Here is a 56,684-nt window from a genome sequence, read left to right on the forward strand (position 1 = left end):
CCATGTCGCCGAGGCCGGACGGCAGGTCGCGGGCCCGGATCACCCGGTCGCGCACGGCGGGGTCGGCGAGGGAGTCGGAGTCGAGCACGATGTCCTGGTGGTCGGTGCGGGCGAGCCGGGCCACGTCGTGCACGAAGGGCGTGTCGGGGGTGCCGCGCAGTTCGTCGGCGACGAAGTGCTCGGTCTGACCGACGAAGTCGACGGCGAAGCTGCGCACCGTCTCGCCCTGCACGGCGAGTTGACGGGCGGCGAGCGCGGTCATGGCGGAGGAGTCGAGCCCGCCGGAGAGCAGGGTGCAGCGCGGCACGTCGGCGACCAACTGGCGGCGCACGATGTCGTCGAGGAGTGAGCGCACGGTGGCGATCGTGGTGTCGCGGTCGTCGGTGTGCGGGCGGGTCTCCAGGCGCCAGTACACGCGGGTGGACAGGCCGGAGCGGTCGACGGTGACGACGGTGCCGGGCTCCACCTCGCGCATGCCGTCCCAGACGGCGTGTCCCGGCGTCTTGACCATGACGAACAGCTCGCGCAGGCCGTCCGGGGTGACGCGGGGCCGGGCCAGCGGGTTGGCGAGGACCGCCTTGGGCTCGGAGCCGAACAGGACGCCGTCGGCCGTCGGGTGGTAGTAGAACGGCTTGATCCCCATGCGGTCGCGGATCATCACCAGCTTGTCGTGCCGGCCGTCCCACACGGCGAACGCATACATGCCGTTGAGCCGTTCGGCGACCGCGTCGCCCCACTCCAGATAGCCGTGCAGCACGACCTCGGTGTCGGAGTCGGTGGTGAACCGGTGGCCGCGGTCCGTCAGTTCGCGGCGCAGCTCCGTGAAGTTGTACGCCTCCCCGGAGTAGACCAGGGCGACGGGGCCCTCGGGAGTCGGCACGGACATCGGCTGACGGCCGCCGGGGAGGTCGATGATGGCGAGCCGGCGGTGCCCGAGGGCGGCGGGGCCCTCGGTCCAGGTCCCGCGGTCGTCCGGGCCCCGGCAGGCCATCGTCTCGGTCATCGCGTCCAGGGTGGCGGTCTCGGCCGTCAGATCGCGTTCGAAGGAGACCCATCCGGTGATGCCGCACATGCGCTGCCTCCTGCCTCCGGCTACCGGCACGGCCGCGTTCACCTGCGCCTTCTCGGCGGACGGGCGACCGGCCGGCAAACCAGTTGTATCGAGCACCTATATGACGAGCGTCCGTCAGGTGCCCGGCCGCGTCAACGCGGGGACTCTTCGGGAGGGCCGCCCGCCCCACGGTTTCGGCCGGGTTTTGCCTCGGCGAAATCCGTGGAGGGGCCTGTCACCACCGCGCCGGCGACAAGATCCGGTCACAGGCAAAAACTTGCTCAAGCACACCGCGCCTCAGCGCTTCGCGGCCAGGAACGACTCGAGCGCCCCGGTCAGCTCGGCCGGCTTCTCCAGCGGCAGCTCGTGGCCCGCGTCCAGGACGCGTACGACCGCGTCGGGGTAGGCCTTGGCCATCCGGAGCATCTGCCGCACCGGGAGCTGGACGTCGTGGTAGCCGTGCACCATCAGGGTGGGCACGGTGATCTCGCCGGCCCGGTCCAGGACGTCGAAGGCCCGCATCGCGCCGTAGAGCGTCATGACGACCTCGCGCGGGGTGGCGGCGGAGGCGCGGACGTGCGCCCGGATCTCCTCGCGCGGGTAGCCGGGCGCGAAGGCCCGCTGGATGTTGGCGGCCACGAACAGCTTGAACGGCACCAGCGTGGAGGCCGCCATCAGCAGGCCGCGGCCACGGCTGTAGGTCATCCGGCCGATGGAGCCCACCAGCACCATCCGCTCCACCCGCGCGGGGTGCGCGAGGGCGATGGTCTGCGCGATCATCCCGCCCATCGAATGGCCGACCAGCACACACCGGTCCACCCCGAGGTGGTCGAGCAGCGCGAGGACGTCCTGCGCCAGCTCCGCGACGGTCCGTACCCCGGCCCCCGTGCTCTCCCCGTGCCCGCGCAGGTCCAGCCGGACGACCCGGCGCCCTGCGGAGAAGTGCGCCGTCTGGTGGTCCCAGCGGTGCCGGTTCGCGGTCCAGCCGTGCACGAACACCAGCGGCACGTCCGCGGCGCCGCGGGGGCCCTCGTCGTCGTATCTCAGCGTCGCTCCGTCGACGTCGAGCTGTGGCATGAGGGCCTCCTGGGATGCGGCACGGTCCGGTTACTGACGGGTACGGTAACCGGCCGCACGGTCCCGCGTCACCGGCCTCCGGACAGAAATCCGGTGGTGGGCGGCGAAGTCGCCCGCGTCCGGATTACCCCGAATGCCGTACAGGTGATTCCGCCCTATCGTGCTGTCATGGAGCACGCACTGAGTCCCGCGACCCTCGCCGAACTGCGGCGCCCGCGCCCCTATCCGGCGGTCTCCGTACTGACCCCGACGCACCGTGGTGAACGTGGAGGCGGCCAGGATCCGGTCCGCCTGCGCAACGTGGTGACCGAGGCACGCAGACGCCTGGAGTCCGACCCCGCCGTCACCCGCGAACGGCGTGCCGATGTCGTGGCACAGCTCGACCGGGCCCTGGCCGAGGTGGACCTGGCGCACACCGAGGACGGCCTGGTGATCTTCGCCGCACCGGGCGAGCACCAGGTGTGGTCCCTGGCCCGCCCCGTTCCCGAGCGGGTGGTGCTGTCGGACACCTTCCTCACCCGCAACCTGGTCGCCGCGCAGGCCGCGGAACGGCCGTTCTGGGTGCTGTCCGTCTCCGCGGACCGCGCCACCCTGTGGAGCGGCGGCGAGGACCGGGTAGTGCAGGACCGCTCGGGCGGCTTCCCGCTGGAGCGCCGGCAGGAGAACTTCGACCCCGAGCGCCAGATGCGCACGGGCGGACTGCCGAGCATCTTCAGCGACGAGGGCACCCGGCAGTTCCTGCGCGAGGCGGACACCGCCCTGAGCACGGTCCTGCGCGAGCAGCCGCGGCCCGTGTACGTCACCGGCGAGCAGGCGGCACTGTCCCTGCTGGACGAGGTCGGCAGCGTCGCCAAGGCCGCCGTCCACGTCCCGCACGGCGGCCTCGCGCAGGCCGGCCCCGACGCGGTCTGGCAGGCGCTGCGGCCGGTGCTGGAGGCGGAGTCCCGTAAGGGCACCACGGCCGTGGTCGGGGAGCTGACCTCGGCGCGCGGTCACCGGACGTTCGCGGCCGGCCTGGACGAGCTGTGGCAGAGCGCGCGCGAGGGCCGGGTCCGGCTGCTGGCGGTGGAGGAGAACTTCCGGGCCACCGTCCGCGACCTCGGTGAGCACCTCGTGCCCGCCGAACCGGGCGATCTGGACGCCCGCGACGACATCGTGGACGAGATCGTCGAGCAGTGCCTGGAGACCGGCGCCGACGTGCGCTTCGTGCCCGACGGCGCGCTGGGCGACGCGGACGGCATCGCGGGAGTACTGCGGTACTGACCCCCGCGGGACCGCTCTCCCGTCGGCGTACGCTACGGCGTGATCGTCGGCGTAAGGGAGCGCGCGCATGGGTGACCTGCTGGGTGTGGCGGTACTGGGTGCCGGACACATGGGAGCCGACCACATACGACGCCTTGACCGGGTGGTCAGCGGCGCCAGGGTGGCGGCCGTGGCCGACCCCGATGTCGAGCGCGCGAAGGAGGCGGCGGCCGGTCTGGACGGCGTGACCGTGCACGCCGACCCGGTGGCCGCGCTCGACGCGCCCGGCGTCGCGGCGGTCCTGGTCGCCTCCCCCGGCCCCGCCCACGAGGAGGCGCTGCTCGCGGCGTTCCGCCGGGGCCTGCCCGTGCTGTGCGAGAAGCCCATGGTGCCGGACTCCGCCGGCGCGCTGCGGGTCGTGGAGGCGGAGGCGCGGCTCGGCCGCCGGCTGGCACAGATCGGGTTCATGCGCCGCTACGACACCGAGTACCGGCGGCTGAAGGCCCTGCTGGACGAGGGCGCCCTGGGCCGGCCCCTGATGCTGCACTGCACCCATCGCAACGTCTCCTCCCCCGGCCACTTCACCAGCGCCATGCTGGTCAACAGCTCGGTCTCGCACGAGATCGACGCCGCCCGCTGGCTGCTCGGGCAGGAGCTGACGGCGGTGACCGTGCTGCGGCCCGCGCCGTCCGGGAGCGCGCCCGAGGGGCTGCTCGACCCGCAGTTCGTGCTGTTCGAGACCGACGGGGGCGCGCTGGTCGACGTCGAGGTCTTCGTGAACTGCGGCTTCGGCTACCAGGTGCGGTGCGAGGCCGTGTGCGAGAAGGGCAGCGCCCGGATCGGCGACGGGCACACCATGGTGGTCACCACGGCGGGCGGCGCCCGCGAGGACGTGGCACAGGACTATCTCGTGCGCTTCGCCGACGCCTACGACCGCGAGGTGCAGGCCTGGGTCGACGCCACCCGGCGGGGCGAGGTCACCGGTCCGGGTGTCTGGGACGGTTACGCGGCGTCCGTCGTCGCGGAGGCGGGGGTCCGGGCGCTGGAGACCGGCGCCCGGACGACTGTCGAGTTCGCCCCGCGCCCGGACCTGTACGCCGGGGTCAGCCGCTGACGCTCGCGGCGCCCGTCTCCAGGTGTCCGGTGAACCGGCGCGACCAGGTCGCGTCGGAGTCGACGGTCACCGTGAAGTCGTACCAGCCGTTCTGGTACGCGACGGCGTTGAAGTAGTCCTCCGCCGAGGCGCCCGCGGCGACGGTGTAGGTCCAGGGGCCGTCGCCGCGGTAGTGGCCGGAGGTGATCGTGAACTTCACCGGCGAGGTGCCCGAGTTGGTCATCCGGAACCAGACGGCGAGCCTGCCGGTGCCGGACTCCACCGCGTACCGGGTGCTCACCTCGGCGGTCCGGCCGGCCTTCGTGGCGTCCCCCCGGAACCGGCGCAGGAAGCGGTTGGGGCCCACCATGGTCAGGTCGTACTTGCCGGCGCCGTAGCCGGTGCCGATGTTGAAGGAGTCGGAGGCGGTGCCGCCCGCGTCGACCGTGTACTGCCAGGGCGTGGTGTCCCGGTAGGCGTTCGGGTGGATGGAGAAGTGCACCGCCCGGGACGCGGGCGCGCCCTGGTTGGCCATGGTGAACCAGGCGAGGATCTTCCCGGCCGCGCCGAACTCCAGCCTGTCCAGGTAGCCGTTCGGCTGGTAGGGCAGCGCGCGGGCCGGGCGGGTGCCGTCCTCCTGGGCGGGCAGGGCGTTGTCCGTCGGCACCGGGTTGGGCAGCGGGCCGCAGGTGCCGAGGCCGATGACATGGGTCGCGGGCAGGGAGACCGGGCCGTGTACCGGGTGGGCGAAGTCGAATGCGCCGGTCAGGTCGCCGCTCACGCTGCGCCGCCAGTCGCTGATGTGGGGGCACTTGGCGGGCTTGCCGAGGGCCGCCGTCCAGGTCTCCAGGAAGCGCAGCACCGAGGTGTGCTCGAACACCTCCGAGGAGACCCAGCCCCCGCGCGTCCAGGGCGAGACGACGATCATCGGCACGCGGAAGCCGAATCCGTACGGCACCCCGTTCAGGAACTCCCCGGCGGTCCCGGCGGGCGGGGCCGGCGGGGGTACGTGGTCGAAATAGCCGTCGTTCTCGTCGTAGTTGAGGAAGAGGACGGTGGAGTCGAAGACGTCCCTGTCGGCCGCGAGGGCCTGGTAGACCATGCTGACGAAGTGGGCGCCGTCGCCGGGCGGGGCGTACGGGTGTTCGGAGGAGGCCTGGTCGGGGACGACCCAGGAGACCTGCGGGAGGGTGCCCGCGACGACGTCGGCCTTGATGGCGGCGGCGATGTCGTCGGGTGTCGAGCCGGTGACCCTCGGCACCGAGGACATGCCCCGGTCGTACAGCGGATCGCCCGCCTTGGCGCCGGTGAAACTCCTGAAGTAGGCGCAGCCGTTGTCGCCGTAGTTGTCGGCCGCGTTCTGGTAGACCTTCCAGGTCACTCCGGCGGCCTGCAGCGCCTCGGCGTAGTTCTGCCAGGTCAGGCCGGACTCCTCGCCCCCGTCGTAGGAGGAGGGGTCGACCTTGCCGCTCCACAGGTAGGTGCGGTTGGGGCCGGTGGCGCTGAGCGTGGAGCAGAAGTAGGCGTCGCAGATGGTGTAGTTGTCGGCGAGCGCGTAGTGGAACGGGATGTCGGAGCGGTCCAGGTAGCCGAGCGAGCGGACGTTGCCGACGCCCGCGACCCACTTGTCCATCCGGCCCTTGTTCCATGCGGCGTGCTGCGAGGCCCAGGAGTGGGGCAGGTCGCCGCTGCACTGGGCGAGCGTCTCACCGTCCGCGCCGCCCGCGTCCGGGGTCGCGCCGAGCTTCCACGGGTACTGGCGGCCGGTCCCGTTCGGCTGGTCGAAGACCGAGTGGCCGCCGCTCAGGGTAATGCCGCTGCGGTCGTCGAAGCCGCGTACTCCCCTGAGCCGGCCGAAGTAGTGGTCGAAGCTGCGGTTCTCCTGCATCAGGATCACCACGTGCCGCACGTCCTTGATCGTGCCCGTCGCCGTGGCCGCCGCGGCGGAGGCGGTGCGCGCGCCGAGGTTCAGCGCCGCACCCGCCGCCACGGAGGCGCCGAGCCCCACGAAGTCTCTTCGGGTGATCGGTGTCATTCGCCCCGTCCTCGTCCAGGGGGTGCCCCTGTGGCACACCGCGCGCCAGGGTGCCCGCGGTGATCGTCGGGGTCCATACCCGTGCGGTGAGTCCAGGGTGAACAGAAGCCGAAGTCGCGTCGGGGCGTCCCGCCGGAGCCCCGGGCCGCCTCACACCCCGCCGAACAGCGTGCTCAGCCCCCGCTCCACCACCGCCGACACGTCCTCCTGGCCGGACGCCACCAGCTCGTAGGTGCCCATCAGGAAGCGCCGCAGCGCAGCGGCCTGGAACAGCAGCAGGGCCATACCGTGCGGCGAGTGGAACTCCAGTACCGTCCGGGTACGCCCGTACGGCCATATCTGGACGTCCCCGTGGCCGGCCGGGGCCCGCAGCCCCTGGTCGAGCAGGGAGCGTGCGAAGGTCCAGGTGACCTCCTCGCCGTGCAGGGCGGCCTCGGCCGGGAAGTCCAGGAACACGGCGAGGGGATCGTCCGCGGTGTAGCGCAGGGTGGCCGCTACCGGGACCTCCAAGTCCTCGGCGGTGACGAGCCTGGCCCGGGTGAGTTGTTCGAGGGTGATGTCCATGCTCATAAGGAGTGCGTGAAGGCCTGGCGCATGCCGCGAATTCCGGTCAGAGTTCGGCGGGTACCGGCCGCTCCGCCGATCAATGGAACAGAAAAGCGTCGAACATTAGCGTGAGCACTGAGTCCGGGCAGTCGAAATCGCCGCAACTCGCGTAATCGCTCTACGACTTGACCGTCCCGGCGCGTACGTCATTCGTACCCGTGGATCACTCCGGGAAGACTCTGGCATATGCCGAAAGCACCACCGTATCGTGTGTTGCCAAATCCCTTACAGGGCGTCGCGGGCTGTGCGAGAGTCGTAATGGTCCCCCGTCGTCCCCGCCGTACCGTTCCCCCCTTTCGGAGTGCGTCATGCCGTCCCCAGTCTCCGCGGACCATCCAGCCGCCCAGCCGCCAGGTCGCGGCTCGGTCGAGGCACTGATAACGCAGGCGCGGCGGCTCAAGGGCGAGGTGGACGCCGTACGGCGGGACACCCGGAGCGACGGTTCGGACCCCGAGGAGCGCTGGCAGCGCGCCCTGTGCGACCTGGCGTTGCATCAACTGGACGATCTCGATGCCCATTTGGCTCAGCTGCGGGACGGTCCGCCGCCCGCTCCGGCCCAGACCGACGCCCCGCCCCCCGGCCGGCCCCGGACGGCCGGCACCCCGGACGGTGCGCTGCTCAGCCGCGTCGGCAGCGCCGAGTGGAACCTGCTGACGGACGAGGCCACCTGGTCCGGGGAGCTGTACCAGATCCTCGGTCTCGACCCGGCCCGCCCGGCCCTGACCCTGGACGAGCTGCCCAGCCTGGTCCTGGACGAGGACCGGCCGAGACTCACCTCCATGGTGACGGGCTGTCTGGTCGACGCGAGGCCCATCGACGGCGAGTTCCGCGTCGTACGGCCCGACGGCGCCCCGCGGACCGTGCACATGATGGGCGAACCCGTGCTCGGCGCCGACGGCGGCACGGCCTCCATGTGGGCCGTACTGCGCGACGTCAGCGAACTGCGCAGCAGCCAGCGGACGGTACGCGAGACCCGTGACTCGCTGACCCGGCACCGCCGGCAGGAGCAGACCGAGCACCGGATCGCGGCAGAGCTGCAGGAAGCCGTGCTCCCGCCATGGCGCGGCTCCCTGCGGCTCCCGCACCGGGGACCGGTGGCACTGGACCTGGCTGCCCACCGCCTCCCGGCCGCGACCGCCACCCTGATCGGCGGCGACTGGTACGACGCGCTGGAGCTGCCCGACGGCCAGACCCTGCTCACCGTGGGCGACCTCACCGGCCAGGGCGTGGCGGTCGCCTCCGGCAGGGCGATGCTGCTCGGCGCCGTGCGCGGCATGGCGATGGCCGGCACGGAGCCCGGTGAGCTGCTCACCCTGCTCGACCGGTTACTCGACAGCACGGTCCAGCCCGCCCTCGGCAGCGCCGTCTGCTGCCGCTACCGGCCCGAGTCCCGCACCCTGATCTGGGCCCAGGCGGGACACCCCGCCCCGCTGCTGTACCGCGACGGGACGGGGCGCATGCTGAACACACCGGACGGCGTCCTCCTCGGCGCCTGCCCGGGCGCCGTCCGCGGGCAGTCCGTCGTCACCTTGCGACCGGGCGACCTGCTCCTCCTGCACACAGACGGGCTGGTGCCGGGGCACAGCAGGACGGCGGCCGTGGACCGGCTGCTCGGCCTCGCCCCACGGTTCGGCGCGGCGCGCACCGCGCAGGACTGTGTGCGAACGCTCGTGGAGGAGTTCGGTGGCGCCGGGCGCGAGGACGACGCGTGTGTGATCGTCGCCAGGGTCACCGCATGAGCCGGCCCGCGGAGGCACGGCAATGACACGACCCGCCCAGGTCACCGTATGGACTGATCCGGCAAGGCCGACCGGTCCGCCGTCATCGTACGAACCGAGCCCCTCGGGCCGGACGGCGCACAGGTCCCCTATGCCTGTGCGCTGTTGCCGTCCCTCTTGGCCCTCGGCTTGGGCAGGGCGAGCCTGATCTCCTCCCGCAGCTGGTGGATCTTCGGATAGCCGGCGTACTCCGCGGTCAGACGGTACATCTGCCGCAGCCGGTCCCAGGTACGCCGGGAGGAGTTCGACCCCATCGACATCAGCGCCAGCCGTGCGTAACGGTCGGCCTGTTCGGGGTCGTCGGCGATGAAACAGGCCGACGCCATGGAGAGGTGATCGAAGATCTTCGACCGCTCCCGTCCGTCCACGCGCAGGGCGAGGGCCTTCTCCGCGTAGTACTGGGCGGGCGCGGCCGCACCCGGATCGAACTCCGCCAGCGTGCGGTAGGCGAGCGCCTGCATGCCGTACAGGTCCTCGTCCTTGAAGGTCTGCATCCAGTCCGGCGTCTGAGCGTCCTGCCGGTCGGAGACGAAGAGGTCCTCCGCCCGGCCGAGCGTGCGGCGCATCGCCTGGCCCTTGCCCATCGACGCCTGCGCCCAGGCCTCGATGGTGTGGAACATGGCCTTCGTGCGCGGCTGCAGCCGCTCCCCGGCACCGGACTGGGCGAGCTTCATCAGGTCCAGGGCGTCGTCGGGCCGGCCGAGGTGCACCATCTGGCGGGCCGCCCGGGACAGCGCCTCACCGGCGCGCGGCCGGTCTCCGCCCTCCCGGGCGGCATGGGCGGCGATGACGAAGTACTTCTGCGCCGTGGGCTCCAGGCCGACGTCGTGCGACATCCAGCCCGCCAGGACGGCGAGGTTGGCGGCGACGCCCCACAGGCGCCGCTGGAGGTGGGGTGGATGGTGGTAGGCGAGCATGCCGCCCACTTCGTTGAGCTGGCCCACGACCGCCTTGCGCTGCAGCCCGCCGCCGCGGGCCGCGTCCCAGGCGCGGAACACCTCGACCGAGCGTTCCAGTTCCTCGATCTCCTGCGACCCGATGGGGGCTGCCTCGTACCGGTCGAACCCGGCGGGATCGGCGTGCAGGGGGTCGTCCAGCAGAGGGGCGTCGGCCCTCAGGGCCGGGTCGGTGTGCAGCCAGTCGTGCATGGCGCTGCTGAGTGTGGATCCCGCGGCGAGCGCGGCACCCGCGCCCACCAAGCCGCGTCGGTTGAGCATGAGGTCCATTCCCGTGAATTCGGTGAGGACCGCGGCGGTTCGCTCGGGCGGCCACGGCACACCGTCGGGATGTTCCTCGATCCCGTCGCCCTGCCGTTTCCCCGCACGCCCGTGCCGTACCAGACCGAGGTCCTCGATGGTCACGACACGGCCGAGACGCTCGGTGAACAGAGCCGCCAGCACCCGCGGCACGGGATCGCGCGGGATCTCTCCCATGTCGATCCACCGCCGCACCCGGGAGGTGTCGGTCGACAGCTGGGGGTGGCCCATGGCCGCCGCCTGCCGGTTGACCAGTCTCGCGAGTTCGCCCTTCGACCAGCCGGCCAGGCCGAACAGGTCCGCCAGGCGGGTGTTGGGTTGTCCGCTCACGTCAAGCCCCCAGGTTCTCGGCTGAGTTGACAGTAGCCCGGTGCAGGTTGCCGGGCGACTATTCGCCACGGTTCGCCAGGGTCCGCCAGATGGTGTGCCACCGGCCATCGGGTGTCAGGTAGGAACGAGCCACCCCGACCCGGTCGCCAGCTCCATATGGCGGCCCCATAGCGGCATATGACGGGCACATTCCCCAGGGTGTGCCCGGGCGACCGGGCCGGGTGGGCGCACGCTCCCGAACACACGCTCACGGGTCACGCACCCGCGAGCACGGGTTCGGAACGCGGACGTACAGGCAGGCACAGCAGGCACACGAAGGGATCTGTATCTCCCATGTACGCAGCATCGTCCTCCGTGTCCGCCCCGCCCCGGCCGCTGCGCTCCCGCCCCCCGGGCGGGGGGCCGTACCTCGATCCGGCGGCGCGTCCGGGCGGCCCCGTGCTGGGCGCGGGCCGACCCCGGCGGATCCCGGGCCAGCCCGGGTCCCAGCCGCTCAGCGGGAGGCTCGACCTCTCCGGCCCCCAGGGCGCTCAATTGCGCACCGCGCTCGCCTCGGTGCACCGGATCTGCCCGGAGTTCGCCCCGGTGCAGGTCCTGCGGCGCAGCGGACGGTCCGTCCTCCTGGTGGGGACGACGGGGCGCAGCACGGCCGTCGCCAAGTGTCTCCTGGACCACTCGCCGGCCTGGGCGGAGCGGAGCCGCCAGGAAATAGCCGCATACCGCTCGTTCGTCCGGCACCGGCCGCCGGTCCGGGTGCCGAGGCTGATCGCGGCGGACCCGGACAACTGCACGCTGGTGATCGAACGGATGGCGGGCCGGACCGCGGCGTTCCAGCGGCATCCGGTGGAGGTGCCGCCGCGCGCGGACATCCGGGCCGCGCTCGGCGCGATCTGCCGGGTGAACGCCTGGCGGCCACCGGCGGGCACGTTCGACATGCCGCTGGACTACGCGGCCCGGATCTCCCGGTACCACGAGCTGGGCCTGCTCACCGACCGGGACCTCGGTGATCTGCAGAAGCTGCTGCACGGCATCGCCCACGAGGTGGGCCGGCACGGCATGCTCCAGTTCTGCCACGGCGACGCCCTGCTCTCGAACATCCTGATCTCACCGGCCGGTCCAGTGCTGGTGGACTGGGAGCACGCGGGCTGGTATCTGCCGGGGTACGACCTGGCGACGCTGTGGCTGGTCCTCGGGGAAGCGCCGGTGGCGCGTCGGCAGATCAGCCAGATCGCCCAGTCGGCGGGCCCGGCCTCCCGGGACGCCTTCCTGGTGAACCTGATGCTCCTGCTCACCCGGGAGATCCGGACCTATGAGACGGCCGTGCAGCGTTCGATGCACGATGCGGCCCCGGCGGCACCGGGCACGGCCCACCCGGGTGCTGCGCCGTCCGGCGAGGAACAGCGGCTGCTGCTCAGGCGGTTGCACGACGACTGCCAGATGGCCCGCAGGGCCGTCCGCGCGGCGGTCGGCACTCGCTGACGGGGACGACGGCTCCGCGGTGTGCCCTGAGCGGCGGCACACCGCGGACCTTCGTGTCCGGGCGCCTTCGGCAAAGGTGTCCGGCAGGGCCACTGGTGTAAGCCAGTGACGCCTCGCAGGCCCGGGCGCCGCCGCCGCGAAACTCGCCGTAAACCCTCCGTGACGTGGGAAATCACCTCGGTGGCAGCATCATTGACGGATCGTCGGCAAGCCGGTACCACTGACCCAGCTCGGCGCCGCACACCCCGCCACGCTCCGCCCGTCACAGGAGGCCGCATTGCGAGGATCCGCCACCGACCCCACGTCCACACCCGGCCCCAGACGCCTGCGGCGGACCGCCGTCCCGCTCGCTTCCGCGGCCCTGCTGCTGCCCCTGCTCGGCGCGTCCCCGGCCCACACCGCCACGAACTCCTCCGCGAGCCGGTTGCAGCAGGCGTTCGCCACCGCGGCGGCCGACTACCACGTACCGCAGAGCGTTCTCCTGGCCGTCTCCTATCTGCAGTCCCGCTGGGACGGGCACGCCGGAGCGCCCAGTGTGACCGGCGGCTACGGGCCGATGCACCTCACCGACGCCCGGACCGCCCTCGCCACCGCGGAGCACTTCGCCGAGGGGACGGAGGACGCCCGGGGCGACTCCGCCCGCCCCGCGCCGCACCCCACCGTCGGGGCACCCGCCGAGTCGGCGGTCCCCGACCGTCTGAAGACCCTACCGAAGGCGGCGGAGCTGTCCGGCATCCCGGCCGGCGAACTGCGCACCGACCCGGCGGCGAACGTGGCCGGCGGTGCCGCCCTGCTCGCCGCCGCGCAGAAGGAGCTCGGCGAGCCGCCGAGCGCCGATCCGGCCGACTGGTACGGCGCGGTGGCCCGGTTCTCCGGCGCCGACGACAGCGCGACCGCCGCCGCGTACGCCGACGACGTCTACGACGTGCTGCGCACGGGCGAGGAACGCGTCACGGACGGCGGGCAGCTGGTGACCCTGGCCGCGCAGCCGCGGCTGACCCCCGACACCGCCCAGCTGCGGCGGGCCGGTCTGCCCACACTGCCCACGGACGGCACCGAGTGCCCGAAGTCGGTGTCCTGCGAGTCGGTCCCGGCGCCCTACGCGGAGTTCGGGAACGACGACTACGGCAACCACGATCTCGGCGACCGCCCGGCGTCGCAGCGCATCAAGTACATCGTCATCCATGACACGGAAGGCGGGTGGGACGGGGTCATGAAACTGATACAGGACCCCACCTATGTGTCATGGAACTACACGATCCGCTCGACCGACGGTCTGATCGCCCAGCACGTCAAGGCGAAGGACGTGGCCTGGCACGCCGGCAACTGGGACGTCAACGCGCGGTCCGTCGGCATCGAGCACGAGGGCTTCCTCGCCCAGCCGGACGCCTGGTACACGGAGGCGATGTACCGGTCCTCGGCGCGACTGGTGAAGTACCTCTCCAGGAAGTACGGCATCCCGCTGGACCGGCAGCACGTCCTGGGCCATGACAACGTGCCCGGGCCGACCACGTCCACCATCCCGGGCATGCACACGGACCCCGGCCCGTACTGGGACTGGCGGCACTACTTCCAGTTGCTGGGCCACCCCTTCGGGCGGGCGGGCGGCAAGAAGTCCGGGCTGGTGACGATCCTGCCGGACTACGCCTCGAACCGCCCCGTGTACACCGGCTGCACCACCAAGGGCGTGCCGTGCGCGGAGCACGGCTCCGGCGAGGTGCGGCTGTACACGGACCACGACGCGACCGCCCCGCTGATCAAGGACATCGGTCTGAAGACGGACCCGACCGACGGGGTGAACGACCTGTCCTCGCGGGTCTCCACCGGCCAGCAGTACGCGGTCGCCGACCGCTGGGGCGACTGGACGGCGATCTGGTACCTGGGGCAGAAGGCCTGGTTCCGGAACCCGCCCAAGGACCCGGCGGCGGTGTCGGCGAAGGGTCTCGTGGTGACTCCCAGGGACGGCCTCGCGAGCGTCCCGGTGTACGGCCGCGCGTACCCGGAGAAGGAGGCCTACCCGGCGGGGGTGCCCGCCCAGTCCGTGGTGCCGCTGCCCTACACGATCCCGGCCGGGCAGAAGTACGTGGCCGGTGACGTGATGCCGGGCGAGTACTACTACGCGGTCACCTTCACCACCGACTCGCACCGGGTCGTGGTGGGCCAGGACCTGTACTACGAGATCCAGTACGGCCATCGGATCGCGTTCGTCCGGGCCGCGGACGTGACACTCGAGGGCTCCGTCCGCTAGCGGGGCCCGCCTGCTCAGCCCTGCTGGAAAAGCTCCGCCGGGAGCGGCTTCAGCAGGGCGTACAGGTCGTCGGTGATGGGTCGGTCCCAGGCGGCGATGGTCACCAGGACGCCGTCGCTGCGGTCGAACTGGACGCAGGAGATCCGGGTCTCCGAGAGCTTCAGCCGCCGCACGATGAGGAGGTTGTCGCCCTGGAGCACCGGCGTGTCCTCGGTGCCCACGACGGTGACCTCCTCCTCGTTCTCCAGCGCCAGCAGCAGCTGGCCCACCTCGAACGGGATCTCCCCCTCGGCGACCTCGCGGGCCGGAGAGCCCTCGGGGAGGTTGCCGATGATCATGGCGGGGCCGCGTCCGCCGAACAGGTCGTAGCGCAGGAAGACACCCTGGCAGGTGCCGTCGGGGGCGGGCAGCAGGCCCGCGCCGAGATTGCCCGGCCAGTCGCCCGGGTCCATGGCCAGCACGTCGAAGTCGGGTCCGGCAGGGGTCGCGCTGCGGCGGCGGAGGAACGACATGCGGCCATGGTACGTGTCCGTGCTGCGGTGGGTGACCTGCGGCCGTCCGGAAGATCACTTATCGCAGCGGGCAGCTGGTGAGCAGGGTCGCCGGGTCCGCACCGGCCGGGCGTGCCACCGTGTGGTCCGCGGGCGGGCGGCCCGCTCCCGCGGTCCAGCGTTCCAGGGCCGCGAACGCGGAGCGGTGGCAGGGCACCATCGGACGGAGCCGGCCGGGGAAGACGTCGGCCAGGGAGTCGGTGTGCGTGCCGTCCTCGATGCGGTAGTAGCGCAGCAGGGAGCCGCGGCCGGCCCGGTGGACCATACGGGCGTAGACGTCGGAGTCCTCGCTGATCGGCAGCAGCACGTCGAGGGTGCCCTGGAGGGTGATCAGGGGCTTGCCGATGCGGCCGGTGAGGGCGATGCGGCCGACCGCCCGGTGGACGGCGGCGGGGCGGGCCGGGTAGGCGTAGTCGGCGTCGCAGGCGGGGGTGCCGGAGGCGCAGTACGGGGTGCCCGCCTCGGTGTCCCCGTCGTAGCCGGGGTCGATCTCCTCACGGTAGATGCGCTGGGTGAGGTCCCAGTAGACCTGGTGGTGGTACGGCCACAGGAACTCCGAGCCGGCCGGGAAGCCGGCCCGGTGCAGCGCCGCCGCGGCCTCGCCGGCTGCGGGGCCGCCGGCGGCGTAGGCCGGGTAGTGGCGCAGGGCGGCCGGCAGGAAGGTGAACAGGTTGGGGCCGTCGGAACGCCAGAGGGTGCCTTCCCAGTCGACCCCTCCGTCGTACAGCTCGGGGTGGTTCTCCAGTTGCCAGCGGACCAGGTAGCCGCCGTTGGACATGCCGGTGGCGAGGGTGCGGGAGGGGGTCCGGTGGTAGCGCTGTGCGACGACGGTGCGGGCCGCGCGGGTGAGCTGGGTGAGGCGGGTGTTCCATTCGGCGATGGCGTCTGCGGGACGGCGGCCGTCGCGGAAGAAGGCGGTTCCGGTGTTGCCCTTGTCGGTGGCGGCGTAGGCGTAGCCCCGGGCGAGCACCCAGTCGGCGATGGCCCGGTCGTTGGCGTACTGCTCGCGGTTGCCCGGGGTGCCGGCGACCACCAGGCCGCCGTTCCAGTGGTCGGGCAGCCGGATGACGAACTGGGAGTCGTGCTGCCAGCCGTGGTTGGTGTTGGTGGTGGAGGTGTCCGGGAAGTAGCCGTCGATCTGGATGCCGGGGACGCCGCCGGGCGTGGACAGGTCCTTGGGGGTGAGGCCCGCGTAGTCGGCCGGGTCGGTGTGGCCGGAGGCCACGGTCCCGGCGGTGGTCAGCTCGTCCAGGCAGTCGGCCCGCTGGTGGGCGGCGCCCGGCACGTGCAGCCGGGCGAGTCCGGCGCAGTGGGCGTCCGCCGTCCCGGGGCCGACGGGTGCCGCGGTGGCCGGGGTGACCAGCAGGGAGCAGACGGCGGCGAGCGACAGGGCACCGAGGGTGGTGCGCCGGGCCGGCCGGCCCGGGGTCGAGGTGCGGTGGGGCATACGGTTCCTCCGGCGGGTTGGGGACGCGCTGGAGGCTAAGGGGCGTACGGTGACCGCGGACATGTGTGGGGCCGCCATGATGACGGCCCGTCGGGCGGTGTCGGCCACCATGGCGACCCGGCGCGGCCGCTGACTCGCGGTCAGGGGACGTCGGCTGACCGGCGGTCAGGGGCAGCCGGCGTCGGCGAGGGTGAAGTAGCCCGTGGGCGACTCCTTGAGGGTGTGGGTGACGAACGTGTTGTACAGGCCCATGTTCTGGCCCGAGCCGCCGGCGTAGGTGTAGCCGCCGCTGGTGGTGGCCCGCCCTTCCTGTACGTGGACGTAGTTGCTCGCCGTCCAGCAGGCCGCCGTGCCGCCGCCCGGGTCCGAGCCGCCGGGGTCGGAGCCGCCCGGCTCGGTGGTGTCCAGGCCGAAGAACCGGGCGATCCAGCGGCTGGAGCAGATCGAGACGGGGAAGTACGGTGCGCCGGTGCTCCCGCACTGCTCGCTGCCGGCTCCGGGATCGACCGGGGTGCCGTGGCCGATGCCGGGAACGCGGTCGACCTCGACGGCGACCGTGCCGTCGGCGGCCAGGTACTGGTCCTGCCGGGTGGCGTCCGGCCCGATGGTGTTCGTCCGGGTGGGTGTCTGGGACAGGCCGTGCAGGGCCGTCCACTGGTCGCGCAGTTCGGTGGCGTTGCGCGGTGCGACGGTGGTGTCCTGGTCGCCGTACCAGATGGCCGTCCGCGGCCACGGCCCGGTGTACGACGGGTAGGCGTCGCGCACGCGCCGGGCCCAGTCGCCCGGGCTCAGGTCGACGCCGGGATTCATGCAGAGGTAGGGGCTGTTGTCCCGGGTGCAGTCGTAGGGCAGGCCGGCGACGACCGCGCCCGCGGAGAAGACGTCGGGGTAGGTGGCCAGCATGACCACGGTCATGGCACCGCCCGCGGACAGGCCGGTGACGTGGACGCGCCGCGGGTCGGCGCCGTAGGCGGTGACGGCCCGGGCGACCATCTGCCGCACGGACAGGGCCTCCCCCTGGCCGCGCCGGTTGTCGCCGGACTGGAACCAGTTGAAGCACTTGCTCGGGTTGTTGGCGGTGCCGGTCTCGGCGAGCACCAGCAGGAAGCCGTCCTGGTCGGCGAGGCGGGGCAGCCCGGAGTTGTCGGCGTAGACCTGGGCGCTCTGCGTGCAGCCGTGCAGGGCCACCACCACCGGGGGGTGGGCCGGCAGGCCGGCGGGCCGGTACACGTACATGGTGAGGGCGCCCGGGTTGGTGCCGAAGTCACTCACCCGGGTGAGCGTGACGGAGGCGCGGGCGGCGGGCGCGGGGCCGGCGAGCAGGGTGCCGAGGAGGACGGCGACGACGGCGAGGAGGCGGGACAGAAGACGGGGGGTCGGGCGGTGCGGCAGCCGGGCCCGGGGTGGCGCTCCGGGTGTACGGCCGGCCAGGGGCTGTGGCATGGCGGCTCCTTCGGTGGACACACGGTCCCGGCCGCTCCCTCGGGAGATGGTGCCGGGGTGGCGGAACCATAGGTTCGGGTGTGTCCGGGCACCATGGAGCCGCGCCCCACAGCCGCCGGGGCGTCAGTCGGCGGCGGACGGATTGCGGCGCGCTGTGCGGTCTGCTACGCCGGACCGGCCGGCCTCACTCCTCCGGCGGGGCCGGCGGCACCACCGCGACCGGGGCGGCCGCGTGCAGCAGCACGGCCTGGGTGACCGAGCCCATCATGCGGGCCGGGGCGAGCAGCCGCCGCCGGTGCCGGCCGACAACGACCAGTTCGGCGTCCTTGGAGGCGGCGACCAGGTGTCCGGCTGCGTCGCCGGGCAGTGCCTCGGCGTCGGCGCGGACCTCGGGGTTGCGCCCACGGTGGGGGGCGAGGTAGCCGTCGGCGAGGACGCGGGTCTCGTGCTCCACGGCGTCCTGGTCGGCGAGGAGCGGCACGACCTGGCCGGGGGCGGACCAGGTCTGCACCGGCCACGGGTAGGCGGCGATCACCTGGAGCCGGGCGCCGCGCAGGGCGGCCTCGGCGAACGCGAAGGCGAGCACGCCCTCGTCGGGGCTGTCGGCGTGCAGTCCGACGACCACCCGTGGCCCGGGCTCGGCGGGCCCCTCGCCGTGCACCTCCCGGCCGGGCGGGGGGACGACGACCACCGGGCAGTCGGCGTCCCGGGCGGCGGCGAGGCCGTTGGAGCCGAGCAGCAGACTGGCGAAGCCGCCGCGGCCCCGGGAGCCGAGCACCAACAGCTGGGCGTCACCGCCCAGTTCGGGCAGGACGGCACCCGGGACGCCCTCCAGGGCGACGTACTCGACGGCCGGCTCCCCGGGGCGGTCCCCGATCCGGGTGCGGACCTCGTCGAGCACCGGATCGCCGTCCGCCTCGGGCGGTGCGGCGACCAGCACGTCGGCCTGTCCCCAGGCCGCGTACTGCCGTACGTGCACCACGCGCAGCGGTGCCGCGCGGCGGCGGGCGGCGTCCAGGGCCCAGTCCAGGGCGCGCAGACTGTCCGCGGAACCGTCGACCGCGGCGATGACCGGGGCAGCGCTCATCCTTCCTCACCTCCGGAACACGATCTTCCCCTTACTGGGGCCAGCCTCGCTCAGGTCCGGGCCCGGCAGGGCGCTGCTGATCGCGTGTCCGGAAATCGGGCCGCGACACCCCCGGTTCAGGGGAGGCGGTCCGGGTGGGGTTCGGGTGGGCCCCGGGTCGCCGCGGGGCCTCAGGTCAGGTCGAACTCGCCCTCCCGCGCGCCGGAGACGAAGGCGCCCCATTCCGCTGGGGTGAAGATCAGGGAGGGGCTCTCCGGCCGGCCGCTGTTGCGCATCGCGATGAAGCCCTCGACGAAGGCGATCTGGACATCGCCCAGACCTCGGCTGCTGGACTGCCAGTCGGCCCCGCTGAGGTCCAGCTCCGGCTTGTCCCAGCCCACGAACGGCTGCTGCTGGATGGTGCTCTCGGCCACGTCCGTACTCCTCCCGGTTCGTCGTCCGCGGGCCAGCCTAGCGACCGGTTCCGACGGCGGACAGGGCACGTGGTGACGATCTTCGCGGCGGTCCGGCCCGCCCTGCGCGGTGGTCCGTCAGGAAGCGGGGGGCTCGGATCCCACGAGCCACATGGAGAAGAACTGCGAGCCGCCGCCGTACGCGTGGCCGAGCACCCTGCGGGCCCTGTCCACCTGGTGTTCTCCGGCCCGGCCGCGCACCTGGAGGGCGGCCTCGGCGAAGCGGATCATGCCGGAGGCCCCGATGGGGTTGGTGGACAGCACCCCGCCGGACATGTTGACCGGCAGGTCCCCGTCGAGTTCGGTCACCCCCGACTCGGTGAGCTTCCAGCCCTCGCCCTCCGCGGCGAAGCCCAGGTTCTCCAGCCACATGGGCTCGTACCAGGAGAACGGCACGTACATCTCGACGGCGTCGATCTCCCGGCGCGGGTCGGCGATGCCGGCCTGCCGGTAGACGTCGGCGGCGCAGTCCTTGCCGGCCTGCGGGGAGACGAAGTCCTTCCCGGCGAACAGGGTGGGTTCGCTGCGCATGGCACCGCCGAGGAGCCAGGCCGGCGGCCCGGGCGCGCGGGCGGCTCCGGCACGGTCGGTGAGGACCATGGCGCAGGCGCCGTCGGAGGACGGGCAGGTCTCGGAGTAGCGGATGGGGTCCCACAGCATGGGCGAGGCCTGGACCTTCTCCAGGGTGATGTCGTGCTCGTGCAGATGGGCGTAGGGGTTCTTCAGGGCGTTGCGGCGGTCCTTGTAGGCGACCAGGGAGCCGACGGTGTCGGGGGCGCCGCTGCGCCGCATGTACGCGCGCACATGGGGGGCGAAGAAGCCGCCGGCTCCGGCGAGCAGGGGCTGCTGGAAGGGGATCGGCAGGGACAGGCCCCACATGGCGTTGGACTCGGACTGTTTTTCGAAGGCGAGAGTGAGGACCGTGCCGTGGACACGGGCCGCGACCAGGTTGGCGGCGACCAGCGCGGTGGACCCGCCGACGGAGCCGGCGGTGTGCACCCTCAGCATGGGTTTGCCGACGGCGCCGAGCGCGTCGGCGAGGTACAGCTCGGGCATCATGACGCCCTCGAAGAAGTCGGGCGCCTTGCCGATGACGACGGCGTCGATGTCCGCCCAGGTCAGCTCGGCGTCGTCCAGGGCCCGTCGGGCGGCCTCCCGGACGAGCCCGGCGATCGACACGTCCCGGCGCGCGGCCACGTGCCTGGTCTGGCCGATCCCTGTGACGGCCACGGGCTCCTTGCTCATCGTGGATCCCCTTCGAGTACGGCGACCAGGTTCTGCTGGAGGCAGGGGCCGGAGGTGGCGTGGGCGAGGGCGCGGTCGGAGGCGCCGCGGTGGATGCGGGCGGCGGCCTCGCCGATGCGGATGAGTCCGGCGGCCATGACCGGGTTGGCGGCGAGGGCACCGCCCGAAGGGTTGACGCACACGCTGTCGTCGAGACCGAGGGCGTTGCGCAGGATCACCTCCTGCGAGCTGAACGGCGCGTGCAGCTCGGCCGTGTCGACGGGGCGTTCGAAGGCCCCCGCCCTCGTGGCGGCCAGCCGGGTGGAGGGCGAGTCGGTGAGGTCGCGCACGCCCAGGGCGTGGGCCTCGATGCGGTGGTCGATGCCCCGGATCCAGGCGGGCCGCGCGCACAGTTCCCGGGCCCGGTCCCCCGCCGCCAGGATCACGGCGGCGGCGCCGTCGCCGACGGGCGGGCAGTCGCCGGTGCGCAACGGCCGTACGACGTAGTCGCCTTGCGGCACCTCGCCCTTGAGCTGGGCGTGGGGGTTGGCGGTGGCGTCGGCGCGGCTGCGGGCGCCGACGGCGGCGAGGGCCGGTTCGTCGGTGTGCCCGGCGTCGACGAGGGCCTGGGCCTGGAGGGCGGCCAGGGCGACGGCGTCGGGCCACAGCGGGGCGACGTAGTACGGGTCGAGCTGGCGGGTGAGGACGTCGCGGACCGAGCCCGGCGAGCACTTGCCGTAGGAGTAGACGAGCGCGGTGTCGGCGTCGCCGGTGAGCAGCTTGGTCCAGGCTTCGTACAGCGCCCAGGCGCCGTCCGTCTCGACGTGCGACTCGGAGATCGGCGGCCAGGCGCCGACCCCGTCGAGGGCGAGGGTGAAGGAGAAGGCACGGCCGGCCAGGTAGTCGCTGGAGCCGGAGCAGGTGAAGCCGATGTCGGCGGTCCTGAGCCCGGTCCGCGCCAGGACCTCGTGCAGCACCGGCATGAGCATCTCGACCTCGGAGGAGTCCTCGGTGGAGCGCCGGTGGTCGCTCTGGGCGAAGGCGACGACGGCGACGTCCCGGGGGCCGGGCGCTTCCTGGCTGGTCACAGCAGCTCCTTGTACGTCTCGTAGTCCGCGTCGGGTTCGCCGGTGGGCCGGTAGTGGTCGGGGAAGCGGGCACCCTCGGTCCACACCGGTTCCACGCGCAGGCCCATGCGGACCCGGTCGTAGGGGATGCCGCCGATCCGCGCGTGCAGGGCCAGGTCGGCGCCGTCCAGGGCGATGTGCGCGTAGACGTACGGCACCTCGATGTCGAGGTTCTTGGCCTTGATGTTGACGATGCAGTAGGTGGTGACCGTGCCCCGGGGACCTACTTCGACCCGTTCGGCTGTGGCCACGCCACATGTGGGACACGCACCCCTCGGCGGGACGTACACCTTGCGGCAGGACGGGCAGCGCTCGCCGACGGTACGGCGTGCGGAGAGGGCGTCGATGTAGGCGGACTGGGCGCGGCCGGGCGAGTAGGTGTAGTCGAGGCGGGCGGGGGCGACGATGCCGGTGAGCGGGTTCTCGAACTCGCCGCTGTGGCACCCCGGTTGCTCCGGTTCGCCGTCGTACGGCTCGAAGCACGCGATGTCGGTGATGGCGCCGGTGCGCTCCGCGGCCCAGCGTACGCGCACCCGCATGCCGGTGCGGACGGCGTCGGGGCCGGGGGCGTCGAGGGCGTGCAGCAGGGCGGTGTCGGCGCCGTCGAGCCGCACCAGGACCCAGGCGAAGGGGGTGGCGAGGGGCTGCCCGCGGCGGGGGGCGTGGTTCCAGGCCCAGGTGGTGACCGTGCCGGTGGGGGCGACCTCCACCAGGTCCCGGATCTCGTCGGCGGTGACGGGGTCGTACTCGACGGGCGGGACGAGGGTGCGGCCGTCGGTGGTGCGCACGCCGAGTACGACGCGTTCGCGCAGGCCGGTGAGGAAGGCGCTCTGGACGGGGCCGAGGGAGCGGGTGAAGGGGAACTCGAGGACCAGGGGTGCTCTGAGGACTTCGGGCATGGGGAAGGGGCCTCCTTCGGGCAAGGTCTCTGATCGCGCCCCGGAGAGGCGCGGGGAACCGCGCGACCGGCCCCGCACGGCCCGCGGCCCCCGAACCGCGCCGCCGGCGGAGCGTCACGCGCGCTTGTAGACGGGGGGCCGCTTCTCCGCGAAGGCCCGGGCGCCCTCCTTGGCGTCGGCGGTGTCGAAGACCGGCCATCCCCGGGCCAGTTCGGCGGCGAGCCCGTCGGTCTCCGTCATCTCGGCGGTCTCGTACACGGACGCCTTGACGGCCTCCACGGCGAGCGGGCCGCAGGCGTTGATCCGTCCGGCGATCTCCAGGGCCTTGCCGAGGGCGCCGCCGTCGGGGACGACGTGCCCGATCAGGCCGATTCCGGCGGCTTCCCGGGCACTGTAGGGGCGCCCGGTGAGGAGCATCTCCAGGGCGTGCGTGCGCGGGATCTGGCGCTGGAGGCGGACGGTGGAGCCGCCGATCGGGAACAGGCCGCGCTTCACCTCGAACAGGCCGAAGGTCGCGGACTCGCCGGCGACCCGGATGTCGGTGCCCTGGAGGATCTCGGTGCCGCCGGCCACGCAGTGGCCCTCGACCGCGGCGATCACCGGTTTGCGCGGGCGGTGGTGGCGCAGCATCGCCTTCCAGTGCAGATCGGGGTCGGCCTTCAGCCGGTCGCGGTACCCCTGCCCCCGCATGCCGTCCCCGGCCAGCGCCTTGAGGTCCATGCCCGCGCAGAACGCGCCGCCGGCCCCGGTGAGCACGACCGAGCGGATCGTGTCGTCCTCGTCGGCCTCGGTCCAGCCGTCGTACAGGCCGACGAGCATCGGAAGCGAAAGCGCGTTCCTGGCATCGGGCCGGTTGAGTGTGAGCACCAGTGTGGCGCCTTCTCGCTGCACGGTGAGGTGTTCCGTCCCACCCATGGGCCATCTCCCCTCGGTCAGAACGAGAACAGGTTGCAGGAGGCGCGTGGGCACTTCAAGGGTTTTCTGACACTCAGTCAGATTTCTTGGCGCGAGCCCTTCCCACTTGCCGCCCGCTTTGCTCTGATGACCGGCGAGCCGACGGACGCGCCCGGCCTCACCAGGACCGCCGGGGTCAGGAGGAAGCGGTGGAGTACAACCTTGCCGACCTGTTCGAATCGGTCGTCGACGTGGTTCCGGACCGCGAGGCGCTCGTGTACCTCGACCACCCCGGTACGGGCGCGGAGCGCAGGCTGACGTACGCCGGGCTGGACGCCGCCGCCAACCGCGTCGCGCACCATCTGGTCGACAGCGGCATACGGCCCGGCGAACACCTCGGGCTCCACCTGTACAACGGGGTCGAGTACCTGCAGACGGTGCTGGCCTGCCTGAAGGCCAGGATCGTCCCGGTGAACGTCAACTACCGCTACGTCGAGGACGAGTTGGTGTACCTCTACCGGGACGCCGATCTGGCCGCGCTGGTCTTCGACGCGGAGTTCGAGGGCCGGGTGGCGGGGGCGCTGTCCCGGGCGGCCGGGCTGCGGCATCTGCTGCGGGTGGGCGAGGGCGGGGAGCGGGTGCCGGGGGCGGTGCCGTTCGCCGCGGCCGAGGCGTCCGGATCGCCCGGGCGGGGCTTCCCCGCGCGCTCCGGTGACGACCAGTTCATCATCTACACCGGCGGTACGACGGGCATGCCCAAGGGGGTGATGTGGCGTCAGGAGGACCTGTTCTTCGCCGGCCTGGGCGGCGGGGCGCCGACCGGGGAGCCGGTGAAGGCACCGGAGGAACTGGCCGAGCGCGTCGCCGCGGGCGGCTCCGGGATCACCTTCTTCCCCACTCCCCCGCTGATGCACGGCACGTCGACACTGACCGCGTTCATCGGCTTCAACTTCGGCCAACGGGTGGTGCTGCACCGCAAGTTCGTGCCGGAGGAGGTGCTGCGGACCGTCGAGCGGGAGAAGGTCACCAGCATGTCGCTGGTCGGTGACGCGATGCTCCGGCCGCTGATCGACGCGCTCGCCGGGCCGCTGAAGGGCACCGACTGCTCGGCCCTGTTCAGCGTCTCCTCGTCGGGCGCGATCATGTCGGAGACGGTACGCCGGCAGTTCCGCGAGCTGGTGCCCAACGCCCTGCTGCTGAACAACTTCGGCTCCTCCGAGTCCGGCTTCAACGGCACCGCGACGGGGGACTCGGGGCCCGAGCGCGGCTTCCGCATCCGGGTCAACGCCCGTACCCGGGTGGTGGACCCGGCCACGCACGAGCCGGTCGCGGCGGGCGAGGTCGGCCGGGTCGCGCAGTGCGGGCACGTACCGCTCGGCTACTACAACGACCCGGTGAAGACCGCCGAGACCTTCTTCCGGCGGGACGGGCAGCGCTGGGTGCTGCTGGGCGACATGGCGACGGTCGACGAGGACGGTGTGGTCACCGTCCTGGGCCGGGGTTCGCAGTGCATCAACACCGGGGGCGAGAAGGTGTACCCGGAGGAGGTCGAGCAGGCGCTGAAGGCGCATCCGGACGTGTACGACGCACTGGTCGCCGGTGTGCCGGACGCCCGGTGGGGCAACCATGTGGCGGCCGTGGTGCAGCTGCGCGCGGGGGCGCCGCGGCTCTCCCTGGCCGACCTCCAGAGCCACTGCCGTACCCGCCTGGCCGGCTACAAGGTGCCGCGCCGGCTGGTGATCACGGACACCATCCAGCGGTCGCCGAGCGGCAAGGCCGACTACCGGTGGGCGCGGGAGGTGGCGGGGGCCGCGGCGCAGCCGTAGCGGCGGTGCCCGTCCCGGCCGGCGGGCCGGGACCGGTGGGGCGTCAGCGGCCGAGGAAGGCGAGCATGCCGCTCAGGAACCGCTCTGGGTCGTCCAGCCAGGGGTAGTGGGCGGCGCCCGGCTGGACGGCGGCCTCGGCCCGCGGGAAGGCCTCGGCGGTGCGGCGGACGAGGGCCGAGTGCACATTGCCGTCGACCTCGCCCCCGTACACGAGGACCGGCGCGGTCAGTGCGGAGAGCGCGGCCCGGGTCTCCTGCGGGGTGAAGGCGCCTTCCGCGAAGTAGCGCTCTCCCGCCTCCTCGTTGGTCTCCTCCAGCTCGGCCTCGGTGTGCGCCCGGGCGGTGTCGTCCCAGCGGCCGTAGAAGAACGGCAGGAACACGTCGTCGAAGTCCGCTTCGCCCGCCAGCCAGGCCCGGAAGGCGGGGAACGCCTCCGCGAACCAGGGCTCGTCCGCGCGCAGGCGGGCCGCGGCCAGCCGTTCCCCGGGCGTGGACCTCAGGCCCAGGGCGGACGGGTTCGGGGTGATCAGCACCAGCCGCCGTATCCGGTGCGGGTGGCGGGCGGCGTAGAGGGTCGCCAGGGCGGCGCCCGCCGAGTGGGCGAGCAGATCCATGTGCTCCAGACCCATGTGGGCCCGCCACGCCTCCACATCCTCGACCATGCGGTCGCAGCGGTACGTCGCCGGGTCCGCGGGCGTCGCCGAGTCACCGGTGCCCCGCAGGTCGAGCAGGGCCAGCCGGCGGTGCCGGGTCAGCCCGCCGAGATCCCCGAGGTACACCGAGGCGCGCATGGGGCCACCGGGCAGGACGGCGAGGGGCTCGCCGGCACCGCGCAGACGGTAGGCGAGCGGTGTCCCGTCGGGTGCGGTGAAGGTCGGCATGCGGTGATCGTCCTGGGCCGCGCCGCCCGGACGCAACTGCTTTCGCCGAGGCTCCTCCCACGAAAATCCCGCGGACCCCTTGCCGGGGGGCCGGGTGGCCTGAATTACTGGCCCCGAAGACCTCGACCGAATGATCGGTCGTCCGGAATGGGCGGATGACAAGGGAGACGTCCCGATGGCGGATGCGACGGACCTGCTCGACGCGGGCGAGCGGCTCGGGCCCGACGAGCTGCGGGCGCTGCAGCTGGAGCGGCTGCGCGCGTCGCTGCGGCACGCGTACGCGCACGTGCCGTTCTACCGGGAGTCCTTCGACAAGGCCGGGGTCCGCCCCGAGGACTGCCGTTCCCTCGCCGACCTGGCCCGCTTCCCCTTCACGACCAAGGCCGACCTCCGGGCGAACTACCCGTACGGCATGTTCGCCGTGCCCCGGGAGCGGATCCGCCGGCTGCACGCCTCCAGCGGCACCACGGGCCGTCCCACGGTGGTCGGCTATACGGACAACGACCTCTCCATGTGGTCCGACATGGTCGCCCGGTCGATCCGGGCCGCAGGCGGCAGGCCGGGCGACATCGTCCATGTGGCCTACGGCTATGGGCTGTTCACCGGTGGTCTGGGTGCCCACTACGGTGCCGAGCGGCTGGGCTGTACGGTCGTCCCGGCGTCCGGCGGCATGACGGCCCGGCAGGTGCAGCTGATCCAGGACCTGGAACCGTCCGTGATCATGGTCACCCCCTCGTACATGCTCACGCTGCTCGACGAGTTCGAACGGCAGGGTGTGGACCCGCGGACCACCTCGCTGCGGGTGGGAGTCTTCGGCGCCGAGCCCTGGACCGAGCGGATGCGACGGGAGATCGAGGAACGGTTCGCGATCGACGCCGTCGACATCTACGGGCTGTCCGAGGTGATCGGTCCCGGTGTCGCCCAGGAGTGCGTGGAGACCAAGGACGGTCTCCATGTGTGGGAGGACCACTTCTATCCGGAGATCGTGGATCCGGTCACCGGTGAGGTGCTGCCGGAGGGTGAGCGGGGCGAGCTGGTGTTCACCTCGCTGACCAAGGAGGCCATGCCGGTCGTCCGGTACCGGACGCGGGACCTCACCCGGCTGCTGCCCGGCACGGCCCGGGCGTTCCGGCGGATGGAGAAGGTCACCGGGCGCAGCGACGACATGGTGATCCTGCGCGGGGTCAACCTCTTCCCGACCCAGATCGAGGAGATCGTGCTGCGCACGCCCGGGGTGGCACCGCACTTCCAGCTGCGCCTCACCCGGGAGGGGCGCCTCGACGCCCTGACCGTCCGGGCCGAGGCCCGCCCGGACGCGCCGCCCGAGGTGCGGGAGGCGGCGGCCCGGGCCATCGTCGCCGGGGTCAAGGACGGCATCGGGGTGTCGGTCGACGTGGAGATCGTGGAGCCGGAGTCGCTGGAGCGGTCGGTGGGCAAGATCCGCCGCATCGTGGACCTGCGCCCGCGGAACGCGGGATAGCCGGCCGGCCGCGCCGACATCCGGTGCGCGTCCTTTCGGACACCCCGCGCGCCGGACACCCGGCCCGCCTCGGACACCCCGGCGAGCGATCCGGAGCCACCGCGTCACCAACCTGTCCGGTCGGCACACCTAGGGGGTTTCGTTCGGATCAGGTCGGATCAGGCCGCGGCGTCCGGTGCGGTGCATCGCAAGGCGGAGGACCATCCGCGTACTGGGCGTACTCGGGTGGTCCGACAACGCGGCGTGGGGGTACCCCCGGCCGAAGGCTGGGGGAGTGCCGCGCCGGGCGTCGCGGACCCGGGCTGATCCAAACGAAGCCCCCTAGCCGCTGAAGCGGTCGCGGAGCTCGCGCTTGAGGATCTTGCCGCTGGCGTTGCGCGGCAACTCGGTGACGAACAACACCCTCTTGGGTGCCTTGAACGGCGCGAGCCTCTCCTTCACATGGGCGATCAGCTCGCCCTCCAGCCGCTCCCGCGGCACCTCGCCGCGCGGGACGACGACCGCCGTGACGGCCTCGATCCAGCGCTCGTCGGGCAGGCCGATCACGGCGGCCTCGGCGACCGCCTCATGGCTGTACAGGGCGTCCTCGACCTGACGCGAAGCCACCAGCACTCCCCCGGAGTTGATGACGTCCTTCACCCGGTCCACGATCGTGAAGTAGCCCTCCGCGTCCCGCACGGCCAGGTCCCCCGAGCGGAACCAGCCGTCACGGAAGGCCGCGGCGGTCTCCTCGGGCCGGTCCCAGTAGCCCTCGCACAACTGCGGTGAGCGGTAGACGATCTCACCGGGCGTGCCGTCGGGGACGTCCTTGCCGTCCTCGTCGACCACCCGGGCGTCGACGAACAGCACGGGACGGCCGCAGGAGTCCATCCGTCCCCGGTGCTCGTCGGGGGCCAGGACGGTGGCCAGCGGGCCGATCTCGCTCTGGCCGAAGCAGTTGTAGAACCCGAGCCCCGGCAGCCGCTCACGCAGCCGCTCCAGGACCGGGACCGGCATGATCGACGCACCGTAGTAGGCCTTGCGCAGGCCGGACAGGTCCCGGGTGGCGAAGTCCGGGCGGCCCGCCAGCTGGATCCACACCGTCGGCGGGGCGAACAGGCTGTCCACGCGCCCGGCCTCGATCAGGTCGAACAGCCGGTCCCCGTCCGGCCCGTCGAGGATCAGATTGGTGGCGCCGACCGCCAGGTAGGGCAGCAGGAAGACGTGCATCTGCGCGGAGTGGTACAGCGGCAGGGAGTGCGCGGGACGGTCACCGGCGCTGAGGTCGAGGGCCGTGATCGCGCTCAGGTACTCGTGGACCAGGGAGCGGTGCGTCATCATGGCGCCCTTGGGCAGGGCGGTGGTCCCCGAGGTGTAGAGCAGCTGCACCAGGTCCTCGGTGCGCGGCTCCGGGCCGTCGTACACCGGCGCCGACGCCAGCCGTGCCGTGAGGGAGTCCTCGGCGTCGCGCAGGGGCAGGGTGCGGGCGCCGTCGGGAAGCCGGCCCGCGAGCCCGGGGTCGGCGAGGACCAGGGAGCTGCCGGACTGGTCGAGGACGTAGGCGAGGTCGTCGCCCGTCAGATTCTGGTTGACCGGCACGTGCACGAGGCCGGCGCGCGCACAGGCCAGGAAGCCGATCAGATACGCGTCCGAGTTGTGGCCGTAGGAGGCGACCCGGTCACCGGCGGCGAGGCCCTCGCCGAGCAGGACGCTCGCCGCGCGGGAGACGGCCTCGTCGAGTTCCTCGTACGTCCACACGCGGTCGCCGTACTCGACCGCGACCCTCGCCGGGGTGCGCCGGGCGCTGCGCCGCAGCACCCCGTCGACCGTGCTGCCCTGTCCCTGCGTCATGACTCATGATCCTCGGTCCGTCCCCTGGGACGGGTCAAGCACCCGGCAGCTCCGGACGCACACCGGCCGGCGTCCCGGCCGCCCGTCTCACGGGCCGCGTCGGGTCGTGCCGGGTTCCCCGCTTCCGGGCGAGCGGCCCGCGCGTGGTAGGAGTGAGCCGATGCACCACGGACGACAGCGGGGGAGGCAGCGGACATGACCGTCACGCGCGTACGGAGGCACGCGCCGCCGGTGCTCGGTGCGGCCGTGGCCGACCTGGGCGGTCACGACCACGCGGACGCGGTGGCCGTGGACCTCCCGGCGGGCACCGATGCCGTCGAGTTCACCAGGCTGGTGTTCACCGGCACCCCGGAGTGGGTGCACCGGCTGCTGACCCTGCGCGACCGGGTCATGGCGCCGTTCGGCCTCCGGACGCAGCAGCGCGTGCCCGCGGCGGACATCCGGGTCGAGCCGGGTCTCAGGATGGGCCCGTTCCGTCTGCTGTCGGTGACGGGGGCGGAGGTGCTGTGCGGGGACGACGACAAACACCTGGACTTCCGCACGTCGTTCGCCGTCCGTCCGGTCCCCTCGGGCACCGGGCTGGAGGGTGTCTGCACGACGGTCGTCCGCTTCCACCGCCCGGCCGGGCGGCTGTACTTCCGGGCCATCGAGCCCTTCCACCATCTGATCGTGCCCCGCGTGGTCGGCCGGGCCGTCCGTCCGTGAGGCGGGCCGTCACACCGGGCGTGTGCGGCCCTGCCAGTACGGCTCCCGCAGCCGGCGCTTGTACAGCTTGCCGTTGGGATCGCGGGGCATCTCGGCGATGAAGTCGACGGTCCTGGGCCGTTTGTAGCCGGCGAGCCGCGCGGCGCAGTGGTCCAGGACGGCGGCGGCCAGCTCCGGTCCGGGGTCGTGACCGGGGGCCGGTTCGACGACGGCCTTGACCTCCTCGCCCCACTCGTCGTGCGGGATGCCGAAGACGGCGGCGTCGGCGACGGCGGGACAGGAGAGCAGGACGGACTCGATCTCGGCCGGATAGATGTTGACCCCGCCGGAGATGATCATGTCGATCTTGCGGTCGCGGAGGAAGAGGTAGCCCTCCTCGTCCAGGTAGCCGAGGTCGCCGACGGTGAAGAAGTCGCCGATGCGGTTCTTCCTCGTCTTGGCCTCGTCCTTGTGATACGCGAAGCCGCCGGTGTTCATCTTCAGGTAGACGGTGCCCAGTTCACCGGGCGGCAGCCGGTGGCCGTCCTCGTCGAAGACCGCGAGTTCGCTGATGGGCCAGGCCTTGCCGACGGTGCCGGGCTTCTTCAGCCAGTCCTCTGCGGTGGCGAAGGCCCCGCCGCCCTCGCTGGCGGCGTAGTACTCCTCCACACAGTGGCCCCACCACTCGATCATCGCCCGTTTCACATGGTCGGGGCAGGGGGCGGCGCCGTGGATGGCGTGCCGCATGGACGAGACGTCGTAGCGCCGCCGTACCTCCTCCGGCAGCGCGAGCAGCCGGTGGAACTGGGTCGGGACCATATGGGTGTGCGTGCACCTGTGGGCGTCGATGAGGCGGAGCATCTCCTCGGGCGTCCACTTGTCCATCAGCACCAGGCGGTGGCCGATGTGCAGGGAGGCGCCGGCGAACTGGAGCACGGCGGTGTGATAGAGCGGCGAGCAGACGAGGTGCACGTTGTCGTCGTGCGGTGTGATGCCGAAGATGCCGAGGAAGCCGCCGAGGTACGCCTCCTCGGGGCGCTTGCCGGGCAGTGGCCGGCGGATGCCGCGCGGGCGGCCGGTCGTGCCCGAGGTGTAGTTCATGACCCAGCCGAGCTCGCGGTTCCCTGGCGCCGACGCGGGCTGTCCGTCGAGGAGTTCGGGGTACGACCGGAAGCCCTCGACCGTGCCGACGGCGTACCGGTGGCTCGCCGGGAGCCCGGCCTCGTCGGCGGCCTGGCGGGCCGGGCCGGCGAACCGCTCGTGGGCGATGAGCACCTTGGCGCCGGAGTCGGCGACGATCCAGGCGATCTCCGGGCCCACGAAGTGGTGGTTGACGGGGACGAGGTAGAGACCTGCCTGGCAGGCGGCCAGGTACGCGGTGACCAGCTCGGGCGTGTTGGGCAGGACGACCGCGAAGGCGTCCCCGCGTTCGAGGCCGGCCGCGCGCAGGCCGTGGACGAGGCGGTTGGCCGCGGCGTGCAGCCGTCCGGCCGTCCACTCCTCGCCGTCCGGCGCGATCAGGACGATGCGTTCCGGGTCCTGGGCCGCCTGGGCCCAGAAACCGGCGGGGGGTGTGCTCACTGGCCGCTCCTTCCGGCGATGCGGTTGATGCGGTCCACGGCCCGCTCGAAGCCTCGGGTGAGGTCGTCGAGGACGGCCTGGACGCTGCGTTCGCAGGTCATCCGGCCGACGATCTGGCCGACGGGGGTGCCGAGCAGCGGCTCGGCCTCGTGCTTGTGGATGCGGGAGACCGCCTCGGCCACCAGCAGTCCCTGCAACGGCATGGGCAGGGTGCCGGGGCCGGCCGGATCGTCCCAGGCGTCGGTCCACTCGGTACGGAGCTGGCGGGCGGGTTTCCCGGTCAGGGCGCGGGAGCGGACCGTGTCCCCGGACTCGGCGGCGAGCAGTTTGCGGGTCAGCGCGGGCGAATGGAGGTCGGCCTCTGTGGTGGTCAGCCATATGGAGCCCAGCCACACACCCTGGGCACCGAGGCTGAGCGCGGCGGCCACCTGCGGGCCGCTGCCGATGCCCCCGGCGGCCAGAACGGGCAGCGGGTCGACGGCCTCCACCACCTCGGGGGTGAGCACCATGGTGGCGATCTCCCCGGTGTGCCCGCCGGCCTCGTAGCCCTGCGCCACGACGAGGTCGATGCCCGCCTCCTGGTGCTTGCGGGCGTGCCGGGCGCTGCCGGCCAGCGCCGCGACCAGGACGTCCCGGTCGTGGGCGCGGCGGACCACGTCGGCGGGCGGTGAGCCGAGGGCGTTGGCCAGCAGTCTGATCGGGTACTCGAAGGCGACGTCGAGCTGGGTGCGGGCGACCTGCTCCATCCAGCCGGTGATGCGCCATCCCGACGCCTCGCCCTCGGCGAGTCCGGGCACGCCGTACCGGGCGAGGGTCTCCTCGACGAACCGCCGGTGCGCCTCCGGGATCATCGCCTCGACGTCCGCCTCGGAGACGCCTTCCACCTTCTTCGCCGGCATGACGACATCCAGGCCGTAGGGCCGGCCCCCGGCATGCGCGTCGAGCCAGTCGAGGTCGCGTTTGAGGTCGTCGGGGGCGGTGTAGCGGACCGCGCCGAGCACCCCGAAGCCGCCGGCCCGGCTGATGGCCGCGGCGACGGCGGGGAACGGCGTGAAACCGAAGACGGCGTGCTCGATTCCCAGTTTCCTGCTCAGCTCCGTCTGCATGGGCGCAGGATGCCGCAGCGGACCGGACGACGGAAGACCTTTTCTGATACCCCGTCAGATTTCTGACGGCACCACGCGCCCCGTTGACACACCCCCCGTCTGACAGGAAAGTTTCACCGGCAGGGCAAGCCCCGAAAGATTCTTTCAGGCGGGAGGCCGCGCGATGACGGACGACCTGGCAGGCGGACGAGCGGGCGGGCTGACCCGCCGCCGGCTCGTGGTGGGCTCCCTGGCCTCGGGCGGCGCACTCGCCCTCGGCGCGCTCCCGGCGGGCCCGGCCACAGCCGCGCCCGCCTCGGGCCGCCGCACCACCCTGCGCCACGGCTCGGCCGAGCGCGCCGGGCTGCTCCCCGGTCAGCTGCGGCAACTCGTCACGGACGCCGAGGCGTTCCTCGCCCCCTCCCCCCGGCACCCCTGGTACGCGGGAGCCGTGCTGCTCGCCGGGCGCGGCCACACCGTGGCACTGCACGAGCCGATCGGCATGGCGGTGCGCTACGCCGCGTACGACGAGAAGACCGACACCGGTGTCGAGTTCCCGCCCGGACAGCAGCTCCCGACGACCCGGGACACCGTGTTCGACCTGGCCTCGGTCTCCAAGCTGTTCACCTCCGTTCTCGCGGTGCAGCAGATCGAGCGGGGCACGCTGGACCTCACCGGTACGGTCGCCTCGTACCTGCCGGAGTTCGGGCGCGCGGGCAAGCAGAAGGTGACGGTCCGCCAGCTCCTCACCCACACCTCCGGATTCCGTGCCTGGCTCCCGCTCTACGCCGCGCCGACGCGCGAGCAGCGGCTGGAACTGATCTGGAACGAGGCGCCGCTGCACCCGCCCGGCACCGCCTACCTGTACTCGGACCTGAACCTGATCACGCTTCAGCTCGTCCTGGAAAAGATCACCGGCCGCACGCTGGACGCGCTGCTGCGCGACGAGATCACCGGCCCGCTCGGCCTGGACAGCACCCGCTACAACCCGCCCGCCTCCTGGAAGCCGCGGATCGCGGCGACCGAGGACGCGCGCCGCCCCTGGTCGGGTCTTGACCGCGGGCTGGTGTGGGGCGAGGTGCACGACGAGAACGCCTACGGCATGGGCGGCGTCGCCGGCCATGCCGGGGTGTTCTCCTGCGCCTGGGACCTGGCGGTCCTCGGCCGGGCGCTGCTCGACGGAGGCGCTTACGGCCGGGCCCGGATCCTGCGGCCCGAGTCGGTGGACCTGATGTTCACCGACTTCAACACGGCCTTCCCGGGCGACGAGCACGGCCTCGGCCTCGAGCTGTACCAGCACTGGTACATGGGGGCGATGGCCACCCCGCGCACGGCCGGCCACACCGGCTTCACCGGCACCTCGCTCGTGCTCGATCCCACGACCGACTCCTTCCTGGTCGTCCTCGGCAACTCCGTGCACCCGGTGCGCACCTGGCGGTCCGGCTCGGCTCCCCGGGTCGCCGCGGGCAACCGCCTCGCCCGCGCGGTGCCGGTCCGGCCGGCGCGGGGCCGCAGGGCCTGGTTCGCGGGCATGGTGAACGCCACGGCCGCCACGCTGACCCTCCCGGAGCTGGACACCTCCTCCGGCACGGCGGGCCTTCGGTGCGCCCTGTGGTGGGACACCGAGCCCCGGTCGGACACGGTGGCGCTGGAGTCCTCGACGGACGGCGGCACCACCTGGCTTCCGGTCCCCTTCACCACCACCCGTGACGGCAAGGACCCCGAGGACCACCCGGCGGGTACGGTCACCGGCTGGTCGTGCCGGGTCTGGCACCGGGTGACCGCCGCCGTGCCGGCCGCCCCCCGGCTGGTCCTGCGCTGGCGGTACGGCACCGACCCGCTCTACGTCGGCCGGGGCGCGTACGTCGACGCCCTGCGCGTCGAGGCGGGCGGGACGGTGCTGTTCGACGGGGGCCGCCCGGCGGACACGGCCCGGATCACGGCGGTGGGCTGGCAGGCCTCGGCCGACTGAGACGGCCGGGGCGGGAGCGGGCCGCCGCCGGGCCGCCCGAGGAGGACGTCAGCGCCGCCGGCGCCGCGCGGCCGGCCGAGGAGGACGTGAGCGCCGCCGGTGCCGCTCGGCCGGCCGGGGGCGGGAGACGGCGGTCAGTCCTGCTCCAGCACCGCCATCGCCGCGTTGTGCCCAGGCACCCCGCTGACCCCGCCCCCGCGCACCGCGCCCGCCCCGCACAGCAGGACTCGGGCGTGCCGTGTCTCCACACCCCACCGGCCGGTGTCCGGCTCGGCGTACGGCCAGGACAGGGCCCGGTGGAAGATGTTGCCGCCCGGCAGCCGCAGGTCGCGTTCGAGGTCCAGCGGGGTCCTGGCCTCGATGCAGGGGCGGCCGTCGGCGTCGGTGGCCAGGCAGTCCGCGAGGGGTTCGGCGAGGTGGGCGTCGAGCTGCGCGAGGGTCGACTTCAGCAGCTCCTCGCGGACGGCGTCGTTGTCCCGGTCGAAGAGCCGGGCCGGGGTGTGCAGGCCGAAGAGGGTCAGCGTCTGGTAGCCGCGCGCGGCGAGCTCGGGGCCGAGGATGGTGGGATCGGTCAGGGAGTGGCAGTAGATCTCGGAGGGCGGGGCGGAGGGGAGTTCTCCGGCGGCGGCCTGGGCGTGCGCGGTGGCCAGCTGCCGGTAGCCCTCGGCGATGTGGAAGGTACCGGCGAACGCCTCACGCGGGTCGGCGTCGGGGTCGCGCAGCCGGGGCAGCCGCTTCAGCAGCATGTTGACCTTGAGCTGGGCCCCCTCGGCCGGCTCGGGCGCCGGGTCGCCGGTGAGGGCGGCCAGCTCCTGCGGGGAGGCGTTCACCAGGACGTACCGGGCGGCGGCGACGCCCTTGCCGTCCCGGGTGCGGTAGGCGACCTCGGCGGTGTCTGCGTCGGTGTCGATCCGGACCGCCTCGTGCCCGGTCGCGATGACCGCGCCGGCCGCTCGGGCCGCCGCGGCCAGCGCGTCGGTCAGCGCGCCCATGCCGCCGACGGGCACGTCCCAGGCGCCGGTCCCGCCGCCGATGACGTGGTAGAGGAAGCAGCGGTTCTGCGCGAGCGAGGGGTCGTGGGCGTCGGCGAAGGTGCCGATGAGCGCGTCGGTGAGGACGACGCCCCGGACCAGGTCGTCGGTGAACCTCTCCTCGACGGCGACGCCGACGGGTTCCTCGAACAGGGTCCGCCAGGCGGTCTCGTCGTCGATGCGGCGGCGCAGCTCGTCACGGGTGGGCAGCGGTTCGGTGAGCGTCGGGAAGACACGCCGGGCGACGTGGCCCGTCATGTCGTAGAAGCGCTGCCAGGCCGCGTACTCGCGGTCGCCGCCGGTCAGCCGGGCGAACGCCGCCCGGGTGCGCTCCTCGCCGCCGCCGACCAGGAGTCCGGTGGGCCGGCCTGCCCGCTCCACGGGGGTGTAGGAGGAGATGGTGCGCCCGCGGACGCGGAAGTCGAGTCCCAGGTCGCGCACGATCTTCTCGGGCAGCAGGCTGACCAGGTACGAGTAGCGCGAGAGGCGGGCGTCGACGCCGGCGAACGGGCGGGTGGAGACGGCGGCGCCGCCGGTGTGGTCCAGCCGCTCCAGCACCAGGACGGAGCGGCCGGCGCGGGCCAGATAGGCGGCGGCGACCAGACCGTTGTGGCCACCGCCGACGATGACGGCGTCGTACGCGTGGGTTCCCTCGGTGGCAGACATGGTTCTTCGTAACACGTACGGATCTGCCTGGGAAGCCAAACGTTTCTGTGGTGACTTGCTCCCGCCAATCGGACCAGGGCCCGTCAAGTTCCGTGGCCCGGCGGTCGACCTCACTGGCGCCGGCCTTGCACGACGGCGGCGCGAACGAGGAGTCGGACATGGGCAGAACGGCGGAGTGGACGGCCAAGGGGCGGGGCCTGCTCGGGAAGATGCCGTACTGGTCTTCCCGGGGCGAGCTGGGGACGTGGGAGGAGCGGGAGCTGCTGCGTGCGCGGATCACGGAGCTGGAGGCCGTGCTGGACGCGGTCTCCGCCCGGGCGCAGGCGGACCCCGACCGGAGCGATCTGGCCCCCTCCTATGTGGCCAAGGCCCGCCTGGAGCTCGATGCCGCGCGCGACGTCCTCTCGCACCGGACGCATCCGATGATGCGCCGGGCCGCGCATCTGGGCGTGGCCCGCTCGCATCTCGACGTTGCGCTGAACCTCATGGTGTGGACGGCCTCACTCGACGACGTCAAGGCCCTCCTGCCGGACCTCGCGGCCCGGGTCGACGAGCATTTCGCCCCCCGCGACCCCCGCCGGATCCGCATCAAGGAGATCGCCCAGCGGCTGAACCAGCCGGACAACAGGACCCTGGAACCCAGCGAGCGCTCCTTCCTCGCCGACACGGTCAGCCTCGCCCGGCGGCTGCTGCGCAAGGAGACCCTCCGGGTGCGCAGCTTCGTGCGGATCGTACGGCTCGTGACCATCGGTCTCGGTCTCGCGGCCGTCGCGGTGGCCTGGGCCGGCTGCTACTGGGACGACATGGTTCCGCTGTGTTTCACACCCGAGTACCGCAACACGTTCTCGGTCGTGTGTCCCACCCGGACCGTCACCGGCTTCACGTCGCCGCCCGGGACGGACGCCATCGCCTCGGCCTCCCGCGGGGCGGACTACCTGGTCGTCGAGATCGTCGGTCTCGTGTCCGCGGGTATCGCCTCCGCCGCGGCGCTCAGACGGATCAGGGGGACGGCGCTGCCGTACGGTGTCCCGGTCGTGCTGGCGCTGCTGAAGCTCCCGACGGGGGCGCTCACGGCGGTACTGGGGCTGCTGCTGATGCGGGGCGGCTTCGTGCCCGGGCTCAGCGCCCTCGACTCCACGGCCCAGATCATCGCCTGGTCGGTCATCCTGGGCTACTCCCAGCAGTTGTTCACCCGGTCCGTCGACAGTCAGGGACAGGCCGTCCTGGACTCCGTCCGGGGCCCGCAGAGCCCGGGCAGCTCCGGCGCGGACCACAGACGCTGAGCCCGGGCGGACTCCGGGCCCGGCGTGCGGCGGCCTACCGCGCCGGTCCGGGCGGCGCCGGCCGCGCGTGCGGGCCGAGCCTCGCCATCGCGCGCAGGATGTGCTTCGGCGGCAGTGCCCAGCGCACTCGCGCTGGTATCGCGCGCAGCACGGCGCCCGTGGCGCGCAGTCTCCGGGTGACGACGGCGGGGGCGGGGGCCGGCCTGCCGTACAGCTCGTGGGCGTACGGCGGCAGCGAGGCGTACGCCAGCTCCGCCACCCGCCGCCACAGCAGCTCGCGCGCCGGTACGAGGAGTGGGTGCGTGGGCGGGCGGAGCAGGAAGTCGTCCACCGTTCGGGCCTCGGGACCCGCGGACAGTTCCGGCCGCACCTTCTCGAAGTAGGCGGCCAGTTCCGCGCGGCTCGCCGGTACGGTCGCAGGGTCCAGCCCCACCAGCCGGGCGCTGACCAGGTGTTCGGCCGCGTACCGGTCGGCCTGGGCGTCGGTGAGCGGGTATCCGGAGCGGCGCAGGACGTGCAGATAGGAGTCGATCTCCGCGCAGTGCACCCACAGCAGCAGGGCGGGCTCGCCGACGCCGTAGCGCTCGCCGGTGTCCGGGTCGGTGGCCCGGAGCATGCTGTGGATCTTCCGGACGCGGGCGCCGGCGCGCTCCGCGGTCTCCGCCGTGCCGTAGGTGATGGTCCCGACGAAGTCCGCGGTACGCAACAGCCGGCCCCAGGCGTCGCGACGGAAGTCGGAGTTCTGCAGCACGCCGCGGACCGCGCGCGGGTGGAGGGCCTGGAGGTAGAGCGCGCGGACGCCGGCGATCCACATCATCGGGTCGCCGTGCATCTGCCAGGTCACGGAGTCCGGCGTGAACAGCCCGGGGTCGCCCGTCCCCGAAGGTGTGCCCACAGTCATCGGTTGTCACCTCACATCGCCGCTGACCTGCGCTTCCGGCCGCTCGCGGCGGGGCAGCCGCCCCGGCACGGTACCTGCCCGGATCCCGCACGCTTCATTCACTCGGAAGGGTAATCGTCGATCTTGTACGGGTGTGAGCCGGAAGCCGGCACCGCTCGCGTCGGCCACCGCGGTCGCGGTCAGGCCGTGTCCTCCGTCACGGGGTACGGGACGAAGGTGCTGGTGTTCTGGTCGATCCGGAGTGGGTGGCCGAGCGGCGGCGCGGCGCGCTGCGGGCAGTCCAGACGTTCGCAGACCCGGCAGCCCATGCCGATCCGGGTGGCCGCGGCGGCGTTGGCGAGGTCGAGGCCGTCGGAGTAGACGAGCCGGTGGGCGTGGCGGATCTCGCAGCCGAGGCCGATGGCGAAGGTCTTGCCGGGTTCGCCCCAGCCGCCGCGGTGCCGGGTGACGGCTCGCGCGGTCCACAGGTAGCGCTGTCCGTCGGGCATTTCGGCGATCTGGACGTGGATGCGGCCGGGAGCGGCGAACGCCTCGTAGATGTTCCACAGCGGGCAGGTGCCGCCGGCCCGGGAGAAGTGGAAGCCGGTCGCCGACTGGCGCTTGGACATGTTGCCCGCCCGGTCGACGCGGACGAAGGAGAACGGCACGCCCCGCAACCGCGGGCGCTGCAGGGTGCTCAGCCGGTGGCAGACGGTCTCGTACCCGAGGCCGTAGCGGTCGGTGAGCCGTTCGACGTCGTACCGCACTTCTTCGGCGGCCGTGTGGAAGGCCCGGTAGGGCAGGACCAGGGCCGCCGCGAAGTAGTTCGCGATACCGATGCGGGCCAGCGCGTGGGCGGGCGAGCCGGGTTCGAAGTCCTCGGCGGCCTGGCGGTCGAGTTCGTCGCCGTGTTCGAGCAGGGCGAGCTGGGTGGCCATGCGGAAGGCGCGCTGGCCGGGGCGCAGGCGGCCGGACAGGCGCAGGGTGCGGGTCGTCTCGTCGTAGCGGTGCAGGTGGTCGCCCGGGTCGGCCGAGAAGCGGACGCCGTGGGTCCCGGTCAGGCGATCGGTCAGCGCCTGTACGACCTCGCCGGGCCGGATCCCGATCTCCTCGGCCAGGCGTTCGGCCGCGAGGTCGGTGGCGTGGAGGTAGTTCTGGCGGCGGTAGAAGAAGTCGCGGATCTCCTCGTGGGGTGAGCGGGGCGTGTCCCGTGCCGTCTCGCGGCCGTCGGCCGCGCCGGTGAGACCCTCGGTGAGCAGTTGGTTGCGGCGGCCCAGGTCGAGGAGCACCTGGGCGATCCCGGGCAGGCGCGAGGCGAGTTCGGCCAGGTCGGACGCGGAGATCCGGGCTGTGGAGATCTCCCGTGTCAGCGCCTCGCGCAGGTCGGCCACGAGGCGGGTGGTGTCGCGCTCGGAGAAGAAGCCGGGGTCGACGCCGAAGGTCTCGGTCAGCCGGAGCAGCACGGGCACGGTCAGCGGACGGGAGTCGTGCTCCATCTGGTTGAGGTAGCTCGGGGAGATGGCCAGCACCCGGGCGAGTTCCGCCTGGCTCATCCGGCGCTCTTCGCGCAGCCGCCGCAGACGCGCTCCCGCGTAGGTCTTGCCCACCGTGTGATCCTCCGTGTCCGGGTGATCGCGAGTGTAGGCCAACGGCGTCCGGCGGAACCCTTCGCAAGATTGGCAGAACGCGGCGAGAAGATTCGCAGAAGTTGGCACACATCCCCGCTTGTTGGCACTCAGTGCCAGTGTCAGAGTTTCCGTGCGGCCCGCCGGACCTGGCAGGCACCGCCAGAATCCGGGCCCGACTCACGGCCCTGACGTCGGATATCCCGGCCACGGCGGCGCCCTGCGCCGGCAGCATTGCTCACTTTCGCCCATCGGGCCTCGGCGGGCCGCGCTCCAGCGAGACGACACACAGTGCCAACCCTGGCGCGAGCAGCGCGGGCTTGGCAGACACCACAGATCGAGGAGACGGTGACAGTCATGGCAGAGGCGAGGACGCAGGCGGCCGAGGAACTCGCGCGGCGCTGGTCGACCGATCCCCGGTGGCAGGGCATCGAGCGCACCTACGGCGCGGAGGACGTGGTCCGGCTGTCCGGCAGTGTCCGGGAGGAGCACACCCTGGCCCGGCGCGGCGCCGAGCGGCTGTGGCGGCAGCTGCACGAGCGGGACTACATCCACGCGCTCGGCGCGCTCACCGGCGGCCAGGCCGTGCAGCAGGTCAAGGCCGGTCTCCAGGCCGTCTACCTGTCCGGCTGGCAGGTCGCCGCCGACGCCAACCAGGCCGGCCACACCTACCCCGACCAGAGCCTGTACCCCGTCAACTCCGTTCCGCAGGTGGTGCGTCGGATCAACAACGCGCTGCTGCGCGCCGACCAGATCGCCACCGCCGAGAACGCCGGAGACACCACCGACTGGCTGGCGCCGATCGTCGCCGACGCCGAGGCCGGCTTCGGCGGTCCGCTCAACGCCTTCGAACTGACCAAGGCGTTGATCGCGGCGGGCGCGGCCGGCATCCACTACGAGGACCAGCTCGCCTCGGAGAAGAAGTGCGGCCATCTCGGCGGCAAGGTCCTGGTGCCGACCTCGCAGCACATCCGCACCTTGAACGCGGCCCGCCTGGCCGCCGACATCGCCGACGTGCCCACGGTGATCATCGCCCGCACCGACGCGCTCGCCGCGAACCTGCTCACCAGCGACGTCGACGAGCGCGACGCCGAGTTCGTCACCGGCGAGCGCACGGCCGAGGGCTTCTACCGGGTCCGCAACGGAATGGCCCCGGTGATCGCCCGTGGCCTGGCCTACGCCCCGTACGCCGACCTGATCTGGGTCGAGACCGGAACCCCAGACCTGGCGCAGGCCCGCGAGTTCGCGGAGGCCCTGCACGCGCAGTACCCGGACAAGATGCTGGCCTACAACTGCTCGCCCTCCTTCAACTGGAAGGCGGCGCTGGACGACGACCGGATCGCCAAGTTCCAGCGCGAGCTGGGCGCGATGGGCTACCGCTTCCAGTTCATCACCCTGGCCGGCTTCCACTCCCTCAACCACGGCATGTTCGACCTGGCGCGCGGCTACGCCGAGCACGGCATGACCGCCTACGTCGACCTCCAGGAGCGGGAGTTCGCGGCGCAGGCGGACGGCTTCACCGCCGTGAAGCACCAGCGGGAGGTCGGCACCGGCTACTTCGACCTGGTCTCCACCGCCGTCAACCCCGCCTCCTCCACCACCGCGCTGACCGGGTCCACGGAAGAGGAGCAGTTCCACTAGGCCGCCGGGCCGGACGCCCGCCGTCCGGCCGGCCCCCGGCCGAGCGGAGGGGGACGAACCGTCTCCGTCCCCCTCCGCTCCCCTACCTCAGGAGAGCCCGATGACGACCACCGCACTCACCCACGACCTCCGTGTCCTCGCCGCGCCCGGTCACCGGCATGACGAGATCCTCACCCCCGCCGCACTCGACTTCGTCGGCCACCTGGTGGCCGCGTTCGGCAAGCGCCGGCAGGACCTCATGAAGGAGCGCCGCCGACAGGCACTGCGACTGGCGTCGGGCTCGCCTCTCGAGTTCCCCATGGTCACCTCCGCCATCCGTGACGACCCGTCCTGGCGGGTGGCGTCACCCGCGCCCGGCCTGGCCGACCGGCGCGTGGAGATCACCGGTCCGCCGGACCGGCGGACGGCCGTCAACGCGCTGCACTCCGGGGCCAAGGTGTGGATGGCGGACTTCGAGGACGCCACCGCCCCCCTGTGGGACAACATCGTCGTCGGGCAGCTCAACCTGCTCGACACCATCGAGCGCCGGATCGACTTCGCCACGCCCGAGGGCAAGGAGTACCGGCTCGGCGAACAGCTCGCCACCCTCATGGTCCGGCCCCGTGGCTGGCACCTCGACGAGGAGCACCTGGAGTACGGCGGCCGGCCCGTGCCCGCCACACTGGTGGACTTCGGCCTGTATTTCTTCCACTGCGCCCAGCGGCAGATCGACGCCGGGTACGGCCCCTACTTCTGCCTCCCGAAGCTGGAGAACCGGTACGAGGCCAGGCTCTGGAACGATGTCTTCGTCCTCGCCCAGGACCTGCTCGGCATCCCCCGGGGCACGATCCGCGCCACCGTCCTCATCGAGACCATCACCGCCGCCTTCGAGATGGAGGAGATCCTCTACGAGCTGCGTGAGCACAGCGCCGGTCTCAACGCGGGCCGCTGGGACTACCTGTTCAGCCTGATCAAGACCTTCGGCCACCGCACCGACTTCCTGCTGCCCGACCGGGCGAAGGTGACGATGACCGCGCCCTTCATGCGGGCGTACACCGAACTCCTCGTCCGTACCTGCCACCGGCGCGGCGCCCACGCCATCGGCGGTAGGGCCGCCCAGGTCCCCGGCAAGGACCCCGCCGCGAACGAAGCGGCGTTCGCCAAGGTCCGGCTGGACAAGGAGCGGGAGGCCGACGACGGCTTCGACGGCTCCTGCGTCGCCCACCCCGCACTCGTGCCCGTCTGCCACGAGGTCTTCGACGGCGTCCTCGGTGAGCGGCCCCATCAGCTCGACCGGACCCGCGGCGACGTCGAGGTCGCCCCGGCCGACCTGCTGTCGGTGCGCCGGATCAGCGGCCCGCCCACCCCGGACGGGGTGCGCACCAACATCTCCGTCGCGCTGCGTTACTACGCCGCCTGGCTGCGCGGCCAGGGCGCGGTCGCTCTCGACGGGCTGATGGAGGACGCGGCCGGCGCCGAGATCGCCCGCGTGCAGATCTGGCAGTGGCTGCGGCACCGGGTGATCGACCGGGAGACGGTCACGGAACTCCTCGACGACGAGGTCGCCGCGCTGGGCGCCGAGTACCCGTGGGCACCCGTCGAGGACATCCGCGACCTCTTCGAACGGACGTCCATGACCGGTGAGTTGCCGCTGTTCTTCACGCCGGACGCCTACAGCCGTCACCTCGTGCGCCGGCCGGAGGCGCAGGCGTGAGCGCGGACATCGCACGCCTCGGCGTGGTCGGCGGCGGCAGATGGGCGCCGGCATCGCCGAGGTGTGCGCGCGGGCCGGGCTGGACACCGTGGTGTGGAGGTGGACGCGGTCGCCGCCCGCACGGCACGGGACCGGGTGACCGCGTCACTCGACCGGGCGGTACGGCGGGGCAGGCTGGAGCAGGCGGCGGCAGATGACGCGCTCGCCCGGATGGCGAGCTGGGTTGCCGTGTGGAAAGCCCGCTGGGCGGATCGGAGCCCCCGCTGGGTGTGCGGAGGGGCGACCGGCCTCGTCGTAGCGGTGCATGTAGTCGCCGGTGTCGGCCGGGAACGGATGCCGCAGGTCTTGACCGGTCAGGAGGCCTGGGCCTGGCCGGCGGAGCCACCGGCGCCGCCATCGAGCAGCACACAGGCCGCCGACCGGCAACCGCACCACCGGGCGGCCGGCCCGTGGCCCCGGGCATGTGGCGTCCCGGCCCGGCGGCCTCTCGCGCCCGCACGGGGGGTTGATCCAGCAGGGCGCCACCGCCGTGGCGCCGGACGGGCGCTGTTCGTCATGCGAGCCATGCGGACTCCTTGTGACGTATGCGTGGGGAGACGTCCGAGTGGCCCGCGGCAGCCGACGTGCCCGTGGTGCCGGGTACGGCCGAGTGCCCCAGGTGCCGGTGCACGAAGTGGATGGCCATCGCGCCCTCACCGGCCGCGGAGGCCACCCGCTTCACCGAGCCGCTGCGGACGTCCCCCACCGCGAAGACCCCGGGCAGGCTGGTCTCCAGGGTCATGCACGAGCGCCCCCGGCCGTGCCACACCTCGGGGTAGGCGCAGGCTTCCTGGGCCTCCGGCCCGGTGAGGACGAAGCCGCGGGAGTCGAGGGCGACGGTGCCGGCGAGCCACTCGGTGTGAGGTTCGGCGCCGGTGAAGACGAACAGGCTCCGTACCGCGAGCCGGCGGTGCCCGCCCGTGCGGCTGTCGACCACGTCGAGCTCTTCCAGCACTTCCTGGCCGATGACCTCGGTGACCTCGGTGTGCAGCATGACCTCCACCCGCGGATGGCGCTCGACCTGGTCGACGAGGTAGCGGGACATGTTGGCCTCAAGGCCGGCTCCTCGGACCAGCAGGTGCACCTTCGGCGCGTACCCGGCGAGGAACAGCACCGCCTGGCCCGCCGAGTTGCCTCCGCCGACGACGGCCACCGGGTCGGTGTGGCACTGCTGGGCCTCGTAGACGGTCGCCGAGTAGTGCACGCTCGTGCCCTCCAGGCGTTCGATGCCGGGCACCTGGAGCCGGCGGTAGCGGGCACCCATGGCCAGGACGACGGCGCGGGCGGCGATCTCGCTGCCGTCGGCGAACGCCACGACGTAGTGGTCCTCGTCCTTGGCATGGAGGCCGGTCGCCTCCAGCGGAAGGCTGATCCCGGCGCCGAACTTGTCGGCCTGCAGCACGGCGCGCTCGGTGAGTTCGGCGCCGGAGATGCCGGAGGGGAAGCCGAGCAGATTCTCGATGCGGGACGACGTGCCGGCCTGGCCTCCGGTGGCCATCGCCTCCACCACCGTGGTGCTCAGGCCCTCGGAGGCGGCGTACACCGCGGCAGCGAGGCCGGCGGGTCCGGAGCCTACGATGAGGACGTCGCCGTGATGGTTTCCGGCGGGTAGTGACGGCAGGCCGATGAGCCGGGCCAGTTCCGCGTTGCTGGGGTTGCGCAACAGGGTGGTGTCCCGCCAGATGACGAGTGGGGTATCCGCCGGGCCGACGCCGAAGCGGCGCAGCAGCTTCTCGGCCTCCTCGTCGGTCTCCAGGTCGATCCACCGGTGCGGCAGCCGGTTGCGGACGGCGAACTCGCGCAGCCGTCTGGTGTCGGGCGAGTAGCGCGAGCCGATGATGCGGAAGCCGGCGCCCTGTCCGACGAGCAGCGCGCGACGGCCCAGACAGGCGCGCAGCACGATGTCCCCGATGGCGGAGTCCCGGGACACCAGGTGGCGCAACCGGTCCAAGGAGACGACGAGGACCTCGCCCGGCTCTCTGGCGACAGCGGTGTAGAAGGCCACCTGTCCGTGCAGCAGGCCGAGTTCGCCGATGAAGCGACCGGGGCCGTGCACGCGCAGCACGTGCTCCTCCGGAGTGCCGTGGTCCTCGACGACGGCGACGGAACCGCTGAGGACGACGAAGAACGTCTCGCAGCGCTCCCCCTCCCGGATCAGCACGTCGTTCGGAGCCATGGGCCGGCGTTCCCCGTGCTCCGCCAGACGGGCTATCTGGTCCTCCGTAAGACGCGGATACGCGCCGTAGATGTCCGGGGTCTCCCAGAAGGCGGCCTCGTCCGCCTTCTCCGGCACCGGTTCTTCGCCCGGCAGCGACTGGTCGCCGGACATCAGACGAACGCCTCGTGAACGAAGCACCAGCGCCAGTCCTCGCCGGGCTGGAACGACTGCACGATGGGATGGGCGACGGCGGCCGCGTGCTTGCGCGCGTGCTTGTTCGGCGAGGAGTCGCAGCAGCCGACGTGCCCGCAGGTCAGGCAGAGCCTCAGGTGGACCCACGGGGCGCCGAGCATCAGACACTCCTGACACCCTTCTGGGGTCAGCGGCTGGACCGGCCGGACGAGCGCGAGGTGGGGGTCTGCGTGCAGGGTCATCCGGATCACCCTTTCCGGGCGGTGAGCGACTGTTCCACCCATCGGCGCAGAGCGGGGGCGGGCGCCGCCCCCGCCTGCCGGGCGACCGTCTCGCCCTGGTCGAGGATCAGCAGTGTCGGTACGGCCTGGACCTCGAAACGCCGCGACAGTCGCGGGTTCTTGTCGACGTCGACCTTGACGAGTTTGATGCGGCCGGCGAGATCGGTGGCGACCTTCTCCAGTGCGGGGCTGACCATGCGGCAGGGGCCGCACCAGGTGGCCCACAGGTCCACCACGACGGGGACGTCGGCCCGTTCGGCGACCTCGGTGAAGTCGTCGTCGCCCGCGTCCGCCATCCACGGCAGGGGCCGCTTGCAGTGGCCGCACCTGGGGCGGCCCTCCGCGGCCACGGGCACCCGGTTGGTGCGCCCGCAGTGGGGACATCCGACGGTCGTCGCCCGCATCGTGCTCATGCCGCCCGCGCTCCTTCCATCTTCTCGGGCTGGTCGTAGGTGACCACCAGCTCTCCGTGTTCGGCGTCGACGCGGACCGTCGCGCCGTCCTGGACGTCGCCGCGCAGAAGGGCGCGCCCGACCATCGTCTCGACCTCGTGGGAGATGTAGCGGCGCAGCGGCCGGGCCCCGTACACCGGGTCGTAGCCCTGGTGGGCGATCAACTCCCGAGCTGTTTCGGTGAGTTCCACGGTGATGCGGCGTTCGGCGAGTCGGCGGCGCAGCTCGTCGAACTGCAGCTCCACGATCCGCTCGATCTGCCGCTCACCGAGCGGCTTGAACAGCACGATGTCGTCGACGCGGTTGAGGAACTCCGGGCGGAAGTGCCCGCGCAGCTCGCCCATGACCAGGGCGCGGGCGTCCGGCTTGATCTCGCCCTCGGCGGTGGCGCCGTCGAGGAGGTGCTCGGAGCCGATGTTCGAGGTCATGATGATCACGGTGTTGCGGAAGTCGACGGTGCGGCCCTGGGAGTCGGTGATGCGGCCGTCGTCGAGGACCTGGAGCAGGGTGTTGAAGACATCGGTGTGCGCCTTCTCGATCTCGTCGAACAGCACCACCGAGTACGGCTTGCGGCGTACGGCCTCGGTGAGCTGGCCGCCTTCCTCGTAGCCGACGTATCCGGGGGGTGCGCCCATGAGCCGGCTGACGGTGTGCCGCTCCTGGTACTCACTCATGTCGAGGCGGACCATGTTCTCCTCGGAGTCGAACAGGGCCGCCGCGAGGGTCTTGGCCAGCTCGGTCTTTCCGACGCCTGTGGGGCCGAGGAAGATGAACGAGCCGATGGGGCGGCGCGGGTCGCGGATGCCGGAGCGGGCGCGGATGATGGCGTCGGCGACGAGTTTGACGGCCTCGTCCTGGCCGATGACGCGCTCGCGCAGGATCTCGTCGAGGCGCAGCAGTTTCTCGCGTTCGCCCTCCTGGAGACGGGCGACGGGGATGCCGGTCCAGGCGGCGACGATCTCGGCGATCTCCTCCTCGGTGACCACCTCGCGCAGCAGCCGGTTCTTCCCCTGTTTGGCGGCCAGTTGCTCCTCCTCGGCCTTCAGCCGGCGCTCCAGGTCCTGGAGGCGGCCGTAGCGCAGTTCGGCGGCGCGGTTGAGGTCGTAGGCGCGTTCGGCCTCCTCCGCATCGTGGCGGACCTGCTCCAGTTCCTGGCGCAGCTCCTGCACGCGGCGGATGGCCTGCCGTTCGGCCTCCCACTGGGCGTGTTTGGCGTCGGCCTCGCCGCGCAGGTCGGCCAGTTCCTTGCGCAGTTCCTCCAGGCGGGCTTTGCTGGCGGCGTCGGTCTCCTTGGACAGGGCCGCCTCCTCGATCTCCAGGCGGGTGACGCGGCGGGTGATCTCGTCGAGTTCGGCGGGCATCGAGTCGATCTCGGTACGCAGCCGGGCGCACGCCTCGTCGACGAGGTCGATGGCCTTGTCGGGCAGGAACCGGTCGGTGATGTAGCGGTGGCTGAGGGTGGCCGCGGAGACCAGTGCGGTGTCCTGGATCTTCACGCCGTGGAAGACCTCCAGACGTTCGCGCAGTCCGCGCAGGATGGAGATGGTGTCCTCCACGCTCGGCTCGTCGACCAGCACCTGCTGGAAGCGGCGTTCGAGGGCGGCGTCCTTCTCGATGTGCTTGCGGAACTCGTCGAGGGTGGTGGCGCCGATCATGTGGAGTTCGCCGCGGGCGAGCATCGGCTTGAGCATGTTGCCCGCGTCCATGGCCCCTTCGGCGGCACCCGCGCCCACGACGGTGTGGAGTTCGTCGACGAAGAGCAGGATGCGCCCCTGGGCGGCCTTCACCTCGGACAGCACGGCCTTGAGGCGTTCCTCGAACTCGCCGCGGTACTTGGCGCCGGCGACCAGGGAGCCCATGTCGAGGGCGAACACTGTCTTGTCGCGCAGGCCCTCGGGGACGTCACCGCGAACGATGCGCTGGGCCAGGCCCTCGACGATGGCGGTCTTGCCGACGCCGGGATCACCGATGAGGACGGGGTTGTTCTTGGTCTTGCGGCTGAGGATCTGGGTGACGCGGCGGATCTCCGCATCACGGCCGATGACCGGGTCCAGCCGCCCGGACCGAGCTTCGAGGACCAGGTCGCGGCCGTACTTCTCCAGCGCCTCATAGGCCACTTCGGGGTTGGCGGAGGTGACGCGCTGGTTGCCGCGGACCTGGGTGAGCGCGCTCAGGAACGAATCCCGGGTCACGCCGTGCTCCTTGAGCAGGCGTCCGGCGGCGGTCGTCGACCCCTCCTCGGCCAGGGCGAGCAGGAGGTGCTCCACGGACACGTACTCGTCCTTGAGGCGTTTGGCCTCCCGCTCGGCGGCATCGAGCAGCCGGGACAGGCGCTGGGTGACGAAGACCTGGCCGGGTGCCGCGCCGGGACCGGTGACCTTCGGGCGGCGGGAGAGTTCCTCGCGCAGGGCCGCGCGCAGCTCCTTCGGCTCGGTGCCGGCCTGTTGCAGCAACCGCGGGATCAGACCGTCCTCCTGATCGAGAAGCGCGAGCAGCAGGTGTTCCCCGTCGACCTCGGTGTGCCCCATGCCGACGGCAGCGCTCTGGGCCTCTTGGAGGGCTTCCTGGGACTTCTGGGTGAGACGGTTCATGTCCATGGGGGTGTTTCACTCCTCGTGCCGCGGCCGCGCAGGGCGGCTTCGAGCAGGCTGATGCGGTCGAGCAGGTCGAGCACCAGGCCGATGGATGCGTAATTGAGGCAGAGCCCGGTGCGCAGCCGCTGAATACGGGCGAGGACCGCCGGGGCCGTGGAGTCGAACACCAGTCGCCCAGCGGAGTCGCGTTCGGCGTCGACCAGGCCGAGGGCGGCGAACCGGCGGATCAGATCGGGGTGGAGGCCCGAGCGAAGGGCCACGGCGGCCAGGGAGAGCTTGGGGACGGGCACAAGCGCGTACCGGACAGCGGTCGAGGCGGTGAGGTCGGCGCCCGTTCTTACCGGACGGGCGCCCACGCCGGCCCGGCCGATGCCTCCCGCTCCCGCGGGTCGGTCGTTCATCGCGTCCTCCTGGGGTCGAACGAGGAAGTGGCGGCGAGCTCCTCGAACAGTTCGCGCTCCCGGTCGCCGAGGGCGGGAGGCACCATGACGCGAAGTTCGGCGTACAGGTCGCCGTTCGCGCCCCGCGGGTTCGGCATGCCCTCGCCGCGCAGCCGCAGCCGCCGGCCGCTGGACGAGCCCGCGGGCACCGTGACCTTCGCCGTGCCGCCGCCGGGCGTGGGCACCGGCACGGTCGCACCCAGGGCCGCCTCCCACGGGGCGACCGGGACCTGGACGTGCACGTCGCGGCCGTCCAGCCGGAACCGGGGGTGGGGCTGGATACGCACCCGCAGGTACAGGTCGCCCGCGGCCGCGTCACCACTGCCCCGGCCACCCTCACCCGCCAGCCGGATGCGCTGCCCGTCGGTGACGCCCGGCGGCACGTCGACCTCGTATCGCCGCGGCTGCCCGGTGGGGCCGGCGAGTGTGACGGTGCGACGGCCGCCTCGGTACGCCTCCTCGACAGTGAGCGGCAGTTCGGCCTCCTGGTCCGCTCCGGGGACGCCGCCTCGGGCGGCGCCGCCCCCGAACATGGAGCCGAGCAGGTCCTCGATGTCGATGCCCTCCGCTCCGAAGTCGTCGCCGAAGCCGGTGGTGTACCGGACGCGAGGGCCGCCCGCGGTCCTCCGGCCGCGGAAGCCGCCGCCCGCTCCGGCCGCGACCCGTTCGTCGAAGTCCTCGGGGATCTTGCGGAAGTCCTCGCCGAAGCGGTCGTAGCGGGCCCGGGTCTTGGGATCGGACAGGACGCTGTAGGCCTCATTGAGGTCCTTGAAGCGTTCCTCCGCCCCGGGATCCTTGTTGACGTCGGGATGGTACTTACGGGCGAGTTTGCGATAGGCCTGCTGGATCTCGTCCTGGCTCGCGGTCCGCGGCACGCCCAGCACCTCGTAGAAGTCCCGTGCCATCGCAGGTCACTCCCGCTTGGCGACGGTCACGGCGGCGGGCCTGAGCTGCCGTTCGCCGTCCCCGTAGCCGGGGCGCAGCACCTCGACGACGGTGCCCGGCGGGGCGTCGGGGTCCTGGACGACACCGACCACCTCGTGCCGGGCCGGGTCGAAGGCGACACCGCGCTCCGCGTGCCGCGGGTAGCCGAGCAGTTCGAGGACGTTCACCGCCTGGTCGCGTACGGCCCGGACGCCCTCCACGATCGCGCCCGGATCGGCGCCGGCATGGGTCAGGGCGAGTTCGAGGTTGTCGAGGACGGGCAGGAAGGCGGCCGCCGTGCGGGACCGCTCGACCGCCCGTTCGCGCTCCAGTTCCCTGGCGTGACGCTTGCGAAGGTTGTCGAGGTCGGCGAGCGCGCGCCGCCAGCGGTCCTCCAGTTCCTGGATCGCGGTCGTGTACTCGTCCTCGGCTGGTGCGGGGCCGGCGGCATCGGGCCCCGGTTCGCCGTTCGCCGCTTCGGGCCGGGGTGGGCCCGGTTGGGGCAGATCCCCGCGAGGAGCTGGTCCGGCGCCTTCCGGGACCCGTGCGCCCGGATCCGACGCGGCCCGGTCGGGTTGCTTGGGGTGGGTGGGCATGGCGCGCCTCAGCCCTTGTCGAACTCGGCGTCGATGACATCATCGTCACCGCCACCGTCACTCGTGGGACCGCCGGTGGCGGCGTCCTGGCCGGGACCGCCGCCCGTGTCGGCGCCCTGATGGGCCGCCAGCCCGGCGAGCACCTGCTGGAGTTCGGAGGTCAGAGGCCGCACGCGCTCCGCGCCCGCCTCCTCCTTGACCGCCGTCCGGGCGTCGGACACGAGCATCTCGGCGCGTGCCTTCTCGTGTGCGGGCGCCGCGTCGCCCAGTTCGGCGAGGCGCTTGTCGACCTGGTACGCGACGGCGTCGAGTTCGTTGCGGGCGTCGACGGCCTCGCGGAGTGCCTGGTCCTCGCCCCGGTTGCGCTCGGCCTCCTGGACCATGCGTTCGACCTCGCTGCGGTCCAGGTTGGAGCTCTCGCTGATGGTGATGCCCTGTTCCTTGCCGGTGTCCCGGTCGCGGGCCTTGACGTTGAGGATGCCGTTGGCGTCGATGTCGAAGGTGACCTCGATCTGTGGTTCGCCCCGCGGCGCCGGCCGGATGTCGGTGAGCTGGAACCGGCCCAGCACCCGGTTGTCGGCGGCCCGCTCGCGCTCACCCTGGAGGACCACCACATCGACGGCCGGCTGGTTGTCCTCGGCGGTGGAGAAGGTCTCGCTGCGGCGCACCGGAATGGTGGTGTTCCGCTCGATGATCTTCGTCATCACTCCGCCGCGCGTCTCCACGCCCAGCGACAGAGGTGTGACGTCGAGCAGCAGGACGTCCTTGACCTCGCCCTTGAGCACCCCGGCCTGGATCGCGGCGCCCAGGGCCACGACCTCGTCGGGGTTGACGCTCATGTTGGGTTCCTTGCCGCCGGTCAGCCGGCGGACCAGAGTCTGGACGGCGGGGATGCGGGTGGAACCGCCGACGAGGATGACCTCGTCGATGTCGCTCTCGCCGACCTTCGCGTCGGCCATCGCCTGCTGCACCGGTCCGAGGCAACGCTCCACCAGGTCGCCGGTGATCTGCTCGAAAGTGGACCGCATGATCGAGTCGGTGAGGTGCTTGGGGCCCGAGGCGTCGGCGGTGATGAACGGCAGGCTGACCTGCGTCTGCGTCACCGAACTGAGCTCGGTCTTGGCCTTCTCCGCCGCCTCGAACAGTCGTTGCAGCGCCTGCGGGTCCTTGCGCAGGTCGATGCCGTTCTCCTTCTGGAAGTCGTCCGCGAGGTAGTCCACCAGACGCCGGTCGAAGTCGTCGCCGCCCAGGTGGCTGTCACCGGCGGTGGAGCGCACCTCCACCACGCCGTCGCCGACGTCGAGGATGCTCACGTCGAAGGTGCCGCCGCCCAGGTCGAAGACGAGGACGGTCTCGTGCTCCTTCTTGTCCATGCCGTACGCGAGGGCGGCCGCCGTCGGCTCGTTGATGATCCGCAGCACCTCCAGTCCGGCGATCCGTCCGGCGTCCTTGGTGGCGGTGCGCTGAGCGTCGTTGAAGTAGGCGGGCACCGTGATGACCGCCTCCGTGACCCGCTCCCCCAGCTGCTTGGACGCGTCGTCGGCGAGCTTGCGCAGCACCTGTGCGCTGATCTCCTCAGGCGCGTACAGCTTGTCGCGCACCTTGAAGCGGGCCTCGCCGTTGTCTCCCGGGACGACGTCGTAGGCGACGGCCTTGGCCTCGTCGGAGATCTCGTCGTAGTGCCGGCCGATGAACCGCTTGGCCGAGTAGATGGTGCCCTTGGGATTGAGGATCGCCTGGCGCCGGGCCAGCTGGCCCACCAGGCGTTCCCCGGTGTCGGTGAAGGCCACCACGGACGGTGTCGTGCGGTTGCCCTCGCTGCTGGGCACGACGGTCGGCTCGCCGCCCTCCCACACGGCGATCACCGAGTTGGTGGTGCCCAGGTCGATGCCCACTGCCTTGGCCATGAGGAACTCCTCCCGGTGCAGCGCCTGCGTCGACTCTCCGGATCACGTTCGTTGCGCACGGAGGGTCTCGAGCACTCCCCAGGGTGACGAACCGGGTGGTTCCACGCCTGCGCCTGGCGAGTCAGGAATGCACGGGTCCGATCGCCCCACGAGTACGAGAGAAAGAACCCGCACGTGTCGGGTAGCCGGCCCGGGACCGGGTACGCGAAAGCCGCTCATCTCCGAAGGACGGAGTGATCTCCCATGGTCGGCAGTCGGGCGTACAGCCCGTACCACCGCTACCCCGACCGGAAGGGCGGCCTTCCGCGGGACAGCGCCGGGCGGCGCCCCACGGCCGCGCCCAGGCGGCCCCGCCTGCCCGCTCGCACCCCAGCCGCCCACGCCCTCCACGAACTGGTCGCGCTCTCCCGCACCCAGTTCGACGCTCCGGACGAAGGCGAGATCCTGCGCCTGGCCATGGATCACATAGCCGCCGCTGGGCCGTACACCGCCGAGGCCGGATATCTCAAGGTGGGCGGGGACCTGATCTCCAGCCCGTGGAACGGGCGAACGCATGCCTTGGCCGTGGGCCGGAGGGTGCGGGAGCTGGCCGGGCGGGACGGCAACGTGACCGTAGCCGGCAGGCCCTGGGGCCGGGCCCTGGGGCTACGCGGACCCGGGGTACTCCACGGCTACCTCGTGGTCACGTGCCGCTCCCGGCCCACCAGGGCCGAGCAATCCCTGCTCGCCATGCTCGTCCGGCACACCGCTGCTGCACTGTCAGTCGCCTTCGCACACCGCCGCCAACGCGAGGACGCGCTGGAGCTGCACCGGCTGAGGGAGGAACGCACAGCCCTCCAGCGGAAGCTGATCTCTGTGGTGGCTGAGCTGGGCTACGAGCGAGCCGTGCACGCTCTCATGGCCGACGTCGCTGCCTCGGGTGGCGGCGAGGAAGCCATCACCCGCGCACTGCACGGGCTCACAGGACTTCCCGCGCTGGTCGAGGACCGCTTCGGCCGACTGAGGTCCTGGACCGGCCCCGGCCGCCCCGTCCCCTACCCCGAACCGGACCCCGTGCGCCAGGAGGACATGCTGCACGCCGTCGCCAAAGAGGCCGGGCCGGTGCGGATAAGGGACCGGCTGCTCACCCTCGTCCGCCTGCACGGCGAGATCCTGGGCGTGCTGGCGCTGGTCGACACCCGGGACGAGGCCGACGAGCACACCGTCCTCGCGCTTGGACACGCCGCCACGTCGCTCGCCCTGGAGCTGACGCACCTGCGCAGTCTGGCCGAAGTGGAAGTGAGGCTGCACCGCGAGCTGGCCGACGACCTCCTGGCAGGGACGGACGAGCCGAGCGCCTACGCCCGGTCAGAGGCAGTCGGACACGACCTGCACGGCAGCCACTACATCGTCGTGGTGCAGTGGTCGAACCGCACTGCGGACGATTCCTTCGCGCAGACCGTGGGTCGGGCGGCCGCCGCGGTGGGCCTGCGCTCGCTGCTGACCCGCCGCTCCGACCACGTCGTCCTCATCACTGGCGACAGGCCGCACGCCCGCGCGTTGTACGAGGCGCTCGCCCGGGAGAACGGGACACGGTCCGGGACGATCGGGGTGAGCGCCCCTTGCGACTCCGTGGACGACATCCCCCGCCACTACCGGGAGGCGCAGCGCGCCCTGGACGTGCGCCGCCACTCCCGCGAGCGCTACGGCACGTCGTTCTTCGACGAACTCGGTCTCTACCGCATCCTGGGACCCGGCAGCGGTCACCGGGAACTGGAGACGTTCGTCCAGGAGTGGCTCGGGCAGCTCATCGACTACGACTCCCGGCACCACGCGACCATGGTGGACACCCTGTCCCGGTACTTCGACTGCGGCGGCAACTACGACGAGACCGCCGACTCCCTCGCGATCCACCGCAGCACGCTGCGCTATCGGCTCCAGCGCATCCGCGACATCAGCGGCCACGACCTCGCGAACGTCGAGGACCGGCTGAACCTCCAGGTGGCGACCCGAGTGTGGAAGATCGTGCTGCGCGGACCCGGCTGATGCCGGACGTCACAGGGCGATGACGTGGAGGTCGACCAGGTCGAGCAGCGCCCGCAGTGCCGAGCGGGGCCGCCTGGTCGCCGTGTCCCTGTCAGGGGCCGGCTCCGGGCTGCTGTTCAAGGGAGGCGTCGAACGTGCCGTTTCCGTGGCCGAGCCCGCCTCACGCGCGGGGGTCCTCGCCGTGTTCTTCGTCGTCGCGTACCTGGGGATGGGCCTGCCCTCCGTCCTGTTCAGCATCGCCCTGCGGCACTTCGCCGTGCAGACCGCGATGATCGGCTTCGCGGCGGTCCTCTCCTGCGGCGCCGTTGTGTCGGTCGCCGTCGCGTTGCGCGACCGCGCGCCCGGTCCCGGCGAGCTCCCGGCGCAGTCCGCCCGCCCAGCTGACCTCCCTGCGGCGCATGCGACACCGGTTGTCTGGGAGGCGCGGACCTGGGCACCCGGTGCGGGCGCGTGTGACGCGGATCCGAGGCGGACGGGAGGCCCGAGATGTCTGCGGAATCGGCCAGAACGATCGCGCTCCCCTCCGGTGAGGAGATCGCGGCGCTCGGGCAGGGCACCTGGTACCTGGGCGAGGACCCGGCCCGGCGGGAACAGGAGATCGCCGCGCTGCGGCTGGGCGCGGACCTGGGCATGACCGTCGTCGACACGGCCGAGATGTACGGCGACGGCGCGGCCGAGGAACTCGTCGGCGAGGCCATCCGGGGACGCCGGGAGGAGGTCTTCCTCGTCAGCAAGGTGCTGCCCGGCCACGCCGACCGGAAGGGCACCGCCGCCGCCTGCGAGCGCAGTCTGCGGCGGCTGCGTACGGAACGGCTGGACCTCTACCTGCTGCACTGGCGAGGACGATGGCCACTCGCAGAGACCCTTGCGGGATTCACCGACCTGATGGAGGCGGGCAAGATCCGTCACTGTGGCGTGAGCAATCTCGACGTCGCCGACATGGTCGAGCTGACCGCTCTCCCCGGCGGCGACGCCGTGGCCGCCGACCAGGTGTTGTACAACCTCTCCCGGCGTGGCATCGAGTGGGATCTTCTCCCCTGGTGCCGTGAGGCCGGGGTGACCGTCATGGCCTACTCCCCGATCGAGCAGGGGCGGCTGCTGAAGGGCGACGCCTTGGGTGCCGTGGCCCGGGCCCTCGGAGCAACGCCGGCCCAGGTGGCACTCGCCTGGGTGCTGGAACAAGGGGTGGCCGCGATCCCGCGTTCCGGATCACCCGACCACGTGCGGGAGAACCGCGGCGCGCTGGACCTCCGCCTCCCTGCCAAGGCGCTCGACGCTCTCGACGAGGCGTTCCCGCCGCCCGACGGGCCCACGCCCCTGGAGATGCTCTGAAGGAGTTGCCAGGGTGGCGCGCACCCCGCGACGCCTCTCCAGCAAGTAACTGCCCCTGCCACACCCTGCCCGCCCGTACTTCATGCTGCTCTGCCAGGGGAAGAGGGAGCGCCCTTTTTCGGCCTGGAGTGCGGAGGCGCTCAGCAGGGGGCTCTGCGAATCTCGACCGGGTAACAGCCGATGGCGGCGCGGGCGGGAAACGGCGCCGTCCGTTCCCGGTGAGGAGGCGAGAGGCATGACCGTGACGGGTGTGTCGAAGTTCGAGAGG

The 56,684-nt window shown here is 72.4% G+C and carries 45 protein-coding genes and 1 pseudogene (2 of these 46 running past the window's edge); 16 read left to right on the top strand and 30 right to left on the bottom strand.

Annotated features, from left to right (window positions below; genetic code table 11):
- Positions 1-1,072, bottom strand: partial view of an asparagine synthase (glutamine-hydrolyzing) gene (gene asnB / locus FHS34_RS05050; RefSeq protein WP_184961559.1) — the 5' portion only. 770 nt of this gene lie to the left of the window's left edge; 1,072 of the gene's 1,842 nt are visible here — the first part of the coding sequence; its start codon is at positions 1,070-1,072; its stop codon lies beyond the left edge, outside the window.
- A gap of 276 nt (positions 1,073-1,348) precedes the next feature.
- Positions 1,349-2,128 carry an alpha/beta fold hydrolase gene (locus FHS34_RS05055; RefSeq protein WP_184961561.1) on the bottom strand — a complete coding sequence of 260 codons (780 nt, stop codon included), beginning with the start codon at positions 2,126-2,128 and terminating at the stop codon, positions 1,349-1,351.
- Between the two features lie 168 nt (positions 2,129-2,296).
- Between FHS34_RS05055 and FHS34_RS05060 the strand changes: the two genes are divergently transcribed.
- A complete protein-coding gene (locus FHS34_RS05060) occupies positions 2,297-3,391 on the top strand; it encodes a baeRF3 domain-containing protein (RefSeq protein WP_184961564.1) in 1,095 nt (364 codons plus the stop codon).
- A gap of 67 nt (positions 3,392-3,458) precedes the next feature.
- Entirely contained in the window at positions 3,459-4,484 is a 1,026-nt protein-coding gene (locus tag FHS34_RS05065) for a Gfo/Idh/MocA family protein (RefSeq protein ID WP_184961566.1), read from the top strand.
- Here FHS34_RS05065 and FHS34_RS05070 read toward each other — a convergent pair.
- Complete coding sequence (locus FHS34_RS05070; protein ID WP_184961569.1) at positions 4,474-6,498, bottom strand: phosphocholine-specific phospholipase C; 2,025 nt, start codon at positions 6,496-6,498, stop codon at positions 4,474-4,476. The genes FHS34_RS05065 and FHS34_RS05070 overlap by 11 nt on opposite strands.
- Before the next feature lie 150 nt (positions 6,499-6,648).
- Complete coding sequence (locus FHS34_RS05075; protein ID WP_184962826.1) at positions 6,649-7,062, bottom strand: SsgA family sporulation/cell division regulator; 414 nt, start codon at positions 7,060-7,062, stop codon at positions 6,649-6,651.
- 350 nt (positions 7,063-7,412) lie between these two features.
- Between FHS34_RS05075 and FHS34_RS05080 the strand changes: the two genes are divergently transcribed.
- The gene (locus FHS34_RS05080) at positions 7,413-8,843 is read left to right on the top strand and encodes a PP2C family protein-serine/threonine phosphatase (protein ID WP_184961571.1); all 1,431 of its coding nucleotides are present in this window, start codon (positions 7,413-7,415) and stop codon (positions 8,841-8,843) included.
- 128 nt (positions 8,844-8,971) lie between these two features.
- On the opposite strand, the gene FHS34_RS05085 is transcribed toward FHS34_RS05080, so the two are convergent.
- A complete protein-coding gene (locus FHS34_RS05085; protein WP_184961573.1) occupies positions 8,972-10,468 on the bottom strand; it encodes a DNA-binding protein NsdB in 1,497 nt (498 codons plus the stop codon).
- A 333-nt stretch (positions 10,469-10,801) separates the two neighbouring features.
- Between FHS34_RS05085 and FHS34_RS05090 the strand changes: the two genes are divergently transcribed.
- Positions 10,802-11,947, top strand: a complete 1,146-nt coding sequence (locus tag FHS34_RS05090) for an aminoglycoside phosphotransferase family protein (protein WP_184961574.1) — start codon at positions 10,802-10,804, stop codon at positions 11,945-11,947.
- A 277-nt stretch (positions 11,948-12,224) separates the two neighbouring features.
- Positions 12,225-14,195, top strand: coding sequence for an N-acetylmuramoyl-L-alanine amidase (locus FHS34_RS05095; protein ID WP_184961576.1), 1,971 nt, complete (start codon positions 12,225-12,227; stop codon positions 14,193-14,195).
- Positions 14,196-14,209: 14 nt separating this feature from the next.
- On the opposite strand, the gene FHS34_RS05100 is transcribed toward FHS34_RS05095, so the two are convergent.
- The 9 genes from FHS34_RS05100 to FHS34_RS05140 form a co-directional block, all read right to left on the bottom strand.
- Positions 14,210-14,707: a hypothetical protein gene (locus FHS34_RS05100; protein WP_184961578.1), complete on the bottom strand. Its 498-nt coding sequence runs from the start codon at positions 14,705-14,707 to the stop codon at positions 14,210-14,212.
- A gap of 58 nt (positions 14,708-14,765) precedes the next feature.
- Complete coding sequence (locus tag FHS34_RS05105; RefSeq protein ID WP_184961580.1) at positions 14,766-16,193, bottom strand: 3-hydroxybutyrate oligomer hydrolase family protein; 1,428 nt, start codon at positions 16,191-16,193, stop codon at positions 14,766-14,768.
- Positions 16,194-16,358: 165 nt separating this feature from the next.
- Positions 16,359-17,636, bottom strand: a complete 1,278-nt coding sequence (locus FHS34_RS05110; RefSeq protein WP_184961582.1) for an extracellular catalytic domain type 1 short-chain-length polyhydroxyalkanoate depolymerase — start codon at positions 17,634-17,636, stop codon at positions 16,359-16,361.
- A gap of 184 nt (positions 17,637-17,820) precedes the next feature.
- Positions 17,821-18,723, bottom strand: coding sequence for a universal stress protein (locus FHS34_RS05115; RefSeq protein WP_184961584.1), 903 nt, complete (start codon positions 18,721-18,723; stop codon positions 17,821-17,823).
- Positions 18,724-18,893: 170 nt separating this feature from the next.
- Positions 18,894-19,136 (bottom strand): DUF397 domain-containing protein, encoded by a 243-nt coding sequence (locus tag FHS34_RS05120; RefSeq protein WP_184961586.1) that lies wholly within the window; start codon positions 19,134-19,136, stop codon positions 18,894-18,896.
- A 117-nt stretch (positions 19,137-19,253) separates the two neighbouring features.
- Positions 19,254-20,420, bottom strand: coding sequence for a thiolase family protein (locus tag FHS34_RS05125; RefSeq protein WP_184961589.1), 1,167 nt, complete (start codon positions 20,418-20,420; stop codon positions 19,254-19,256).
- Entirely contained in the window at positions 20,417-21,487 is a 1,071-nt protein-coding gene (locus tag FHS34_RS05130) for a thiolase family protein (RefSeq protein WP_184961591.1), read from the bottom strand. The genes FHS34_RS05125 and FHS34_RS05130 overlap by 4 nt, the downstream gene beginning before the upstream one ends.
- Positions 21,484-22,425: a Zn-ribbon domain-containing OB-fold protein gene (locus tag FHS34_RS05135; protein WP_184961594.1), complete on the bottom strand. Its 942-nt coding sequence runs from the start codon at positions 22,423-22,425 to the stop codon at positions 21,484-21,486. The genes FHS34_RS05130 and FHS34_RS05135 overlap by 4 nt, the downstream gene beginning before the upstream one ends.
- A gap of 114 nt (positions 22,426-22,539) precedes the next feature.
- Positions 22,540-23,340 carry a crotonase/enoyl-CoA hydratase family protein gene (locus tag FHS34_RS05140; RefSeq protein ID WP_184961597.1) on the bottom strand — a complete coding sequence of 267 codons (801 nt, stop codon included), beginning with the start codon at positions 23,338-23,340 and terminating at the stop codon, positions 22,540-22,542.
- A 188-nt stretch (positions 23,341-23,528) separates the two neighbouring features.
- Here FHS34_RS05140 and FHS34_RS05145 point away from each other — a divergent pair, with 188 nt between their 5' ends.
- On the top strand, positions 23,529-25,145 hold the full coding sequence (locus tag FHS34_RS05145; RefSeq protein ID WP_184961599.1) for an acyl-CoA synthetase: 1,617 nt from the start codon (positions 23,529-23,531) through the stop codon (positions 25,143-25,145).
- 43 nt (positions 25,146-25,188) lie between these two features.
- Here the strand turns inward: FHS34_RS05145 and FHS34_RS05150 are convergent, their stop codons facing one another.
- The gene (locus tag FHS34_RS05150) at positions 25,189-26,025 is read right to left on the bottom strand and encodes an alpha/beta fold hydrolase (RefSeq protein WP_184961601.1); all 837 of its coding nucleotides are present in this window, start codon (positions 26,023-26,025) and stop codon (positions 25,189-25,191) included.
- A gap of 175 nt (positions 26,026-26,200) precedes the next feature.
- On the opposite strand from FHS34_RS05150, the gene paaK reads away from it, so the two are divergent.
- Positions 26,201-27,505, top strand: coding sequence for a phenylacetate--CoA ligase PaaK (gene paaK / locus FHS34_RS05155; protein ID WP_184961603.1), 1,305 nt, complete (start codon positions 26,201-26,203; stop codon positions 27,503-27,505).
- Between the two features lie 321 nt (positions 27,506-27,826).
- Here the strand turns inward: paaK and FHS34_RS05160 are convergent, their stop codons facing one another.
- Positions 27,827-29,335 (bottom strand): acyl-CoA synthetase, encoded by a 1,509-nt coding sequence (locus FHS34_RS05160; RefSeq protein WP_184961605.1) that lies wholly within the window; start codon positions 29,333-29,335, stop codon positions 27,827-27,829.
- Between the two features lie 195 nt (positions 29,336-29,530).
- On the opposite strand from FHS34_RS05160, the gene FHS34_RS05165 reads away from it, so the two are divergent.
- Positions 29,531-30,040 (top strand): DUF2867 domain-containing protein, encoded by a 510-nt coding sequence (locus FHS34_RS05165; RefSeq protein WP_184961607.1) that lies wholly within the window; start codon positions 29,531-29,533, stop codon positions 30,038-30,040.
- 9 nt (positions 30,041-30,049) lie between these two features.
- Here FHS34_RS05165 and FHS34_RS05170 read toward each other — a convergent pair whose 3' ends face one another.
- Both FHS34_RS05170 and FHS34_RS05175 read right to left on the bottom strand, forming a co-directional pair.
- Positions 30,050-31,600 carry an acyl-CoA synthetase gene (locus tag FHS34_RS05170; protein WP_184961609.1) on the bottom strand — a complete coding sequence of 517 codons (1,551 nt, stop codon included), beginning with the start codon at positions 31,598-31,600 and terminating at the stop codon, positions 30,050-30,052.
- Positions 31,597-32,706, bottom strand: a complete 1,110-nt coding sequence (locus FHS34_RS05175) for an NAD(P)H-dependent flavin oxidoreductase (protein WP_184961611.1) — start codon at positions 32,704-32,706, stop codon at positions 31,597-31,599. The genes FHS34_RS05170 and FHS34_RS05175 overlap by 4 nt, the downstream gene beginning before the upstream one ends.
- A gap of 163 nt (positions 32,707-32,869) precedes the next feature.
- Between FHS34_RS05175 and FHS34_RS05180 the strand changes: the two genes are divergently transcribed.
- Positions 32,870-34,657 (top strand): serine hydrolase domain-containing protein, encoded by a 1,788-nt coding sequence (locus FHS34_RS05180; RefSeq protein ID WP_184961613.1) that lies wholly within the window; start codon positions 32,870-32,872, stop codon positions 34,655-34,657.
- A 134-nt stretch (positions 34,658-34,791) separates the two neighbouring features.
- Here the strand turns inward: FHS34_RS05180 and FHS34_RS05185 are convergent, their stop codons facing one another.
- Positions 34,792-36,354: a phytoene desaturase family protein gene (locus tag FHS34_RS05185; protein ID WP_184961616.1), complete on the bottom strand. Its 1,563-nt coding sequence runs from the start codon at positions 36,352-36,354 to the stop codon at positions 34,792-34,794.
- Positions 36,355-36,512: 158 nt separating this feature from the next.
- Between FHS34_RS05185 and FHS34_RS05190 the strand changes: the two genes are divergently transcribed.
- Positions 36,513-37,637, top strand: a complete 1,125-nt coding sequence (locus tag FHS34_RS05190) for a hypothetical protein (RefSeq protein ID WP_184961618.1) — start codon at positions 36,513-36,515, stop codon at positions 37,635-37,637.
- A 34-nt stretch (positions 37,638-37,671) separates the two neighbouring features.
- Here the strand turns inward: FHS34_RS05190 and FHS34_RS05195 are convergent, their stop codons facing one another.
- Positions 37,672-38,538, bottom strand: a complete 867-nt coding sequence (locus FHS34_RS05195) for an oxygenase MpaB family protein (protein WP_184961620.1) — start codon at positions 38,536-38,538, stop codon at positions 37,672-37,674.
- Between the two features lie 179 nt (positions 38,539-38,717).
- A complete protein-coding gene (locus FHS34_RS05200; protein WP_184961622.1) occupies positions 38,718-40,124 on the bottom strand; it encodes a short-chain fatty acyl-CoA regulator family protein in 1,407 nt (468 codons plus the stop codon).
- Between the two features lie 375 nt (positions 40,125-40,499).
- On the opposite strand from FHS34_RS05200, the gene aceA reads away from it, so the two are divergent.
- The 3 genes and pseudogenes from aceA to FHS34_RS42215 all read left to right on the top strand — a co-directional run.
- Positions 40,500-41,783: an isocitrate lyase gene (gene aceA, locus FHS34_RS05205; RefSeq protein ID WP_184961624.1), complete on the top strand. Its 1,284-nt coding sequence runs from the start codon at positions 40,500-40,502 to the stop codon at positions 41,781-41,783.
- A 100-nt stretch (positions 41,784-41,883) separates the two neighbouring features.
- Positions 41,884-43,476, top strand: a complete 1,593-nt coding sequence (aceB, locus tag FHS34_RS05210; protein ID WP_184961626.1) for a malate synthase A — start codon at positions 41,884-41,886, stop codon at positions 43,474-43,476.
- Positions 43,473-43,689 (top strand): annotated as a pseudogene (locus tag FHS34_RS42215) (3-hydroxyacyl-CoA dehydrogenase NAD-binding domain-containing protein); the annotation flags it as partial. The gene aceB and the pseudogene FHS34_RS42215, both read left to right, overlap by 4 nt.
- A gap of 340 nt (positions 43,690-44,029) precedes the next feature.
- On the opposite strand, the gene FHS34_RS05215 reads toward FHS34_RS42215, so the two are convergent.
- Genes FHS34_RS05215 through dnaK form a run of 8 tightly spaced genes read right to left on the bottom strand, consistent with a single transcriptional unit; the run spans position 44,030 to position 53,059 of the window.
- The gene (locus tag FHS34_RS05215; RefSeq protein WP_184961628.1) at positions 44,030-45,844 is read right to left on the bottom strand and encodes an FAD-dependent oxidoreductase; all 1,815 of its coding nucleotides are present in this window, start codon (positions 45,842-45,844) and stop codon (positions 44,030-44,032) included.
- The gene (locus FHS34_RS05220; protein ID WP_184961630.1) at positions 45,844-46,107 is read right to left on the bottom strand and encodes a UBP-type zinc finger domain-containing protein; all 264 of its coding nucleotides are present in this window, start codon (positions 46,105-46,107) and stop codon (positions 45,844-45,846) included. Before FHS34_RS05220 ends, FHS34_RS05215 begins: the two co-directional genes overlap by 1 nt.
- Positions 46,108-46,112: 5 nt before the next feature.
- Positions 46,113-46,559: a thioredoxin gene (trxA, locus tag FHS34_RS05225; protein ID WP_184961632.1), complete on the bottom strand. Its 447-nt coding sequence runs from the start codon at positions 46,557-46,559 to the stop codon at positions 46,113-46,115.
- A complete protein-coding gene (gene clpB, locus FHS34_RS05230) occupies positions 46,556-49,195 on the bottom strand; it encodes an ATP-dependent chaperone ClpB (RefSeq protein WP_184961634.1) in 2,640 nt (879 codons plus the stop codon). The genes trxA and clpB overlap by 4 nt, the downstream gene beginning before the upstream one ends.
- Positions 49,186-49,593 carry a chaperone modulator CbpM gene (locus FHS34_RS05235; RefSeq protein WP_184961636.1) on the bottom strand — a complete coding sequence of 136 codons (408 nt, stop codon included), beginning with the start codon at positions 49,591-49,593 and terminating at the stop codon, positions 49,186-49,188. Before FHS34_RS05235 ends, clpB begins: the two co-directional genes overlap by 10 nt.
- Positions 49,590-50,537, bottom strand: coding sequence for a DnaJ C-terminal domain-containing protein (locus FHS34_RS05240; protein ID WP_184961638.1), 948 nt, complete (start codon positions 50,535-50,537; stop codon positions 49,590-49,592). The genes FHS34_RS05235 and FHS34_RS05240 overlap by 4 nt, the downstream gene beginning before the upstream one ends.
- A 6-nt stretch (positions 50,538-50,543) precedes the next feature.
- Positions 50,544-51,152, bottom strand: a complete 609-nt coding sequence (locus FHS34_RS05245; RefSeq protein WP_184961640.1) for a nucleotide exchange factor GrpE — start codon at positions 51,150-51,152, stop codon at positions 50,544-50,546.
- Positions 51,153-51,160: 8 nt separating this feature from the next.
- Positions 51,161-53,059: a molecular chaperone DnaK gene (dnaK, locus tag FHS34_RS05250; protein ID WP_184961643.1), complete on the bottom strand. Its 1,899-nt coding sequence runs from the start codon at positions 53,057-53,059 to the stop codon at positions 51,161-51,163.
- A 243-nt stretch (positions 53,060-53,302) separates the two neighbouring features.
- Here dnaK and FHS34_RS05255 point away from each other — a divergent pair, with 243 nt between their 5' ends.
- A complete protein-coding gene (locus FHS34_RS05255) occupies positions 53,303-55,084 on the top strand; it encodes a helix-turn-helix domain-containing protein (protein WP_184961645.1) in 1,782 nt (593 codons plus the stop codon).
- Between the two features lie 160 nt (positions 55,085-55,244).
- Here the strand turns inward: FHS34_RS05255 and FHS34_RS05260 are convergent, their stop codons facing one another.
- Positions 55,245-55,484 carry a hypothetical protein gene (locus FHS34_RS05260; RefSeq protein ID WP_184961647.1) on the bottom strand — a complete coding sequence of 80 codons (240 nt, stop codon included), beginning with the start codon at positions 55,482-55,484 and terminating at the stop codon, positions 55,245-55,247.
- Between the two features lie 86 nt (positions 55,485-55,570).
- Between FHS34_RS05260 and FHS34_RS05265 the strand changes: the two genes are divergently transcribed.
- Positions 55,571-56,416, top strand: a complete 846-nt coding sequence (locus tag FHS34_RS05265) for an aldo/keto reductase (protein WP_184961649.1) — start codon at positions 55,571-55,573, stop codon at positions 56,414-56,416.
- Between the two features lie 235 nt (positions 56,417-56,651).
- Positions 56,652-56,684 carry the beginning of a DUF1931 family protein gene (locus FHS34_RS05270; protein WP_184961651.1) on the top strand. It continues 417 nt past the right edge of the window, so only the first 33 of its 450 coding nucleotides appear in the window; it begins with the start codon at positions 56,652-56,654; its stop codon lies beyond the right edge, outside the window.

Source organism: Streptomyces echinatus (assembly GCF_014203595.1).
In the GTDB taxonomy this organism is placed as follows: domain Bacteria; phylum Actinomycetota; class Actinomycetes; order Streptomycetales; family Streptomycetaceae; genus Streptomyces; species Streptomyces echinatus.

Excerpts from the sequence above, each read along its gene's own strand:
- FHS34_RS05055 (WP_184961561.1), bottom strand. The coding sequence starts at position 2,128 with ATGCCACAGCTCGACGTCGACGGAGCGACGCTGAGATACGACGACGAG.
- FHS34_RS05060 (WP_184961564.1), top strand. The coding sequence starts at position 2,297 with ATGGAGCACGCACTGAGTCCCGCGACCCTCGCCGAACTGCGGCGCCCG.
- FHS34_RS05065 (WP_184961566.1), top strand. The coding sequence starts at position 3,459 with ATGGGTGACCTGCTGGGTGTGGCGGTACTGGGTGCCGGACACATGGGA.
- FHS34_RS05070 (WP_184961569.1), bottom strand. The coding sequence starts at position 6,498 with ATGACACCGATCACCCGAAGAGACTTCGTGGGGCTCGGCGCCTCCGTG.
- FHS34_RS05075 (WP_184962826.1), bottom strand. The coding sequence starts at position 7,062 with ATGGACATCACCCTCGAACAACTCACCCGGGCCAGGCTCGTCACCGCC.
- FHS34_RS05080 (WP_184961571.1), top strand. The coding sequence starts at position 7,413 with ATGCCGTCCCCAGTCTCCGCGGACCATCCAGCCGCCCAGCCGCCAGGT.
- FHS34_RS05090 (WP_184961574.1), top strand. The coding sequence starts at position 10,802 with ATGTACGCAGCATCGTCCTCCGTGTCCGCCCCGCCCCGGCCGCTGCGC.
- FHS34_RS05100 (WP_184961578.1), bottom strand. The coding sequence starts at position 14,707 with ATGTCGTTCCTCCGCCGCCGCAGCGCGACCCCTGCCGGACCCGACTTC.
- FHS34_RS05105 (WP_184961580.1), bottom strand. The coding sequence starts at position 16,193 with ATGCCCCACCGCACCTCGACCCCGGGCCGGCCGGCCCGGCGCACCACC.
- FHS34_RS05110 (WP_184961582.1), bottom strand. The coding sequence starts at position 17,636 with ATGCCACAGCCCCTGGCCGGCCGTACACCCGGAGCGCCACCCCGGGCC.
- FHS34_RS05115 (WP_184961584.1), bottom strand. The coding sequence starts at position 18,723 with ATGAGCGCTGCCCCGGTCATCGCCGCGGTCGACGGTTCCGCGGACAGT.
- FHS34_RS05125 (WP_184961589.1), bottom strand. The coding sequence starts at position 20,420 with ATGAGCAAGGAGCCCGTGGCCGTCACAGGGATCGGCCAGACCAGGCAC.
- FHS34_RS05135 (WP_184961594.1), bottom strand. The coding sequence starts at position 22,425 with ATGCCCGAAGTCCTCAGAGCACCCCTGGTCCTCGAGTTCCCCTTCACC.
- FHS34_RS05140 (WP_184961597.1), bottom strand. The coding sequence starts at position 23,340 with ATGGGTGGGACGGAACACCTCACCGTGCAGCGAGAAGGCGCCACACTG.
- FHS34_RS05150 (WP_184961601.1), bottom strand. The coding sequence starts at position 26,025 with ATGCCGACCTTCACCGCACCCGACGGGACACCGCTCGCCTACCGTCTG.
- paaK (WP_184961603.1), top strand. The coding sequence starts at position 26,201 with ATGGCGGATGCGACGGACCTGCTCGACGCGGGCGAGCGGCTCGGGCCC.
- FHS34_RS05160 (WP_184961605.1), bottom strand. The coding sequence starts at position 29,335 with ATGACGCAGGGACAGGGCAGCACGGTCGACGGGGTGCTGCGGCGCAGC.
- FHS34_RS05165 (WP_184961607.1), top strand. The coding sequence starts at position 29,531 with ATGACCGTCACGCGCGTACGGAGGCACGCGCCGCCGGTGCTCGGTGCG.
- FHS34_RS05175 (WP_184961611.1), bottom strand. The coding sequence starts at position 32,706 with ATGCAGACGGAGCTGAGCAGGAAACTGGGAATCGAGCACGCCGTCTTC.
- FHS34_RS05180 (WP_184961613.1), top strand. The coding sequence starts at position 32,870 with ATGACGGACGACCTGGCAGGCGGACGAGCGGGCGGGCTGACCCGCCGC.
- FHS34_RS05185 (WP_184961616.1), bottom strand. The coding sequence starts at position 36,354 with ATGTCTGCCACCGAGGGAACCCACGCGTACGACGCCGTCATCGTCGGC.
- FHS34_RS05190 (WP_184961618.1), top strand. The coding sequence starts at position 36,513 with ATGGGCAGAACGGCGGAGTGGACGGCCAAGGGGCGGGGCCTGCTCGGG.
- FHS34_RS05195 (WP_184961620.1), bottom strand. The coding sequence starts at position 38,538 with ATGACTGTGGGCACACCTTCGGGGACGGGCGACCCCGGGCTGTTCACG.
- aceA (WP_184961624.1), top strand. The coding sequence starts at position 40,500 with ATGGCAGAGGCGAGGACGCAGGCGGCCGAGGAACTCGCGCGGCGCTGG.
- aceB (WP_184961626.1), top strand. The coding sequence starts at position 41,884 with ATGACGACCACCGCACTCACCCACGACCTCCGTGTCCTCGCCGCGCCC.
- FHS34_RS05215 (WP_184961628.1), bottom strand. The coding sequence starts at position 45,844 with ATGTCCGGCGACCAGTCGCTGCCGGGCGAAGAACCGGTGCCGGAGAAG.
- FHS34_RS05220 (WP_184961630.1), bottom strand. The coding sequence starts at position 46,107 with ATGACCCTGCACGCAGACCCCCACCTCGCGCTCGTCCGGCCGGTCCAG.
- trxA (WP_184961632.1), bottom strand. The coding sequence starts at position 46,559 with ATGAGCACGATGCGGGCGACGACCGTCGGATGTCCCCACTGCGGGCGC.
- clpB (WP_184961634.1), bottom strand. The coding sequence starts at position 49,195 with ATGGACATGAACCGTCTCACCCAGAAGTCCCAGGAAGCCCTCCAAGAG.
- FHS34_RS05235 (WP_184961636.1), bottom strand. The coding sequence starts at position 49,593 with ATGAACGACCGACCCGCGGGAGCGGGAGGCATCGGCCGGGCCGGCGTG.
- FHS34_RS05240 (WP_184961638.1), bottom strand. The coding sequence starts at position 50,537 with ATGGCACGGGACTTCTACGAGGTGCTGGGCGTGCCGCGGACCGCGAGC.
- FHS34_RS05245 (WP_184961640.1), bottom strand. The coding sequence starts at position 51,152 with ATGCCCACCCACCCCAAGCAACCCGACCGGGCCGCGTCGGATCCGGGC.
- dnaK (WP_184961643.1), bottom strand. The coding sequence starts at position 53,059 with ATGGCCAAGGCAGTGGGCATCGACCTGGGCACCACCAACTCGGTGATC.
- FHS34_RS05255 (WP_184961645.1), top strand. The coding sequence starts at position 53,303 with ATGGTCGGCAGTCGGGCGTACAGCCCGTACCACCGCTACCCCGACCGG.
- FHS34_RS05260 (WP_184961647.1), bottom strand. The coding sequence starts at position 55,484 with ATGCGCCGCAGGGAGGTCAGCTGGGCGGGCGGACTGCGCCGGGAGCTC.
- FHS34_RS05265 (WP_184961649.1), top strand. The coding sequence starts at position 55,571 with ATGTCTGCGGAATCGGCCAGAACGATCGCGCTCCCCTCCGGTGAGGAG.